Origin of the sequence: Benzoatithermus flavus (genome assembly GCF_037908215.1) — a bacterium.
GTDB classification, from domain to species: domain Bacteria; phylum Pseudomonadota; class Alphaproteobacteria; order Geminicoccales; family Geminicoccaceae; genus Benzoatithermus; species Benzoatithermus flavus.
This window is the reverse complement of sequence record NZ_JBBLZC010000031.1, coordinates 1-49,945: the sequence shown is the minus strand read 5'-3', so window position 1 is coordinate 49,945 and position 49,945 is coordinate 1. Positions and strand designations below refer to the sequence as shown.

At 69.8% G+C, this 49,945-nt stretch carries 38 protein-coding genes and 3 pseudogenes; 22 read left to right on the top strand and 19 right to left on the bottom strand.

Annotation, left to right across the window (positions count from 1 at the left end):
* Positions 1-185: 185 nt before the first annotated feature.
* The gene (locus tag U1T56_RS21185) at positions 186-926 is read right to left on the bottom strand and encodes an ATP-binding cassette domain-containing protein (RefSeq protein ID WP_418161497.1); all 741 of its coding nucleotides are present in this window, start codon (positions 924-926) and stop codon (positions 186-188) included.
* Between the two features lie 609 nt (positions 927-1,535).
* On the opposite strand from U1T56_RS21185, the gene U1T56_RS21180 reads away from it, so the two are divergent.
* Complete coding sequence (locus U1T56_RS21180; protein ID WP_418161496.1) at positions 1,536-1,778, top strand: hypothetical protein; 243 nt, start codon at positions 1,536-1,538, stop codon at positions 1,776-1,778.
* A gap of 21 nt (positions 1,779-1,799) precedes the next feature.
* Here the strand turns inward: U1T56_RS21180 and U1T56_RS21175 are convergent, their stop codons facing one another.
* On the bottom strand, positions 1,800-3,032 hold the full coding sequence (locus U1T56_RS21175) for a pyridoxal phosphate-dependent aminotransferase (protein ID WP_418161495.1): 1,233 nt from the start codon (positions 3,030-3,032) through the stop codon (positions 1,800-1,802).
* 613 nt (positions 3,033-3,645) lie between these two features.
* Between U1T56_RS21175 and U1T56_RS21170 the strand changes: the two genes are divergently transcribed.
* The 3 genes from U1T56_RS21170 to U1T56_RS21160 all read left to right on the top strand — a co-directional run bounded on the left by U1T56_RS21170 (position 3,646) and on the right by U1T56_RS21160 (position 10,316).
* The gene (locus U1T56_RS21170) at positions 3,646-5,823 is read left to right on the top strand and encodes a hypothetical protein (protein WP_418161494.1); all 2,178 of its coding nucleotides are present in this window, start codon (positions 3,646-3,648) and stop codon (positions 5,821-5,823) included.
* Positions 5,824-5,855: 32 nt separating this feature from the next.
* Positions 5,856-8,087: a glycosyltransferase gene (locus U1T56_RS21165; protein WP_418161493.1), complete on the top strand. Its 2,232-nt coding sequence runs from the start codon at positions 5,856-5,858 to the stop codon at positions 8,085-8,087.
* Between the two features lie 87 nt (positions 8,088-8,174).
* The gene (locus U1T56_RS21160) at positions 8,175-10,316 is read left to right on the top strand and encodes a glycosyltransferase (protein ID WP_418161492.1); all 2,142 of its coding nucleotides are present in this window, start codon (positions 8,175-8,177) and stop codon (positions 10,314-10,316) included.
* Between the two features lie 42 nt (positions 10,317-10,358).
* Here the strand turns inward: U1T56_RS21160 and U1T56_RS21155 are convergent, their stop codons facing one another.
* Positions 10,359-12,146: an ABC transporter ATP-binding protein gene (locus U1T56_RS21155; RefSeq protein ID WP_418161491.1), complete on the bottom strand. Its 1,788-nt coding sequence runs from the start codon at positions 12,144-12,146 to the stop codon at positions 10,359-10,361.
* Between the two features lie 53 nt (positions 12,147-12,199).
* Positions 12,200-13,159 (bottom strand): glycosyltransferase family 2 protein, encoded by a 960-nt coding sequence (locus U1T56_RS21150; protein WP_418161490.1) that lies wholly within the window; start codon positions 13,157-13,159, stop codon positions 12,200-12,202.
* A gap of 315 nt (positions 13,160-13,474) precedes the next feature.
* On the opposite strand from U1T56_RS21150, the gene U1T56_RS21145 reads away from it, so the two are divergent.
* From U1T56_RS21145 to U1T56_RS21095, 11 genes are all read left to right on the top strand, one after another.
* Positions 13,475-15,742 (top strand): ATP-dependent helicase, encoded by a 2,268-nt coding sequence (locus U1T56_RS21145; protein WP_418161489.1) that lies wholly within the window; start codon positions 13,475-13,477, stop codon positions 15,740-15,742.
* A 42-nt stretch (positions 15,743-15,784) separates the two neighbouring features.
* A complete protein-coding gene (locus U1T56_RS21140) occupies positions 15,785-16,708 on the top strand; it encodes a 50S ribosomal protein L11 methyltransferase (protein ID WP_418161488.1) in 924 nt (307 codons plus the stop codon).
* 123 nt (positions 16,709-16,831) lie between these two features.
* Entirely contained in the window at positions 16,832-17,029 is a 198-nt protein-coding gene (gene rpmI, locus U1T56_RS21135) for a 50S ribosomal protein L35 (protein WP_418161487.1), read from the top strand.
* 35 nt (positions 17,030-17,064) lie between these two features.
* The gene (gene rplT / locus U1T56_RS21130) at positions 17,065-17,424 is read left to right on the top strand and encodes a 50S ribosomal protein L20 (RefSeq protein ID WP_418161486.1); all 360 of its coding nucleotides are present in this window, start codon (positions 17,065-17,067) and stop codon (positions 17,422-17,424) included.
* Positions 17,425-17,570: 146 nt separating this feature from the next.
* Entirely contained in the window at positions 17,571-18,650 is a 1,080-nt protein-coding gene (pheS, locus tag U1T56_RS21125) for a phenylalanine--tRNA ligase subunit alpha (protein WP_418161485.1), read from the top strand.
* A complete protein-coding gene (gene pheT / locus U1T56_RS21120) occupies positions 18,647-21,049 on the top strand; it encodes a phenylalanine--tRNA ligase subunit beta (protein WP_418161484.1) in 2,403 nt (800 codons plus the stop codon). Before pheS ends, pheT begins: the two co-directional genes overlap by 4 nt.
* Positions 21,050-21,320: 271 nt before the next feature.
* Entirely contained in the window at positions 21,321-21,599 is a 279-nt protein-coding gene (locus U1T56_RS21115; protein ID WP_418161483.1) for a type II toxin-antitoxin system Phd/YefM family antitoxin, read from the top strand.
* Entirely contained in the window at positions 21,599-21,910 is a 312-nt protein-coding gene (locus U1T56_RS21110) for a type II toxin-antitoxin system RelE/ParE family toxin (protein ID WP_418161482.1), read from the top strand. The genes U1T56_RS21115 and U1T56_RS21110 overlap by 1 nt, the downstream gene beginning before the upstream one ends.
* Before the next feature lie 22 nt (positions 21,911-21,932).
* On the top strand, positions 21,933-23,729 hold the full coding sequence (lepA, locus tag U1T56_RS21105) for a translation elongation factor 4 (RefSeq protein ID WP_418161481.1): 1,797 nt from the start codon (positions 21,933-21,935) through the stop codon (positions 23,727-23,729).
* A gap of 96 nt (positions 23,730-23,825) precedes the next feature.
* Positions 23,826-24,308 carry a hypothetical protein gene (locus U1T56_RS21100; protein WP_418161480.1) on the top strand — a complete coding sequence of 161 codons (483 nt, stop codon included), beginning with the start codon at positions 23,826-23,828 and terminating at the stop codon, positions 24,306-24,308.
* Positions 24,298-24,711, top strand: a complete 414-nt coding sequence (locus tag U1T56_RS21095) for a hypothetical protein (RefSeq protein WP_418161479.1) — start codon at positions 24,298-24,300, stop codon at positions 24,709-24,711. Before U1T56_RS21100 ends, U1T56_RS21095 begins: the two co-directional genes overlap by 11 nt.
* A 39-nt stretch (positions 24,712-24,750) precedes the next feature.
* Here the strand turns inward: U1T56_RS21095 and U1T56_RS21090 are convergent, their stop codons facing one another.
* Both U1T56_RS21090 and U1T56_RS21085 read right to left on the bottom strand, forming a co-directional pair.
* Positions 24,751-25,818, bottom strand: a complete 1,068-nt coding sequence (locus tag U1T56_RS21090; protein ID WP_418161478.1) for an aldose epimerase family protein — start codon at positions 25,816-25,818, stop codon at positions 24,751-24,753.
* Positions 25,819-25,824: 6 nt separating this feature from the next.
* A complete protein-coding gene (locus U1T56_RS21085; RefSeq protein ID WP_418161477.1) occupies positions 25,825-26,349 on the bottom strand; it encodes a hypothetical protein in 525 nt (174 codons plus the stop codon).
* Positions 26,350-26,471: 122 nt separating this feature from the next.
* Here U1T56_RS21085 and U1T56_RS21080 point away from each other — a divergent pair, with 122 nt between their 5' ends.
* Positions 26,472-27,416 (top strand): DnaJ domain-containing protein, encoded by a 945-nt coding sequence (locus U1T56_RS21080; RefSeq protein WP_418161476.1) that lies wholly within the window; start codon positions 26,472-26,474, stop codon positions 27,414-27,416.
* Positions 27,417-27,440: 24 nt separating this feature from the next.
* Here U1T56_RS21080 and U1T56_RS21075 read toward each other — a convergent pair whose 3' ends face one another.
* Entirely contained in the window at positions 27,441-28,841 is a 1,401-nt protein-coding gene (locus U1T56_RS21075) for an aminotransferase-like domain-containing protein (RefSeq protein WP_418161475.1), read from the bottom strand.
* Positions 28,842-28,919: 78 nt separating this feature from the next.
* On the opposite strand from U1T56_RS21075, the gene U1T56_RS21070 reads away from it, so the two are divergent.
* Genes U1T56_RS21070 through U1T56_RS21055 form a run of 4 tightly spaced genes read left to right on the top strand, consistent with a single transcriptional unit; the run spans position 28,920 to position 31,075 of the window.
* Complete coding sequence (locus U1T56_RS21070) at positions 28,920-29,144, top strand: DUF1127 domain-containing protein (protein ID WP_418161498.1); 225 nt, start codon at positions 28,920-28,922, stop codon at positions 29,142-29,144.
* A 19-nt stretch (positions 29,145-29,163) separates the two neighbouring features.
* On the top strand, positions 29,164-30,057 hold the full coding sequence (locus tag U1T56_RS21065) for a PhzF family phenazine biosynthesis protein (protein WP_418161474.1): 894 nt from the start codon (positions 29,164-29,166) through the stop codon (positions 30,055-30,057).
* Positions 30,054-30,770 carry an AzlC family ABC transporter permease gene (locus tag U1T56_RS21060; protein WP_418161473.1) on the top strand — a complete coding sequence of 239 codons (717 nt, stop codon included), beginning with the start codon at positions 30,054-30,056 and terminating at the stop codon, positions 30,768-30,770. Before U1T56_RS21065 ends, U1T56_RS21060 begins: the two co-directional genes overlap by 4 nt.
* Positions 30,767-31,075, top strand: a complete 309-nt coding sequence (locus tag U1T56_RS21055; protein ID WP_418161472.1) for an AzlD family protein — start codon at positions 30,767-30,769, stop codon at positions 31,073-31,075. The genes U1T56_RS21060 and U1T56_RS21055 overlap by 4 nt, the downstream gene beginning before the upstream one ends.
* On the opposite strand, the gene U1T56_RS21050 is transcribed toward U1T56_RS21055, so the two are convergent.
* The 10 genes and pseudogenes from U1T56_RS21050 to U1T56_RS21005 all read right to left on the bottom strand — a co-directional run bounded on the left by U1T56_RS21050 (position 31,072) and on the right by U1T56_RS21005 (position 46,579).
* Positions 31,072-31,851, bottom strand: coding sequence for an ABC transporter ATP-binding protein (locus U1T56_RS21050; RefSeq protein ID WP_418161471.1), 780 nt, complete (start codon positions 31,849-31,851; stop codon positions 31,072-31,074). The two genes, U1T56_RS21055 and U1T56_RS21050, sit on opposite strands and share 4 nt — an antisense overlap.
* Positions 31,848-32,681 carry an ABC transporter ATP-binding protein gene (locus U1T56_RS21045; protein WP_418161470.1) on the bottom strand — a complete coding sequence of 278 codons (834 nt, stop codon included), beginning with the start codon at positions 32,679-32,681 and terminating at the stop codon, positions 31,848-31,850. Before U1T56_RS21045 ends, U1T56_RS21050 begins: the two co-directional genes overlap by 4 nt.
* A gap of 60 nt (positions 32,682-32,741) precedes the next feature.
* The gene (locus tag U1T56_RS21040; protein ID WP_418161469.1) at positions 32,742-33,314 is read right to left on the bottom strand and encodes a DUF421 domain-containing protein; all 573 of its coding nucleotides are present in this window, start codon (positions 33,312-33,314) and stop codon (positions 32,742-32,744) included.
* A gap of 135 nt (positions 33,315-33,449) precedes the next feature.
* The gene (locus U1T56_RS21035; RefSeq protein ID WP_418161468.1) at positions 33,450-35,435 is read right to left on the bottom strand and encodes a PHA/PHB synthase family protein; all 1,986 of its coding nucleotides are present in this window, start codon (positions 35,433-35,435) and stop codon (positions 33,450-33,452) included.
* Positions 35,436-35,670: 235 nt separating this feature from the next.
* A pseudogene (locus U1T56_RS21030) lies at positions 35,671-37,180 on the bottom strand (ISNCY family transposase).
* A gap of 190 nt (positions 37,181-37,370) precedes the next feature.
* Positions 37,371-38,906 carry a glycosyltransferase family 2 protein gene (locus U1T56_RS21025; protein ID WP_418161467.1) on the bottom strand — a complete coding sequence of 512 codons (1,536 nt, stop codon included), beginning with the start codon at positions 38,904-38,906 and terminating at the stop codon, positions 37,371-37,373.
* The gene (locus tag U1T56_RS21020) at positions 38,903-41,278 is read right to left on the bottom strand and encodes a tetratricopeptide repeat protein (protein WP_418161466.1); all 2,376 of its coding nucleotides are present in this window, start codon (positions 41,276-41,278) and stop codon (positions 38,903-38,905) included. The genes U1T56_RS21025 and U1T56_RS21020 overlap by 4 nt, the downstream gene beginning before the upstream one ends.
* Entirely contained in the window at positions 41,253-43,757 is a 2,505-nt protein-coding gene (locus tag U1T56_RS21015) for a tetratricopeptide repeat protein (RefSeq protein WP_418161465.1), read from the bottom strand. The genes U1T56_RS21020 and U1T56_RS21015 overlap by 26 nt, the downstream gene beginning before the upstream one ends.
* Positions 43,757-44,386 (bottom strand): hypothetical protein, encoded by a 630-nt coding sequence (locus U1T56_RS21010; protein WP_418161464.1) that lies wholly within the window; start codon positions 44,384-44,386, stop codon positions 43,757-43,759. Before U1T56_RS21010 ends, U1T56_RS21015 begins: the two co-directional genes overlap by 1 nt.
* A gap of 9 nt (positions 44,387-44,395) precedes the next feature.
* Positions 44,396-46,579, bottom strand: a complete 2,184-nt coding sequence (locus U1T56_RS21005; RefSeq protein WP_418161463.1) for a glycosyltransferase — start codon at positions 46,577-46,579, stop codon at positions 44,396-44,398.
* A 253-nt stretch (positions 46,580-46,832) separates the two neighbouring features.
* Here U1T56_RS21005 and U1T56_RS21000 point away from each other — a divergent pair, with 253 nt between their 5' ends.
* Positions 46,833-47,177, top strand: a complete 345-nt coding sequence (locus U1T56_RS21000) for a hypothetical protein (RefSeq protein ID WP_418161462.1) — start codon at positions 46,833-46,835, stop codon at positions 47,175-47,177.
* Here U1T56_RS21000 and U1T56_RS20995 read toward each other — a convergent pair.
* Both U1T56_RS20995 and U1T56_RS20990 read right to left on the bottom strand, forming a co-directional pair.
* Positions 47,171-47,806: a transglutaminase-like cysteine peptidase gene (locus U1T56_RS20995; RefSeq protein ID WP_418161461.1), complete on the bottom strand. Its 636-nt coding sequence runs from the start codon at positions 47,804-47,806 to the stop codon at positions 47,171-47,173. The genes U1T56_RS21000 and U1T56_RS20995 overlap by 7 nt on opposite strands.
* Before the next feature lie 416 nt (positions 47,807-48,222).
* Positions 48,223-48,384, bottom strand: a pseudogene (locus tag U1T56_RS20990) (transposase); the annotation flags it as partial.
* 80 nt (positions 48,385-48,464) lie between these two features.
* On the opposite strand from U1T56_RS20990, the pseudogene U1T56_RS20985 reads away from it, so the two are divergent.
* A pseudogene (locus U1T56_RS20985) lies at positions 48,465-49,643 on the top strand (IS3 family transposase).
* Positions 49,644-49,945: the final 302 nt, after the last annotated feature.

The window sequence follows — 49,945 nt, the reverse complement described above, 5'->3', positions numbered from 1 at the left end:
GGTGGTGGCGAAGGCGTCGGGCTGCAGCCAGCTCATCACCAGGCAGATCGCGACGAGCGCCACCGTGACCCAGAAGGGCTGGCTGGCGAGGAAGCGCTGGAGCGGGGTGCGCTCTTTGAGGCCGGCGATCTCGTCGAGATCGACGCTGGTCTGCAGCGGTCGGCTGTTCTGCATGGCGGCGGGCCTCATGCGGCTCGGATGGCGCCGGTGATGAGGCCGGTGACCTCCTCCGGCGAGCTGTGGGCGATCGGCTTGTCGGCCACCTTGGTGCCGCGCCGCATGACCACCACCCGGTCGCACACGGCGAACACGTCGGGCATGCGGTGGCTGATCAGCACGACCGCGATGCCCTGGTGCTTGAGGCGGCGGATCAGCTCCAGGACCTCGGCCACCTGCCGCACGCTGATCGCGGCGGTGGGCTCGTCCATGAGCACGACCTTGGCCTCGGCGAGCCGGGTGCGGGCGATCGCCACCGCCTGCCGCTGACCGCCCGACATCTGCTTGACGAGATCGCGCGGCCGGGTCTCGGACTTGAGTTCCTTGAACAGCTCGGCGGCGCGCCCGTACATCGCGCGGTAGTCGACATACTTGAACGGGCCGAGCTTGCGCGTGATCGCGCGCCCCAGGAACACGTTCTCGGCCGCCGTGAGATTGTCGCACAAGGCCAGGTCCTGATAGACGATCTCGATCCCGCGGGCACGCGCATCGGCCGGCTTGTGGAAGTGTTGCACCTCGCCGTTCAGCCGGATCTCGCCCTCCGAGGGCGGGAAGTTGCCGGCGATGATCTTGACCAGCGTCGACTTGCCGGCACCGTTATCGCCCATGAGGCCGACGGCCTCGCCGGGCTCGATGGTGAGATCGACACCCTTGAGCGCCTCGATGGCGCCGAAATGCTTGGCGACGCCCCTGAGCTCCAGCAGCGCCAATGCCTGCCTCCCTGTTGCGGTTGAGCTGCTCCCCCCGCGTTGCTGGCGAGCATACACGCCGCCGGCGCAGCGTAAAGGCTGCTCGTGTCGGCGGCGGACGGGCGCGGCCGAGGCGCGCCGCATGGCCGTACGACCCGCACGAGGTGCCCTCGACACCGAGACTGCCGATGCGGGCCAGGGGTTGAACTACATAAATCCTATTGACATGATAGGGAATAACTGGAATTCTGTCCGGCATCGTGGTCCCGATGCCCGTGCCGGAAGGCCGGACAGGATGAAGCAAGTTATTAAAAATCCAAAAAGATGCCGCCGCGTGTTGACCCGGGGCGCGAGCCTTACCATGATCATGTCGCAGCCCGCCGGGGCTGCCGCGGTGATTTGAACCGAGCAGCTTGCGCCGCGTCATCAAACGCTAAAGCGCCACGGCTTCGGTCGTGGTTCTCGTCCTTCGGGAGAGCCCGCCATGTCGATCATGTTCGCGGTCCGCACCAGCAGAGATCTCGGACGCCATTGTCGTAGCTGATCCGGGCGCGCATGCGCCCTCGAGGCGGCCTTTTCTCGGGCTTCCTCTTCCTTCGTCATTCTCGGAACAGCAAGGATCACCCTTCGATGCAGGAGCGCAACGCGAACGCGGTGCCCGTCACCGTGGCCGATCTCCTTGCCGGCGTTCTCGTCGGCGAGCCCACCGATCTCCGCTTCGTGGCTCTCGACCGACGCTTCCGGGTCCTCGACGGCAGCCGCTTCCGCCGTCCCGATGCCGCGAGACGGGCCGCGCGGCGGCTGGCGGCCGTCGTGCTCGGCGACGGCAGCGGCGAGCGGCAGGACAAGGCGGCTCCGTTCGGGAAGGCATGAGGCCGCCGGCCCGGCGCCGGACTAAAGCGCCGGCTCCTCGGCCGCCGGCGCTGCGGAGGCCGGTGCCCGCGCGCCGTTGCGGGCGGACAGGCGGAAGGCGAACCGGCCGATCCGGTTGCAGGCCTCGGCCAGCCTCTCGTCCGCGGCGGTGAGACTCAAGCGGACATGGCCGGCGGCGGCCCCGCCGAAGGCGTCGCCGGCCAACACCGAGACCCCCTCGCTCGCGAGGAGCTCGCGGGCGAACGTGTCGGCGTCGAGGCCGGTGCGGCGGACGTCGAGCATGACGAACATCCCTCCCTTGGGCCGGGTGCAGGCGAGGCCGGGCAGGCCCGCGAGCCGGCGGCAGACCGCGTCGCGGCGGCGGCGGTAGCGCTCGCGCATGGCCACGACCTCGGCGAGCTCCGAGGACAACGCCGCGGTCGCCGCCTCCTGGATGAAGCCCGGCGAGCCGTAGAGCATGCAGAGCGCCAGATGCCCGGCGTGGACGGCGAGCTCGCGCGGCCCGATCAGCCAGCCCACGCGCCAGCCGGTCATGGCGTGTGACTTGGACAGGCTCGACACGGTGACGGTCCGTTCGGCCATGCCGGGCAGGCTCGCCGGGCTCACGTGCTCGCCCTCGTAGAGAAGGGTGGCATAGACCTCGTCCGAGATCAGCCAGAGATCGTGCCGCCGGCACAGTTCGGCCAGCCGCTCGAGCTCGGCTCGGGTCATCGCCGCACCCGTGGGGTTGTGTGGCGAGTTGATCAGGATCGCGCGCACGTCGGGGCCGACGAACTCCTCGAGCCGGTCGAGGTCGAGGTGAAAGCCCCGCTCCGGATCGAGCGGCACCCGCACGAGCCTCGCACCCGCGGCCGCCACGGTGGCCGGATAGGTGACGTACATGGGCTCGGGCACGAGGATCGCATCGCCCGGCTCGAGCAGGCACTGGCAGGCGGCGAACAGCGCGCACTGGGCGCCGGCCAGCACCACGACCTGATCGGGCGACACGACCTGGCCCGAGAGCCGGGCGTGGTGGGCCGCGATCGCCGCCCGCAAGGCCGGTTCGCCGGTCACGTCGGCATAATGGGTATGCCCGCGGTCGAGGCTCGCCTTGGCCACCGCGACGATCGGGGCCGGGGTGGCGAAGTCCGGATCGCCCACCGACAGGAGGATGATGTCCTCGCCGCGCGCCTTGCGGGCCACGGCCTCGTTGTGAATGTCCCATGCGGCGGCCTCGGCGCCGCCCAGAGCATGGACCCGGCTCGCGTAACGCATCGATTATCCTGCTGCAGCGTGCGGCGCGGCAGAGCCTGCCGCGCCTCGTTCCAGGCAAGGTCCCGGCCGGTCCGGCCGGCCCGTGACGGGCAGGGCCGTCCCGCCGACCTCTCCTTACGGGCAAGCAAGCGGGATGCCAGCCAGGTGCGGGGCGGCTGCCGGCTCATCACGGGTCGCATCATGGATGCCGGTCCGGTGTCGGCCGGAACGGTAGGCCGATGCTGCTCATCCGCTGCGCTCGGCGTGCCGCAACGCTCGCCACGTCGAGCGCTCGACCGACCGGATCGTTCCCGAGGAGAAGGATGTCCATCGACCCTGGCGTGACCTCGCGAGAACCAACCCCGGCCTTCCGCCCCGCCGGAAGGCCGATGCCGCGGACGGTAACAAGGGGCAAGGCGACGTGCCACTGCCGCATCGCTTCTCGGGGCGGCGCGGCACCTTGCCGCAGGAGGCGGCACGGCGCTGTTCCACCTTCCGCGGGCAAGCTGACCATTCCGCAAGCTGCTCATTGACTCGTTGCAGCGTTCCCAACTAGAGCCCGCGATGATCATCGTTCCGCTGCTCGTCCGAGCTGCACCCCGTCCATACCGCCCGATATTTTAAGGAGCGTTGGTTGATCCGGGTATCTTCCAATGCGGTCGGCCAAGCGGCGAGCCGTCGCATCGCCCGGCCGGCAGCCCTGTCCGGCACCTTTCCGTCGGCCGCCTCCGCCGTGGCGCATCGGCGCATCCTCGCTATCGACCTGCTGCTGGTCGTGGCCGTCTATGCGGCGGCCCTGGCGTTCGCCTACCTCTACGTGCGCAGCGAGCGCTTCTTCTACTACTGGGACTTCGTGGGCTATCAGGTCCGATCCGAGTGGCTCGCACACCTGCTCGCGCACGACCTGGGCCAGGCCTGGGCGGCGTTCCTCGTGGCACTGCCGTCCGACTACAACATGATCCCGTCGGTCCCGCTGGCGCCGCTGCTGATGGTCACGGGACCGGGCCGCATGCCCTACATCCTCGCGATCGTCGCCGTTTACGTGGTGCCGTTCGCGCTGGTGACGGGCGCCGTCGCCACGCGCCTGGTCAGGCGCGCGCCGCGTCGGGTCTTCTGGACCACGACCTGGCTCGTTCTCGCTCTGCCGGCCACCTGGGTGGCGGCGCTGCGCGGCTATCCGGATATCGGCGGCGCGGCGCTGCTGGTGCTGGTGCTCTACATCTATCTCGGCGACCGCACGCTGGCCCGGTGGCGCAGCGTGCTGTGGATCGGCTCTCTCGCCGGCTTCGCCATCGTCTTCCGCCGTCATCTCGCCTATGCCGCCACGGTCGAGCTCGCGACGGTGAGCGTCGGCGCCCTGGCCGCACGCTGGCAGTCGGCAGCCGACAACGCACGCAGGGCCGTGCTCGCGGTCACCGCGTCGCGCGCCATGGTGCTGGCCGTCGTGGCCGTGGGCACCCTGTTCGCGATCGCTCCGGCGTTCGCCTGGCGCGCCCTGACCACCGACTACACGGTCTACTATGCCTCGTACGAGATCCCGACCGGCGTCCTCGCGGTCTACTACGGCGGGCACTATGGCTGGCTGATCCTGGTCGCCGGTCTGGCCGGACTCGGCTGGGGACTGTGGCGCCACGACGTGGACCGCGGTGCCGTCGTCTTGGTCCTGGGCGCGGCGGGCCTGTTCGCGGCCGTCTGGTTCGGCGCGGCGCGGCAGACCGGGCAGCACTACGCCTATCTCTTCACCGCGGTGTTGGCGGTCGGGCTCGGGCTGCTGATGCGGCTCTCGACCTTCCGGCCGGCCCGCGTCGCGCTCGTTCTGGCCTTGCTCGTGAACGGCATCATGTGCCTGTCGCCCTGGGCGATGCCCCGGCTCACCGCTGCCTTGGGCTCGAACGACACCCGGGTGGGCCTGCTCTCCCAGGCGATCCCGCCGCTCAGGCGCGGCGACTATGCCAGCATGCGCGGCTTGGTGAAGCAGTTGCGGCGTGTCGCCGGAGCCGACCGCAGGATCCTGGTGGCCGCGTCCTCGATCGTGCTCAATCCCGACATCCTGATGGCGGCGGACAAGGAGGTGCGCCGTCCGGAGGAGCCGCCGCTGCGCATCCTGTGGAGCCCGCAGGTCGACTCACGCGACGGCTACCCCCTGCAGGCACTGATCGACGCCGATCTCGTCGTCGTCGCGACGCCGGCCCAGTATCACCTGCGGCCGCAGGAGCAGGATGTCGTCGGCGCGTTGGTGAGCGCCTTCGTCGCCGGCCGCGACTTCGCCCGCAACTACCGCCCGCTGCCCGGCGCCTTCACGCTCGACATGGATGCCGAGGCCCGGATCTTCGAGCGCATCGCCGCACCCTCGCTCGAGGACGTCCTCGCGACCCTGGCAACCCTCGAGCGCGATATCGATCCACCGCCGGGCGGCGAGGACTACTGGGTCCATCTGGACGACCGGACCGAGATCGTCGTGCCGATCGACGAGCGGCCGATCCTGCCGACGTTCAAGACCTCGGTGGGCGCCGGCCCGAGCGCGCTGCTCTATTTCGGCAGGCTCGGGGCGGTGAGCCGCCTGCGGGCGCAGGTGAGGCTCGACTCCTGCAGCCCTGCCAGGACGGCGCACCTGCGCTTCGTTCCGCTCGAGCGCGACGGCTCGCCCCGGCGCGATCATGCCGCCTCCCTGGTCTTGACGAACGGGGCGCGCCTCGACATGGCCCTGCCGGACCCCGATGCCGCCTACGGGCTGCTGCAGCTCGAAGGCGAGAGCGCCGATGGATCCGACGCGGCCTGCCGGGTTTGGCTGGAGAAGGTCTCGGTCGAGTAGTAGCCGGGCATGATAGGACGGAGAGCGACGTCGTGAAGATCTGCATCGCGACCCTGGACATCGTCGGCCCGATCAGGAACGGCGGCATCGGCACGGCCTACACCCAGCTGGCGCTGCTGCTGGCCCAGGCCGGCCACGAGGTCACGATCGCCTACCTCCTCGGCGAGCAGGGCGAGCAGGGCAGTCTGCGCGAATGGCAGCGCTGGTACGCCGAGCGCGGGATCGTCTTCCGGCCCGTCCGACTCGACGCGCGGCTGCGTCTGCAGGGGCCGCCGCAGCGCGGCGACGCCTACCGCACCTACATCTGGCTGCGGGAACTCCCCGAGCGCTTCGACGTGGTCCACTTTCCGGAATGGCGTGGCTACGGCTACTACGCCATGCTGGCCAAGCGGCTGGGCCTCGACTTCCAGGACACCACCTTCTGCGTCGGTACCCACAGCCCGACCTTGTGGCACACGCTAGGCAATGGCGTCGTCGTCTCCGAGCTGCATCAGATCGACCTCCACTGGCTCGAGGCCCAGTCGATCGCGCTGGCCGACCTCGTCGTCAGCCCGAGCCGCTACATGCTGGACTGGATCCGGGAGCAGGGCTGGACGCTGCCCGAGCGCGCCATGGTGCTGCCGAACGTGATGCTGGACGCGCCGATTCCGGCAGAGAGGCCCGGGAACGCCATGGTCACCGAGCTCGTGTTCTTCGGGCGGCTCGAGGAGCGCAAGGGGCTCGGTCTGTTCTGCGACGCCATGGACCGCTTGGCACCCACTCTCGACCGGCAGGTCGAGGTGACGTTCCTCGGCAAGCCCGGCCAGATCCACGGCCAGCCCGGGCCGGCGTTCGCCGCCGAGCGTGCCGAGGCATGGGGCCTGCCCTGGCGGGTGATCACCGATCTCGACCGCGATGCCGCGCTCGCCTATCTCGCCCGGCCGGGCCGCCTCGCGGTGATCCCCTCGCTGATCGAGAACTCGCCCTACACGGTGCTGGAGTGCCTCGCCGCCGGCATCCCGTTCCTGGCGGCCGGGATCGGCGGCGTGCCCGAACTCGTGGCCGAGCCCGATCGCGCGCGGACCTGCTTCGTGCCGACGCCTCCGGCCCTCGCGCGCGCGCTCGGCGCCGCCCTGCACGACGGAGTGGCAGCGGCGGGCTGCGCCTTCGACGTCGCCGCCAACAACCGCCGCTGGCTCGAGCTGCACGAGGAACTCGCCCGGCGCCCTGCCGCCTCCATGGCGTCGCCGGTGGTGGTGGAGCAGCCGCTCGTGAGCGTCTGCCTCGTGCATCGCAACCGGCCGCGCTTCCTCGAGCAGGCGGTGCGCTCGCTCGAGGCGCAGGACTACCCGCATTTCGAGGTGGTGCTGGTGGACGACGGCAGCGACCGGCCCGAGGCGCTGGCCTGTCTCGACCGGCTCGAGCCCGCGTTCGAGCGGCGCGGCTGGCGCATCGTCCGCCAGGCGAACCGATATCTGGGTGCCGCCCGCAACGCTGCTGCCGCCGCGGCACGGGGCGACTATCTCCTGTTCATGGACGACGACAACATCGCCGACCCGGACGAGCTCTCCACGTTCGTCAAGGCGGCGCTGGCTTCGGGCGCGGACATCCTGACCTGCGTCCTGCGCCCGTTCCGGGGTGACCATCCCGGGAGCGGAGAGCATGAGCCGCTCTGGCTGCCGGTAGGCGCCAATCTATCGCTCGGGCTGTTCGAGAACTGTTTCGGCGATGCCAACGCCCTGATCCGCCGAGCATGCTTCGAGGCGCTCGGCGGCTTCAGCGAGGATTTCGGGGTCGGGCACGAGGACTGGGAACTCTTCGCGCGTGCGGTGCTGCGAGGCTTCACGCTGCACGTCGTGCCGGAGCCGCTGTTCTGGTACCGCGTGAGCGACACGGGCATGCTGCGCAGCGGCCACATGGTGGCCGACTTCCAGCGCAGCCTGCGCCCTTACCTCGAGGCTGTCCCGGCGGCCCTGCGCGACACGCTGCGGCTCGCGCACGGATCCGAGCTGCAGAAGCTGATCGCCTTCCTCAGGCGCAGAGAGGAGGAAGAGAGCGAGGCCGCTGCGGCGCGGCTCTACCTGGAGGAGCTGGAGCAGGGCATAGAGTGGCTTGAGGAACAGTGCCGCCACAAGGACAAGGAGCTGCAATGGTTCCGGGAGCAGTTCCGCCGCAAGGACGAGGAGCTCGACCGCATCAAGAGCTCGCTCTTCTGGCGCATGTCCCGGCCCATCCGCTACACCAAGAAGAAGCTCCGCCGGAATGGCGCGGCAATGCGCGACTGACCCCTTCCTGCCCTGCCGGTTCCGATTGACGCGGCGACACGGCTCATGCACCTCACGGGCGTGCCGGCCTCATTGGATAGCTTCAGCATGAAGATCTGCATCGCCACGATCGATATTCACGGGCCGATCAGGAACGGCGGCATCGGCACGGCCTACACCAAGCTGGCCCTCCTCCTGGCCCAGGCCGGCCACGAGGTCACGATCGCGTTTCTTCTGGGTGAACGGTGCGAGCAGGGTTCCATCTCGCGCTGGCAGCAATGGTACGCCGAGCGCGGAGTCACGTTCGAGCCGGCGCTCTTGGACCACAAGCTGCGGTTCTACGCGCCGCCGCAGCGCGCCGAGTCCTACCTGACCTACCTGTGGCTGAGGAGTCGGCCGGTCACCTACGACGTGGTCCACTTTCCGGAATGGCGTGGCTACGGCTACTACGCCATGCTGGCCAAGCGGCTGGGCCTCGACTTCCAGGACACCACCTTCTGCGTCGGCACCCACAGCCCGACCTTGTGGCACACGCTGGGCAACCACGAGCCGGTCAATCATTTCCATCAGCTCGATGTGAATTTTCTCGAGGCCCAGTCGATCGCGCTGGCCGACCTTGTCGTCAGCCCGAGCCGCTACATGCTGGACTGGATCCGGGAGCAGGGCTGGACGCTGCCCGAGCGCACGCTGGTCCTTCCCAACGTGATGCTCGACCGCCCCCTGGCCCGGCCGGCGGGCGGCGGCGCCCCCGTGAGCGAGCTCGTGTTCTTCGGGCGGCTCGAGGAGCGCAAGGGGCTGGCCCTGTTCTGCGATGCGGTGGACCGCCTCGTGCCCGTGCTGCAGCGACCCCTGACCATCACCTTCCTCGGCAAGCCCGGCGACATTCGTGGCGAGCGCGGCGACGCCTATGCGGCCAAACGGGCGGCGGCATGGCCGTTTCCCTGCCGCACGATCCCGGACAAGGATCGCGACGGCGCGCTCGCTTATCTCGCCGCGCCCGGCCGCCTCGCCGTGATGCCGTCCCTGGTCGAGAACTCGCCCTACACGGTGCTGGAGTGCCTGACGGCGAGGATACCCTTCCTTGCCGCCGGGGTGGGCGGCATTCCGGAGCTCATAGCACCCGAGGACCGCGACCGGGCCTGCTTCGTCCCACAGCCGCAGCTCCTCGCCGATAAGCTGGCGCAGGCCCTGGCCGCCCCCAACCTCCCGGTGCGGTGCGCGTTCGACATCGAGGCGAACCACCGCGCCTGGCTGGAACTGCACGGGCGCCTGGGCCGGGAGCGGCGTACCCGTCCAGCGGCGACCGCCGCCCGGCCGCTGCCGCTGGTCTCGGTGTGCATGACGACCCGCAACCGGCCGGAGCTCCTGGCGAGAGCGCTCGATTCCGTCCGAGCCCAGGACTACCCGCATTTCGAGGTGGTGCTGGTGGACGACGGCAGCGACCGGCCCGAGGCGCTGGCCTATCTCGACCGGCTCGAGCCCGAGTTCGAGCGGCGCGGCTGGCGCATCGTCCGCCAAGCCAACCGCTACCCCGGCGCCGCGCGGAACGCAGCGGTGGCGCAGGCCCGCGGCACGTACGTGAAGTTCATGGACGACGACAACGTCACCGACCCGGACGAACTCTCCACGTTCGTCAAGGCGGCGCTCGCCTCCGATGCCGACATCCTCACCTGCGTCCTGCGCCCGTTCGAAGGCGACGATCCGACGGCGCGGACCGACCCCGTCGAGGTGCTCTGGCTGCCGGCCGGCGCCAATGTCGCGCTCGGCGCGTTCGAGAACTGCTTCGGCGACGTCAACGCGCTGATCCGCAAGGAGGCGTTCGAGGCGCTCGGCGGCTTCAGCGAGGATTACGGGGTCGGCCACGAGGACTGGGAACTGTTCGCGCGTGCCGCCCTGAAGGGCTTTCGGCTCTACGTCGTCCCGCGGCCGCTGGTCCGCTACCGGGTGAGCAAGTCGGGCGTGCAGAGCTCGACGAGCGTCCACGCCAACTACGCCCGCAGTCTGCGCCCTTATCTCGGGGCGGTGCCGCCCGGTCTTCGTGACGCGCTGCGGCTGGCCCAGGCCACGTTCATCCAGATGCACCCCGCATCCGCGGGTCTGCTCGTCCGACGCAAGAAGGATCCGGCGAAAGAGCTGGACCGGATCAAGCGGTCGGTGACCTGGCGCGTCACCAAGCCTTTGTGGACCGTCGAGAAGAGCATCCATCGCCAGCTCGAGAAACGTCGCCTCAAGCATCGGGATCCGGCCTGAGGCCGTCCTCGGGCCACGGCTTCGGGTGGCGCCGGATCGGCATCAGCCCGCCGCAGCGGCTTCGCCGACGCGGCCGTGTGGCAGACGATACGCCACCTGCGCGACCTCGCCATCCGCGATTCGATAGACCAGGTCCGCCGCTTCCTGCCAAGCCGGCTGGTGCGAGACCGCGAGCACGGTGAGGCCGTACTCGGCGCAGAGCTTGCGGACCTGCGCGCAGACAGCGCGCTCGGTTTCCGGATCGAGGCCGGTCGTGGCCTCGTCGAGGATCAGGAGGCGGGGCCGATGGAGGAGCGCTCGCGCGATCGAGATCCGCTGCCGCTGGCCACCCGAGAGACGGTTGCCGCGCTCTCCGACCACGGTGTCGAGCCCTTCCGGCAGCTCCGCGACGAAGCTCCAGGCGCCGGCGGCCACGAGCGCCTCGATCACCGCTTCGTCCGGTATGCCCTCCTCGTAGAGGGTCACGTTGTGTCGGACCGTGTCGTGGAACAGGAGCACCTCCTGCGGCACGTAGCCGATCCCGTGCCGCCAGGCCGTGAGATCGATGTCGCGCAGATCGACCCCGTCGATTCGCACCGCACCTCCGTCCGGCCTGTAGAGGCCGAGCAGGAGGTCCACGATCGTCGACTTGCCCACGCCCGAGGGACCCATGATCGCCGTGATGCTCCCGGTCGGGATCTCGAGCTCCAGCGCTTGCAGCACGGGCCTCTCGCCATAGGCAAAGGTGACCCGGTCGAAGCGGATGGCCTGCTGCAGACGAGGCGCCAGGCCGCCGTAGGATTCCTCCTTCGCCCGCTCGGTGGTGCGCAGGAGCTCGCGCAAGGAGCGGTACTGGTCGTGCGACTGGATGAAGCGTTGCGCCTGCCGCTGCATCGGCAGGAGGGCGGTGACGGTCTTGACCATGAGGAGCGACATGATCAGCACGTCGTGTACTTGCAGGGTGAGGCTGCTCACCGCGACATAGAGGCCGATCGCGAGGAGCGCGCCGATCACCGGCTCTTGCAGGTCGGCCGCGAACTCCCCGCTCAGCACGCCGGCGCGGGCGCTGTCGGCAGCGTCACGGGCCTCGCTCTCGAACACTTGCGCGAAGCGCTCGGTCCGGCCCATGGCACGGATCGGCTTGATGCCGAGGAGAGCGTCCGTGAACTTGGCCGAGCGCTGCCGCATCCGGCGCCGCTGCTCCTTGGCGCTGTTCCGGCCCTGCTGGACGAGGCGGCCGAACCAGGCCAGGCTGACGACGGCCGCGATGATGGCGATCAGGAGAAGCTGCCAGGAGAGCAGCGCCGCCACCGTCACGAACAGGAGCACCTGGAGGGTGAGAGCCAGAAGACCGCTCAGGTTCTCGAAGCACTGGCCCGCCGCATCGGCCTCCGGGCCGATCGCGAAGGCGAGCCGGCCGATCGGCTGGCGGACGAAGTAGCTCCAGCGTGCGTTCAGGAGGCTTCGAATCAGGCGGATCCGCATGTCGCGCGTGATGGTCGCGACGACGCTGCCCACGTAGCGCGTGACCGCGATCGAGACCACGGCCTTGAGCGCCAGGCCGGCCACGATCAGCACCAGGATCGGGATCGGCGAGAACGGAAGCCCCACTGCTTCCAGGGCCGTGCGGATGGCAACCACCGATCCTTTGGCCGAATCCTTTAGGTTGGTCGCCGCCATGATCAGCGGCACCATCATGGTGATGCCGATGAGATCGAGCACGCCGGCGACGAACGTGCCCAGGATCACGAGCGTGCGCCGCCCCAGTGGGGCCAGGCGCGCGACCTCGACGACCGCGTTCCACCATTTGCGCAGACGCTTGCGCCATCGAGGAACCCGCTTGGGCATCATGTCACCTTGTTCGCGCAAGGGGGAGCGGCTCGCTGGCGGGCGGGACGGAACGCTCATCCGATTCTCCGGCCGTCGTCCGGCCGGCGCAGATAGAAGCTGTAGCGCATTCCCGTCCAGGCATAGATCTCGCCCAGGGAATGGGCGAGGGCCAGAAGCGAGCCCACGAGCCGGCTCCTTCGCCATCCCGTCAGAGTAAGGCGCAGCAGCGCCTTGCCCAGCTTGCGCCAGCTCGCCCAGACCAGCCCGCGCACCTGCTCCGCCGGCAGATGCGCCCTTGCGATGTGGACCCGCGAGCCGCCGCGCTGGAAACCGCGGCGCAGGATGCCGCGCAGGGTGAGCCGATGCGTCTCCCAGATGCGCAGTACGATCGAGTCGTAGGCGCAGGCATGGCTGAGGCCGGCGTGCTTGGCGCGGATGAACAGATCGCTGTCCTCGCCGCCGCAATGGGCGAACTCGGCACGGAACGGACCTTCCGGCCCATCCAGCATCTCGAGCGCATGCCGGGAGATCAGGACGTTGTAGGTGCCGGCCCAGCCGGGCAGGCCGAAGCGGTTGCGGTCTTCGCGCCGTGGCGGCCGGAAATAGCGGGTGTTGCGCAGCCAGCACGGCAGCGGCAGGTCGTTGGGCAGGCTCCACAGGCCGAACACGAGATCGGCGCCGGTCTCGTGCTGGGTGCGCAGCAGGTGGAGCAGCCAGTCCGGGCGGGGCAGGTCGTCGTCGTCGATGAAAGCGACGAAGCCGGCGCCCAGCGCCAGGGCCTCCCGCACGCCCCGGTTGCGGGCGAACGAGATGCCGCGCTGCTGCTCCTCGACGACATGGAGCGTCATCGGCAGCCGCGAGCGCATGCTCTCGCACAGCGAGCGGACCCGCCCGTCCGGGCGATTGTCGACGACGATCAGAACGACGTTCTCGCACCCGAACTCGCCGAGCTCGATCGATTCGAGCGCATGCAGCACACGCGCCAGAAGATGCGTGCGGTCACAGGTGCAGATGCAGATGGCGACCGGGGACATCGGCTCACTCGCCGCTCGACGGCTCGCTGGCTACCAAAACCGGCTCCAAACTACAAGAAGAGGTTATGAGGCATGGGTTCATCCGTGCGACATGCATGATGTCGGACAAGGCACCGAATGATCGCGCATCATCGGTCGAGAACCATGGAGAACCCCCGCTCGGATGGTCATGCGCCTTGTCGCCGCCGCTCGGGCCTCTTAGGTGAGGGCGATGACGATCACCGCCGAGCATCCTCTCGGCCTTTCCGATAAAGGACGCCGGGATCGCCCGGAGCCGTAGGCTCGGTATCTCTCACACAGGACGACGATCGGTCAATGAGCGGACAGCTAGCGTTGGGGATGTCGGGGCCGGGCGCCCGGATCGCGGGCGAGGCCGCCTCCTATCTCCAGGGCCTTAACCCCGAGCAGCGCGCGGCGGTGACGGCCGAGGACGGTCCGCTCCTGGTGCTCGCCGGCGCCGGTACCGGCAAGACGCGCGTGCTCACCACCCGACTCGCCCACATTCTGCTCACCGGCCGCGCTCGGCCGCACGAGGTGCTGGCGGTCACCTTCACCAACAAGGCCGCGCGCGAGATGGTCGAGCGGGTGGAGGGGCTGATCGGGCGCAGCGTCGCGGGTCTGTGGCTCGGCACCTTCCACGCCATGGGTGTGCGCATGCTGCGCGCCCATGCCGAACTCGTCGGCCTCAAGCCCGGCTTCACCATCCTCGATGCCGACGATCAGGAGCGGCTCGCCAAGCAGATCATCCAGGCGGCCGCCCTCGACGAGCGGCGCTGGCCCGCACGTGCCCTCGTCGCGATCATCCAGCGCTGGAAGGACCGGGGCTACCGGCCGGACCAGGTGCCGGCGGTCGAGGTCGGCGACTTCGCGCTGGGCAAGGGGATCGAACTCTACCGCGCTTACCAGGAGCGCCTGCTCACGCTCAATGCCTGCGACTTCGGCGACCTGCTCCTGCACGGGCTGACCTTGCTCACGGGCAATCCGGATCTCCTCGCCCAGTATCAGCGGCGTTTCAAGGCGATCCTGGTCGACGAGTATCAGGACACGAACGTGGCGCAGTATCTCTGGTTGCGCCTTCTGGCCGGCGGGCACAAGAACATCACCTGTGTGGGCGACGACGACCAGTCGATCTATAGCTGGCGCGGAGCGGAGGTCGGCAACATCCTGCGCTTCGAGCAGGATTTTCCTGGCGCTGCGGTCATTCGGCTCGAGCGCAACTACCGCTCGACCGGCCACATCCTGGCGGCGGCTTCCGGCGTGATCGCCCGCAACCGCCACCGCCACGGCAAGACCTTGTGGACCGAGGGCGAGGCGGGCGAGCTCGTGCGGGTCGCAGGTCTCTGGGACGACGAGGAGGAGGCCCGCTTCGTCGCCGACGAGATCGAGGCCTGGCAGCGCCGGGGTGGGAAGCTCACCGAGACCGCGGTCCTGGTCCGCGCGGGCTTTCAGACGCGTGCCTTCGAGGAGCGTTTCATCCAGGTGGGCCTGCCCTATCGCGTCGTCGGCGGCCCGCGCTTCTACGAGCGGGCGGAGATCCGGGACGCCATCGCCTATTTCCGCGTCGTCTGTCAGCCCGACGACGATCTGGCGCTCGAGCGGATCATCAACCTGCCGCGGCGCGGCATCGGCGAGAGCACGCTCAAGGCCCTGCGCACCGCGGCGCGCGCGGCCGAGGTCAGTCTGCTCCAGGCGGCGCGCGCCATGTCCCAGACCGACGAGCTGCCGACACGCGCGAGGAACGCGCTCGTCGAGCTGATCGCCACCTTCGATCGCTGGCGCGCCGAGCTCGGCGAGAAGAGCCCGCGCGAGCTCGCCGAGACCATCCTCGACGAATCCGGCTACACCGCGATGTGGAAGGCCGAGCATTCGCCGGATGCGCCGGGCCGGCTCGAGAACCTGAAGGAGCTCGTGAAGGCGGTCCAGGAGTTCGACACGCTGCCGGGCTTCCTCGAGCATGTGAGTCTCGTCGTGGAGAACGCGACCGAGCCCGACGCCGACCTCGTCACCATCATGACGCTGCACGGTGCGAAGGGGCTCGAGTTCGACAACGTGTTCCTCGCCGGCTGGGAGGAGGGATTGTTCCCGAGCCAGCGCGCGATCGACGAGGGCGGGACCAAGGCGCTCGAGGAGGAGCGCCGGCTCGCCTATGTCGGCATGACCCGCGCGAGGCGGCGGCTCACCATCAGCTTCGCCGCCAACCGGCGCATCTACAATCAGTGGTCCTCGAGCGTGCCGTCGCGCTTCATCGACGAGCTGCCGCCCGAGCACATCGAGCACCTGCACCGGAATCCGGCGACGCGTCCCGACCTCGGCAGCTTCCTCGACGACGAGCCGTTCCGTGCCAGGTCCACGAGCCGCTTCCGCACGCAGCGGGTCGAGGGTGCGAAGCTGATCGAGGGCCGGGCCGAGATCCTCCAGACCCGGCCCGTGGGCAGGAGCGGCGCCTTCAAGACGGGCGAGCGGATCTTCCACCCGAAGTTCGGCTACGGCCGGATCGAGGCGATCGACGGCAACAAGCTCGACATCGCCTTCGAGAAGTCGGGAAGGAAGAAGGTGATCGACAGCTTCGTCGAGCCCGCCTAACCGATCCCGCGGGTTGCTTCACGTTCATGAACGAGGTTTGCCGTGACGGCCGAAGCCGAGCTCTGGCGTGCTACCGTCCGGACGCGCGGGCCCGGGATGCCCGACGTGCTGGAGCGGTTCGAGGAGGATGCGCTCAGCGTCTCCGTGTTCGAGATCGAGGACGAGGCGACGGCCGAGGCCTCGGGCTGGCAGATCGATCTGTTCTACCGCGAGCCGCCGGAGGCCGAGAAGCTCGCGGACGAACTGCGCCTGGCCTGCGAGGCCGCCGGCGTGACGCTCGACGGCGTCACGGTCGAGCGCGTGCCGGCGACCGACTGGGTGGGCGCCACGAAGCTGAAGCTGCCGCCGATCGAGGCCGGCCGGTTCGTCGTTCACGGCTCGCACGCGCGCGACGCGCTACCGGCGGGGCTGGTCGGAATCGAGATCGATGCGGGCCTCGCCTTCGGTTCGGGCGAGCACGCGACCACCCATTCCTGCCTCGTCGCGATTGACCGGCTGGCTCGGAAGCGTCGGTTCCACCGCGTGCTCGACGTGGGCTGCGGGTCGGGCGTGCTCGCGATCGCCGCCGCCAAATGCTGGCCGGCCGAGGTGATAGCGCTCGACAACGACCCGATCGCCGTGCGCGTCGCGGCCGAGAACGTGCGGATCAACGGCGTCGCCGATCGGATGCGGGTGATCGTGGCCGAGGGCTATCGCCATCCCCTGGTCCGCCGACGTGCCCCCTTCGATCTTATCCTCGCCAACATCCTGGCCGATCCCTTGATCGAGCTTGCCCCTGCCCTGCGCCGGCATCTGGCGCCGGGTGGGCATGCCGTACTCTCGGGTCTGCTCGACCGGCAGGCCGGGGCCGTGATCGCCGCCCACTGCCGACAGGGGCTGCACCTCCTCGAGCGGATCGACCGGGGGCCCTGGACGGCGCTCGTGCTGGCGGCACCGCGCGCGCACCGCAAGCATGCCCGGCGGTAGATGCCGGGGTGCGGGCAGGGAACGCTTTTCTCGCTGTTGCGCCCGCGCGTTCGCTCCGTTATAAGGCGCGGGCCGTCGTCGCGCCGCGGCGCGCGCTGCGTTTGATCTGGAGTTTTCCCTGACATGCCGAAGATGAAGTCCAAGCGGAGCGCCGCGAAGCGTTTCTCGTTCACCGGCACGGGCAAGGTGAAGCGGGCTGCCGCCTTCCACCGCCACAACATGACGCACAAGGCCCAGACCGTGAAGGTCGGCCAGCGTCGGGCCAAGATTCTCGAAGCCGGGGACGCGGCGCTCGTCAAGCTGATGCTGCCCTACCGTTGAAGCACCGGCGGCAGGTAGATTAAGGATCGACCGATATGGCTCGTGTGAAGCGCGGCGTTACCTCCCACGCCCGGCACAAGAAGGTGCTGGAGCAGGTCAAGGGCCATCGCGGCCGCCGCAGCACCTGCATCAAGACCGCCCGCCAGTCGATGGAGAAGGCGCTCCAGTACGCCTACCGCGACCGGCGGACGAAGAAGCGCGAGTTCCGCGCGCTCTGGATTCAGCGTATCAACGCGGTGGTGCGCGAGCACGGCTTCACCTACAGCCGGTTCATGCACGGCCTGAAGCTCGCCGGTGTCGAGCTCGACCGCAAGGTCCTGGCCGACATCGCCGTCCACGACGCGGCGGCGTTTGCGGGCTTCGTCAAGCAGGCCGAGGCCGCTCTCCAGGCGTGAAGCCGGCGCACCCTCGAGGGGGTGCTTCCGTGGACATCACCGGAGCGATCGCTCCGGGCCGGGCGAAGAGGGGCCTCGCAGGGCCCCTTTTTGTTGTCCCGATTCTCTGGCCCGCTTTGAGGGCCGCATCGCGAGAGGTTAGGCGGATGGACGTCGACATCGGCCGTCTTCGCAGCGAGATCCTGGGCCAGCTCGCCGCTGCCGGCGATCTGCGCACGCTCGAGGATCTCCGCGTCCACACGCTCGGCAAGAAGGGCCGGGTCACCGAGCTCGTGAAGCAGCTGGGCTCGCTTCCGCCCGAGCGGCGCCGCGAGGTCGGTCAGGCCTTCAACACGCTGAAACGCGAGATCGAGGAGGCGCTGGCCGCCCGCCGTGCCGTGCTCGAGGAGGCAGCGCTCGATGCGCGGCTCGAGGCCGAGCGGATCGACGTCACCCTGCCGCCGCGCGAGCGCCCCGAAGGCCGCATCCATCCCGTGACCCAGGCCATGGAGGAAATCGTCGCGATCTTCGCCGACATGGGCTTCTCGGTCGCGGAAGGTCCCGACATCGAGGACGACTGGCACAATTTCGAGGCGCTCAACATCCCGCCGGAGCACCCCGCGCGGCAGATGTTCGATACCTTCTACCTCGAGGCCGAGCTCGACAACCGGCCGCTCCTGCTCCGCACCCACACGAGCCCGGTGCAGATCCGGACGATGCGCGCCGGCAAGCCGCCGTTCCGTATCATCGCCCCCGGCCGTACCTACCGGCGCGACAGCGACGCCACCCACACGCCCATGTTCCACCAGGTCGAGGGGCTCCTCATCGACCGGCGTACGCACATGGGCCACCTCAAGGGCTGCCTGATCGACTTCGTGCGCGCCTACTTCGAGCGCGACGACGTGCCCGTGCGCTTTCGCCCGAGCTTCTTCCCGTTCACCGAGCCCTCGGCCGAGGTCGACATCGGCTGCAGGCGCTCGAAGGACGAGCTCGTCGTCGGCGAGGGCAGCGACTGGCTCGAGATCCTGGGTTGCGGCATGGTGCATCCCAAGGTGCTGGAGGCGGTAGGCCTCGATCCCGAGGAGTGGCAGGGCTTCGCCTTCGGCATGGGCATCGACCGTGTGGCGATGCTGAAATACGGCATCCCCGATCTCAGGACCTTCTTCGAGGCCGACCTGCGCTGGCTGCGCCATTACGGCTTCGTGCCGCTCGATGTCCCCACCACCTACGCGGGGCTGTCGCGATGAAGTTCACGCTCCCCTGGCTCGAGGAGCATCTCGAGACCGAGGCCTCCCTCGAGGTTCTCGCCGACCGGCTCACCATGCTCGGCATCGAGGTCGAGGGCATCAGCGATCCCGGCGCCGACCTCGCAGCCTTCAGCGTCGGCTATGTCCGGGAAGCGCGCCAGCATCCGAACGCCGACCGGCTGCGTCTGTGCACGGTCGAGACGAAGCACGGCACGTTCGATGTGGTCTGCGGCGCCCCCAACGCCCGCGCCGGCATCAAGGTCGTGTTCGCGCCCGAAGGTGCGGTGATCCCGGTCTCGGGCGAGGTGCTGAAGAAGGTCGTGATCCGCGGCGTGCCCAGTGTCGGCATGCTGTGCTCGGCGCGCGAGCTCAAGCTCGGCGACGATCACACCGGCATCATCGAGCTGCCCGAGACCGCCGAGGTCGGCGAGCCGGCGGCGAAGGCGCTCGGGCTCGAAGGGCCGGTGATCGAGGTCAAGCTCACCCCCGACCGCAGCGACTGTTTCGGCGTCGTCGGCATCGCCCGCGACCTCGCCGCTGCCGGCCTCGGCCGCCTGAAGACCCGGAACTTCGCGCCGGTCCCGAGCAGAGGCCCGGCCGGCATCCGGATCGATCTCGCCTTCCCGAAGGGCGAGGAGAATGCCTGCCCGCTCTTCGTCGGCCGAATGATTCGTGGCGTGCGCAACGGCCCGAGCCCGGCCTGGCTGCAGAACCGGCTGAAGGCGATCGGCCTCAGGCCGATCTCGGCGCTCGTCGACATCACGAACTATCTCACCTTCGACCTCTGCCGGCCGCTCCACGTCTTCGATGCCGCAAAGGTCCAGGGCGACATCACGCTGCGCTTCGCGCGCCTCGGCGAAGAGCTCCTGGCGTTGGACGGCCGCACCTACCGGCTCGACGACGGGATGACCGTGATCGCCGACGAGAGCGGCCCGATCAGCCTCGGTGGCATCATGGGCGGCGAAAGCACCGCCGTCGACGAGGACACCACCGACGTCCTGCTGGAGGTGGCGCTGTTCGATCCCCTGCGCACCGCCGCCACCGGCCGCCGGCTCGGCATCGAGAGCGACGCCCGCACCCGCTTCGAGCGCGGTCTCGACCCCGGGCTGGTCCTGCCCGCGACCGAGTACGCCACGCGCCTGATCCTCGAGCTGTGCGGCGGTGAGGCGGACGAGCCGTTCGTCGCCGGCTCCGTGCCGGGGCGGGCGGCACCGGTGCGCTTCCGCCGCAGCCGTCTCGCGCGCCTCGCCGGGATCGACCTCGAGCCCGCCGAGATCGAGCGCATTCTCCGGAGCCTCGGCTTCACGCTCGAAGGTGGCCCGGCGGAGTGGCAGGTGACACCGCCTTCCTGGCGCCACGACATCTCGACCGAGGCCTGCATCGTCGAGGAGCTGGCGCGGCTGCACGGCTATGATCGCATCCCCCCGGTGCCGGTCACCCGGACCGAGGCGGTGGGCCAAGCCGTGCTGACGGCCGAGCAGCGCCGGCGCATGGTGGTGCGCCGCGCCGTGGCGGCCATGGGCTATGCCGAGGCCGTGACCTGGTCGTTCGTCCCGCCCGAGCAGGCGATGCTGTTCGGCCACGAGCAGCCCATCCTGAAGCGCAACCCGCTCAACGCCGAGCTCTCGGCGATGCGGCCCTCGCTCCTGCCGAACCTCGTGGCGGCGGTGGCGCGCAACGTGGCGAGGAAGCACGAGGCCGGGGCTCTGTTCGAGCTGGGACCCCGCTTTCTGGGGCCCATGCCGGGCGAGCAGGTCATGGCGCTCGCGGCCGTGCGCTTCGGCGCCGCCGAGCCGCGCCATTGGGCGCAGCGCACCCGCCCGGTTGACGCGATCGATGCCAAGGGCGACGCGCTGGCGGCGCTCGCCGTGCTCGGCATCAAGCCCGACAGCGTGCAGGTCACGACCGATGCGCCCGCCTGGTATCATCCCGGCCGTTCGGGCTGCCTGCGCCAGGGACGCGCGCTGCTCGCCACCTTCGGCGAGCTGCATCCGCGTGTGCTGAAGATGTTCGACCTCGCAGCCGTGCCGGTGGTGGCGTTCGAGCTCGACCTCGACACGCTGCCCAAACCCAAGACGCGCGCTACCCGTGCCAAGCCGGCGCTCGAGCCCTTGCCCTATCCGCCGGTGGACCGCGACTTCGCCTTCGTCGTCGACGCGTCGGTGCCGGCCGGAAAGCTGCTCGATGCGGTGCGCGGCGTCGACCGTCGCCTGATCCGCGACGTGCGCCTGTTCGACGTCTATGCCGGGCCGAACGTGGGCGAGGGGCGAAAGTCGCTCGCGATCGCGGTGCGGCTCCAGGCCAATGACCGGACGCTCACCGAGGAGGAGATCGAGGCGGTGGCCGGCAGGATCGTGGCCGCGGCCGAGAAGGCCACGGGAGCGAGCCTGCGGCAGTGACCGCCGTGTCCGGGGCGGGAGCGCCCGTGGCAGCACGGGCGGGCCTGTCTTGTGCACGAGGATGGTTTAGGATATTATTCCGGATCGGCCTCGGGAAGGGCATGCGGCGGGAAGCGACGAGCTTGCAAATTGAAATTTCACGAACGAATTCGAGAAACTCAATAATTTCAGTGACTAACACAATTTATGTTCACCGACCGGGCGACGATGCAGCCCTTTTGACGGCGAGAGCTGGAATGGCTATTTTAGCTCCCGCCAGGTGGAGACTGCCATGCGCACCATGTCGGCCAAGGACGCCAAGAACCGTTTCGGCGAACTCCTGATGGAGGCGCAGAAGGCGCCCGTGACCATCGAGAAGAACGGCAAGCCTGTGGCGGTGGTGTACTCCTTCGAGGACCACCACCATATAGAGCAGGCCAAGCTGGAATGGCTGAAGGCGGCGATCGCGGAAGCGGACGCCGACATTGCGGCCGGTCGTGTGTACGAGATGACCGATGAGATCCTGGCTGCGATCAAGTCGGACGGCCCGTCCCATCTCGACGAGTCCTGATGGCGGCTCGCGCGACGTTCACCGCTCAGGCATTACGGGAGCTGCGCACCGTGCGCCACTGGATCGCGGCCGAGAGTGGCGCCGAACGGGCAGACAGGATGGTGGATCATATCGTGGCCGTAGCCGATCTTCTGGCCGAGAACCCGAAGCTTGGCCGTGAGCGCCCGGAAATATCGCCCGGCCTCCGTTCTTTTGTCGTCTGGCCCTATGTCGTCTGCTATCGGCCCCTTGCTCGGGGTGCTCGCATCATGCGCGTGATTCACGGCCGTCAGGACCTGGATCGAGCTTTCCGCGAGCCGGAGCAGGGCTAACTGCGAGCATGCCCGAGCACCCATGACCGACCTCTCCCACATCCGCAACTTCGCCATCGTGGCGCACATCGACCACGGCAAGTCGACGCTCGCCGACCGCCTGATCGAGAGGTGCGGCGGGCTCGATCCACGCGAGATGACGAGCCAGGTGCTCGATTCGATGGATATCGAGCGCGAGCGCGGCATTACCATCAAGGCCCAGACCGTCCGGCTGAAATACACCGCCAGGAACGGCGAGGACTACGTCTTCAACCTGATCGACACGCCGGGCCACGTCGATTTCTCTTACGAGGTCAGCCGCTCCATGCGCGCCTGCGAAGGGGCGCTGCTGCTGGTCGACGCGACGCAGGGCGTGGAGGCCCAGACCCTCGCCAACGCCTATCAGGCGATCGACGCCGATCTCGAGATCGTCCCGGTCCTCAACAAGATCGACCTGCCAGCGGCCGAGCCCGACCGCATCAAGGCGCAGATCGAGGACATCATCGGTCTCGACGCCTCGGACGCGCTCATGATCTCGGCCAAGACCGGCCTCGGCGTGGACGACGTGCTCGAAGCCATCGTCCATCGCCTGCCGCCGCCGAAAGGCGACGAGAGCGCTCCGCTCCAGGCACTGGTCGTCGATAGCTGGTACGACTCCTATCTCGGCGTGGTGACGCTCGTGCGCGTCAAGAACGGCGTGCTCGAGAAGGGGCAGAAGATCCGCTTCATGGGCACGGGTGCCACGCACGTGATCGACCGCGTGGGCGTGTTGACGCCGAAGCCGCTTCTGGTCGACCGGCTCGGGCCCGGCGAGGTCGGTTTCATCACCGCCGCGATCAAGGAGATCAGCGACGCCCGGGTCGGCGACACGATCACCGACGACCGCAAGCCCGCCGAGACGCCACTGCCGGGCTTTCGCCCGAGCCAGCCGGTCGTGTTCTGCGGCATGTATCCGACCGACGCCGACGACTACGGCAATCTCAGGGACAGCCTCGCCAAGCTTCGCCTCAACGACGCGAGCTTCGAGTACGAGCCCGAGAGCAGCACGGCGCTCGGCCTGGGCTTCCGCTGCGGCTTTCTGGGTCTGCTGCACCTCGAGATCATCCAGGAGCGGCTCGAGCGCGAGTTCGATCTCGACATCGTCATCACGGCACCCTCGGTGGTCTACCGGGTGCACATGACCGACGGCAGCTCGGTCGAGCTGCACAATCCCGCCGACTATCCCGATCCCACCAAGATCGATCACGTCGAGGAGCCCTGGATCAAGGCTACGATTCTGGTCCCGGACGAGTTCCTGGGCGGCATCCTCCAGCTCTGCACCGAGAAGCGCGGCATCCAGCAGGAGCTGACTTATGTCGGCAACCGCGCCATGGTGGTCTACCGTCTGCCGCTCAACGAGGTCGTCTACGACTTCTACGACCGGCTGAAGTCGATCAGCCGCGGCTATGCCAGCTTCGACTACCATCTCGACGGTTACGGCGAGAGCGATCTCGTCAAGCTCGACGTGCTGATCAACGGTGATCGGGTCGATTCGCTCTCGATGATCGTCCATCGCAGCAACGCCGAGAGCAAGGGCCGCGCCATCTGCGAGAAGCTCAAGGAGCTGATCCCGCGCCAGATGTACCAGGTCGCGATCCAGGCCGCGATCGGCGGCAGGATCGTTGCCCGCGAGACGGTGAAGGCGTTCAGGAAGGACGTGCTCGCCAAGTGCTACGGCGGCGACATCACCCGTAAGCGCAAGCTCCTCGAGAAGCAGAAGGAGGGCAAGAAGCGCATGCGGCAGGTGGGCCAGGTCGAGATCCCGCAGGAGGCCTTCCTGGCGGCGCTCAAGATGGGGTGATAAACTCCGAGTAGAGCGAGGGCTGCGGGGCGCCGATGAATGGCATGGTACGAAGCCTTGACGGCTTGGCTGGCGGACAGCCGTGTCGACGATGTCGTGGGCTTTCTCGCTTCCGTGCTGTCGATCATCGGGGTTCCAGGAGCCGTGTGGCAGGCGTGGCGGGCGCGATCTGCAGCGCAAGCGGCGGAGGCAGCATCCCGTGATGCGCTGAGCAAGCTGACCACGCTACGGACGATGACGCAGCTATCCGCCGTGCTGCAGCAGCTCGAGGAGCTCAAGGCGTTCAACCGGCTGAGGGCAGCGAGCCAGGCGATCGAGCGCTATTCCCGGCTGCGCAGCTCATTGGTCGAGATTCGCGCTCGCGATCATGCGCTCAACGACGAGGAGCGCGGCGTGCTGCAGCAAACCATCGCCATTTTGGCACAGCTCGAGCGGGAGCTGGATCGTGCGCGCGAGCGGGGCGGTGGCGAGATCGGCTTTGCGGACGCGAACGCGCGACTATCTGATGAGCTGGACAGGCTCAGCGAGCTGCTCGCGAGCCTGGAGCGGCGCAGCCTGAGGACCGATCATGGACGCTGAGAAGCTCGGGCTTCTGGTCGACCGTCTAGCGGCAGCGGATGCCGCAGGAAAGCTGCGATGGGCGCGCGGCATCAACGCGAGGGCCTATCAGGCCTCGTTCCCGAGCTCGACGGTGATTCTCGAATATGTTCCCTCAGGGAGTGTCCTCTCCGATCCTGGGAAGGGATCGACTGTCAATGAATATTTCCAATCAGAGATCAAGCGTGCCGAAGGGATAGTTCTTCGAGTGCTCGATGAGTTCGGTCGAGATGTGGCCGAAATCTCCGCCCGAGAATTGGAGGAGGCGGGCGATCTCCAGCGTGCCGCGCTCATCAAGCAGCTCTACGAGCGAGCGCATTACGAAGCGGGCGGTGAGCGCGTCATCGACGAGCTTCTTGCCAGCCTGACCAGCGACTCGCGGTAGTCTTGCCCCGAGAAGCTCGGCTCGGCCCGACGAGCGGATTTATCCGGTCGAGAACCGGTACACCGTCGTGCTCGCGAACACCTCTCCCGGTCGCAGGACGGTGCTCGGGAACTGCGGCTGGTTCGGGCTGTCCGGGAAATGCTGGGTCTCGAGGCAGAAGCCGTCGGACTGCCGGTAGATCCGCCCGCCCGCGCCGATCAGGGTCCCGTCCAGATAATTGCCGGTGTAGAACTGGATGCCGGGCTGGGTGGTGAGGACCTCCAGCACCCGCCCCGAGCCCGGTGCGCGCACGCGGGCCGCGAGCGACAGCTCGCCGGAGGCCGCCTTGTCCAGGACGAAGCAGTGATCGTAGCCGCGGCCGCGGGCGAGCTGCTCGTGGCCGGCGCGGATCTCGGCTCCGATCGGCTTCGGCGCGCGGAAGTCGAACGGCGTTCCCGTGACCGATGCCACCTCGCCGGTCGGGATCTGCTCGGCGTCGGTGGGGAGATAGGCGCTCGCGGCCAGCATCAGCTCGTGGCCGAGCACGTCGCCCGAGCCTTCGCCTTCGAGGTTGAAGTAGGTATGGTTCGTGAGGTTGACGATCGTCGGCCGGTCGGTCTCGGCCCGGTAGTCGATACGGAGCTCGTCGCCGTCGGTCAGGGTGCAAATCACGCGGACGTCGAGATTGCCGGGATAGCCTTCCTCCCCGTCCGGGCTGCGGTAGACGAGGGCGACGGCGGGGCCATCCGGCGCGGCGACTTCCTCCGCCTGCCAGAGCCGCTTGTCGAAACCGGTTGCGCCACCGTGCAGCGTGTTCCGGCCGCGATTCGCGGCGAGCCGGTATACCTGGCCGTCGAGCGTGAAGCGCGCACCGGCGATCCGGTTGGCGTAGCGGCCGATCAGGGCGCCGAAGTACGGGCTGCGCGCGACATAGTCCTCGAGCCGCGCGAAGCCCAGCGCCACGTTGCCGAGGCGGCCCGCACGGTCGGGAACCCGGATCGCGGTGATGATCCCGCCGAGCGTGAGGAGCTCGACCTCCGTGCCACGAGCGTTGGTCATCCGGTAGCGTTCGACGACGCCGCCATCGGCGAGACGTCCGAACGTGTCCTTCTCCAGTCCTTGCGCCATGGCGGTTCAGTCCGGGTTCGGGGTGGGCAGGAGTTCCGCGGCCACCCGCACGCGCGCGGTGGCGAGGGTCGCGAGCAGATAGGCACGGTCGAGGCCCATGAAGCGCTCGAGCAGCGCCGCGTAGACGGCGACGAACCGGGGCCCGTGCTGGTCGTCGGCCATGCCGTGTGCGCACTCGTGCAGCACGACCGCCCGCGTGCGCGCCCAGCGCGGCAGCTTGATCACCTCGCGCGAGCCGCACGCGTGGCGCCGCCCCCGGCCGTCCGTCACGCGCGGTGGCGCCCAGGGCGTGGTACCATCCGGCGCCTCGCGCCAGCGATAGGCGCGCTCGACCAGAGCCGCGCAGGCCTCAAGATCGAGCGCCTCGCCCGCGTGCGGGAAGACGTGCCGAGCCTCCCATCGATAGACCCGCGAGCGCTGGAAATCGCGCGGCTTGCGTGCCCGCCGCTTCTTCGCCCGTGGCGGACGCGGTATCGGCTCGCCGAGGAGCGTCCGGCGCAAGCGCCCCAAACGCAACAATGCGCGACTCATTCTGGTTTTCCTACCTCCCCTTGGTCCGAAACCTCAAGCTGTGGCGTGCATGGTTTTGGCATCTGCTGCAGCCCTCTGTATAGTCCGGCCGGCACAGCGGGCGAGCAGCGGAGAGCACCAGCATGGCCGCGGTGGGCGATCCACGCGGATATTACAAGCTCCTCGGGGTTCATCGGACGGCCTCGGCCGAGGAGATCAAGGCTGCGTTCCGGGAGCGGGCCAAGCTCTATCATCCCGACAGCGGCACGACGGCCGACCAGGAGCGCTTCCGTCTGCTGCGGGAGGCGTACGAGCATCTGCGCGATCCGCAGCAGCGGATGCACTACGATGCCGAGGGGCTCGCGGCCGAACGGCGCGAGGAGCAGGCAAGGCGGGCCCGCGAGCAGGGGCCGAGAGGCGCGTCCGGCATCGGGGGAGGGAGGCGCGCCGGCGCCCCTGCGCGCCCGGGCATGGCAGCCGGGCTCGCGCTGGGCGGCACGCGCGGGCTCGTCCTCGCCACGGGCCTGCTGGCGCTCGCCCTTCTCGTGGCGCTCGGGCTCTTGAGCCTCGCCTGGACCCGTCTCGACAGCCGCGACCAGATCATCGCGAACCTGACCTATCGGCTCGAGGGTGCTCTGGCGCAAGCATCGGATGGCTCCGGCGCGGCCGGTCGCCTCCAGCCCGACACGGCGCTGGCCCGCACCATCGATGCAGCGCCCGAGAGCACGCTCTACCGCAGCGAGATCGCGTTTCCGCAAAGCTCGGCCGAGCTCGACGCGGCGATGAAGGCGCGTCTCGACGACGTGGTCCGCGACGTGCGTCGCGAGATCGCGAGCCTGCCCGCCGAGCGGAGCTGGCTCGTGCTGATCGAGGGCTACACGGGCCGGGCGGCGGACGCCTCGGGCGTGTTGATCGATGCGTGGGAGCTGGCGCTGCTCCGGGTCGGCTCGACCGCCGAGTATCTGGTCCGGCGCGGCATACCCTCGGAGCGGGTGGCAGTGCGCTTCCATGCCGGCCTGTCCCCGGCCGACAAAGTGCAGGCCAAGCCGCAGACGATCGAGCTGAAGCTCCTCTGCTGCGTGAGCTGACGAGCGGCCAGCAGACGCCGGCCTTCAGACGAGGCTGCCTTCCCGCAGGCCCGCAGCGTGGGCGAGCGTGGCGACGATGCGCTGCAGAGCGCTCTTCAGGTGGGTGCGGGTCGGTGCGGCCGAGAGCGAGATCCGAACCGCTCTGGGGGCGGCGCCGCGGCCGATGAAGAAGCGCTCGGCCGGCGTCAGCAGGATGCCGGCGCGGGCGAGCGCCAGCGCCGCCTCGGCGCTGGTCCAGGGCTCGGGCAGGCCGAGCCAGACGTGGAGCGCCGTCGGCTGTCCCGTGAGCGCGAAGCCGGTCAGGATCTCCCGCGCCAGACGCTGCCGCTCGCCGAGCTCCAGCCGCTGCTGGCGCAGCGCTTCCGCCACGACGCCCGCCCGATGCGCGCGGACGAACAGCTCGGCCGCGAGCGGCGCGTAGCCCAGCGAGATCTCGCGCTGGGCCGCCGTCACCTCGCGCACCAGGCGCTCCGGCCCGTGCAGGAAGCCGAGCCTGAGGCCGGGGGCCAGGAACTTGGAGAGGCTCGTGAGATGCAGCGTGCGCTCCGGCGCCAGGGTCGCGAAGCCGGGTGGCCGGTCCGGGACGAGGGGACCGTAGACGTCGTCCTCGACGAGGAGGAGATCGGCCGCGCGCGCGACCGCGACCAGCGCCTCCCGGCGCTCGGGCGGGACGACGAGGCCGGTCGGGTTGTGCAGGTTCAGGCTCGTCACCAACACTCTTGCCCCGGTGTGTCGTGCCGCGGCGGCCAGCGCCTCCGGCACGATGCCCTGCTCGTCCATGGCGACCGGCTCGAGATGCTGGCCGAGGCGGGCGGCGAGGTTGCGCAAGCCGCCGTAGCACAAAGCTTCCGCCAGGATGCAGTCGCCGGGCCGGGCCAGCGCCAGGAGTGCCGCGGCGAGACCGCTCTCGGTGCCGTTGGTGAGGATCAGCCGCTCGGGATCGGCGGAAAGGCCCAGATGAGCGAGCCAGGCGGCCGCTTCGGCGCGATGCCGGGCCGCGCCCACGACCTCCGGGTAGCGCAGAAGGTCGGCCAGCACGTCGACGGCGCTCTCGCCGGTCGGCAGGAGCTCGCCGAGCCGCGCTTGAGCTGGGATCGGGGCCGGGAAGTTCGCGGTGAGGTCGATCAGGCCCTCGGAACCGGGTGCCGTCGGGCCGCTCGGCGGCAGCTCGATGGATCGGATCTGCCCGAGCACGTAGGTGCCGCGCCCGACCTCGCCGCGGACGAGCCCGCGCTGGGCGAGCAGCTCGTAGGCCCGACCGACCGTCCCGACGGTCACGTCGAGCCGGAAGGCGAGGTCGCGCTGCGGCGGCAGCCTGGCGCCGGGGGCCAGGCGCCCCTCGGCGATGGCGTCGCTCAAGGCGTCGGCGAGAGCGCGGTAGACCGGACCTGGGCGGCCCGACAGGTCGGCTGGCTCGATTGTCATGGTGACAATATCTTGATTGACTCGAAATTGTCTGTCAAGATTGTATTGGCTCGACCTGCTTCTGGTGGTGGGGCCATCATGCTATCGAGCAATCGTCTGCTTAGAGCCTGGATTGTACCAAGACAATATCGACCGAGATACCCCGGCCGACTCGCATGGGCGGCGATCCTTGCCGAGACCTGGATCGAGCGCTATCGGCAGCGGCGCGCCTTGCTGGAGCTGAGCGACCACGTGCTCAAGGACATCGGCATCAGCCGGGTCGAGGCGGAGCGGGAAGGCAGGAAGCCGTTCTGGCGCGCCTGAAGCGGGAGGAGTCTTGGCCATGCGCTATCGCTTCGTGACCTGCGACGTGTTCACCGACCGCCCGTTCGGCGGCAACCAGCTCGCCGTGCTGCCCGACGCAGAAGGGCTCGACACGGCACGGATGCAGGCGATCGCGGCCGAGTTCAACTATTCGGAAACGACTTTCGTGCTGCCGCCCGAGGATCCGGCGCATCTGGCGCGGGTACGGATCTTCACGCCCAGAGCCGAGCTGCCGTTCGCGGGCCATCCCACGGTCGGCACCGCTCTTGTCCTCGCCTGGGCGGGACGCACACCATCGAACGGCTCCTTCGTGCTCGAGGAAGGGGCGGGTCCGGTTCCGGTGACGATCGGGCTCCTGGATGAGGCACCGGCCTCGGCCGAGTTCGCGGCTCCCGCACCGCCCGAGCACGGGGAACCGCTCGCCGCCACGCCGCTGGCGACGGCGCTCGGGCTCGGCGAGAGCGAGATCGTCGCGGCGCACGGGCTGCCCTGCATCGCATCCTGCGGCACGCCTTTCCTCCTGGCCGAGCTCGCGAGCCTCGATGCCCTCGCGCGCGCACGCCTCGGGGCCGGCTCTGATCTGCCCGAGATCGCAGCGACGGGGCTCTTCCTGTTCACCCGCGTGACGGGCGACGCCACGGTCGATCTGCGCGCCAGGATGTTCGCGCCGGCACACGGCATCCCCGAGGACCCGGCGACGGGCAGCGCCGCCGCGGCGCTTGCGGGCTTCCTCGCCGGCCGCCCGGATCTGCCGGAGGGCTGGCACGCCTGGCGGATCGCGCAAGGGGTGGAGATGGGCCGGCCCAGCCTGATCGAGGCGCGCGTCCGGCGCCAGGGCGGACGGGTCGCGGAGGTGCGGATCGGCGGCCGGGCGGTGCCGGTGATGGAAGGAACGATCGAGGTGGGCAGATGAACGATCTTGCCGTGCGGTTGCGCGGCACGACCGTGAGCTTCACTTGGGCCGGCGCTCTGCGCGGAGCACGGGCCATGCTGCCGATCGTGCCGGGAGCGGTCGCCTTCGGCCTGGTCTACGGCTTCGTCGCCGGCGAGAAGGGGCTGAGCGTCCTCGAGATCGCGCTCACGAGCCTTCTCGTCTTCGCCGGCGCCTCGCAGTTCCTGGCGCTCGAGCTCTGGCACCATCCTTTGCCGGTGGCGGGTCTGGTCATGGGCGTGCTCGTCGTCAACCTGCGCCATCTCCTGATGGGTCCGGCCCTTCTCCCCTGGCTCGCCGACCTGCGGCCGGCCCAGGCCTATGCCAGCCTCTATGTGATGACCGACGAGAGCTGGGGAGCGAGTGTCGCCGAGCTGCGCCGTGGCGGGCGCGATGCCGCCTTTCTTCTGGGGGCCGGACTCACGCTCTACGGCTTCTGGGTCGCCTCCACGGTCCTCGGTCGTGCCGCGGGTGATCTTTCCGGCATGATCGAGCGTTGGGGTCTCGATTATCTGACCACGGCCTTCTTCGTAGCACTCCTCGCCGGCTTCTGGCGTAGCCGGAACGACGCCCTGCCCTGGGCCGTCGCGGGCGGTGTCGCGGTCGCGGCCAAGGCTTTCCTGCCCGGCACCTGGTACATCGTGTTGGGTGCCGTGGCTGGCAGTCTCCTGGGTGCCTGGCGGGACGTGCGATGAGCTGGACGAGCTTTCTCGCGATCCTCGCTATGGGTGCCGTGACCTATGCCACCCGTGCCGGCGGCTTCTGGCTCGCCCGCCGGCTCGAGCCGGGGCCCTTCCTGCGCGCCTGGCTCGAGCATCTGCCCGGCGCCGTGTTCGCAGCCCTCGTGGCTCCCATGGTGGCGGGGGCGGGCCCGGTGGGCTGGCTCGCGGCCGGGGCCGGCTTTCTCGCCATGCGGCGGACCGGCCAGTTCCTGCTCGCGATCGTCACGGGCCTCGCCGTCTACCTCCTCGGGCAGGAACTCGGCCTGCCGAAGGGCTAGGCGGATGTGGCCGCGGCGCGCGCCGCCTCGCGGCTGTAACCCTTGCTGCTCGCGAGGAGCTGGCGGCTGTAGGGATGCTCGAGCGTGCCGGCCGCAAGCTCGGCAGCGCTCGCGGCCTCGACGATCCGGCCCTGCCGCATCACCGCGAGCCGGTCGCAGACATGGCCGACCACGGCAAGGTTGTGCGAGACGAAGAGATAGGTGAGGCCGCGTCGCCGGCGCAGATCGACGAGGAGGTTCAAGATCTCGGCCTGGACCGAGACGTCGAGCGCCGAGGTCGGCTCGTCGAGCAGCACGATCCCGGGCTCGAGGATGAGTGCCCGCGCGATGGCGACGCGCTGGCGCTGCCCGCCCGAGAGCTGGTGCGGGTAGCGGTAGCGGAAGGCCGGACCCAGGCCCACCTCGCGTAAGCTCGCCTCGACTCGCTCGCCGATCCGGTCCAGCCGATGGATCCGGCAGGGTTCGCTCAGGATCCGGTCGATCGTGTGGCGCGGATGCAGCGAGCCGTAAGGGTCCTGGAACACCATCTGCAGCGCCCGGCGCAAGGCGCGCGGCCGACCGTGCCGCGTGAGCGGCGTGCCGTCGACCCGGATCTCGCCCGACCAGTCCTCGATCAGGCCCGCAATCGCGCGCAAGACCGTGCTCTTGCCCGAGCCGCTCTCGCCGACGAGGCCGAAGGCGGCACCGGTCGGCACGGTGAAGCTCACCCCGTCGACCGCGCGCACCGTGCTCGCCCCCTGGCCGAAGGTGACGGTGAGGCCCCGGACCTCGATCACGCCTCGGCCTCCAGCCAAGCAGGGTCCCGCACCAGCACCGGCAGGCGTGGAACCGGGCGGTCGAGCCGGGGCAGGCAGCCCAGGAGCCCGCGCGTGTAGGGGTGTTGCGCCGCGTGCAGCTCCTGCGCTCGACACAGCTCGACGATCCGGCCCGCGTACATGATCGCGACCCGGTTGCAGAAGGTGGCGACGAGCTCGAGATCGTGGCTGATGAAGACGAGGCCCATGCCGCGCCGGCTCACGAGATCGTCGAGGATGGCGAGAACCTGGAGCTGGACGGTGACGTCGAGCGCCGAGGTCGGCTCGTCGGCGATCAGAAGGTCGGGCTCGCCCGCCAGCATCATGGCGATCATCACCCGTTGGCCCATGCCGCCCGAGAGCTCGTGCGGATAGGCGCGCGCCACGCGCTCGGGATCGCGGATGCGCACGTCGCGCAGGAGCTCGAGCACGCGCGCTTTCGCCTTGCGGCCGTGGTAGCCCTGGTGGTCGCGCAAGCTCTCCGCGATCTGGGCCCCCACCCGCATCACCGGGTTGAGCGAGTATTTCGGGTCCTGCAACACCATCCCGATCCGGCCGCCGCGCAGCTCCCGCCACTGTGCCTTGCTCGCGTGCAGGAGGTCGATACCCTCGAACGCGAGCCGGTCGGCCGTGACCCGGGCCGAGGGTGGCAGGAGGTCGAGAACGGCCCGACCCACGGTCGATTTGCCGGAACCGCTCTCGCCGACGATGCCGAGCTTCTCCCGGCCCACCTCGAGCGAAACGCCCCGTACGGCCTCGACGAGGCCGGTGCGGGTGGGAAAGGCGACGCGCAGGTTCTTGATCTCGAGCATGGCGCCCCTGTTGTGCCGCGCAAAAGGAGGTGCTGCAAGCCGCGGGAGACGGCGACCCGCTCAGCCGAGCTCGAGCCGCACGGTCTTGACCCCGTCCTCGATCGCGATCTCGACGATCCGGGGCGGCGGCTTCGCCTTCAGCACGCTGAGCTGCCCGCTGCGCTCGAGCCGGGCCTCGGCGACGCACGCGAGTCGGTCGATGCCCTTGCCGCGCAGGTCCTCCCAGAGATCGTGCTCGCTCATGTGGGCTCTGCGCAGCTCGTCTCGGTCGATCATGCCGTCCCGGACTAGGATGCGGGAACGTCCCTTCAGGAACGTGCCGAAGCCGTGCCAGCGCCAGGTGGCGGCCGAGAGCAGATAATGCAGGCCGACCAGGGCGGCGGTGGCGGCGAGGGTCGGGACGAACGGCGCGTTGCCGGTGATGGCACGGCTCGCGATCGAGCCCAGCATGATGCCGAGAATGACGTCGAAGGCCGTAGTGCGCCCCATGAAGCGCTTCTTGCCGAGGCGCGCCACGAGGATCGTGACGAGATAGACCACGACCGCGCGCAGCATCATCGGTGCTGCGCCGATCTCCTTGGCGTCGAGGCCGATACCGAGCGCCGCCCGCCCCCAAGAAACGATGTCCTCCACCGTGCATCCGCCTCCTGTTCGAGGGGCGCGTCCCGCCCGGCCACTGGACGCGCCGACCGGAACGGTCCTAGGGCTCCTCCCACCGCGATGCCGGGCGTGATCCGATCCATCGGCGTGGCGCGCCGCTGACGAGGGCTACTTCTCCAGAACGTAGGTGCCGGGCGCATCGGTGAGCGGCGGGTACGCCTTGCTGCCCACGGACGGCGGCTTCACCATTTCGCCCGAGCGCTCGCCGAGCCAGCGGACCCAGTCCGTCCACCAGCTCCCGTCAAACCGCGTGGCGTTGGCGAGCCACGCCCGCGGGTCGGGTGCGGGCGCCTCGTTGACCCAGTAGGCGCCCTTGTGCGAGGAGGGTGGATTGATGATGCCGGCGATGTGGCCGCTCGAAGCCATCACGAACCGCACCTTGCCGCCCACGAGCCGGGTGATCCGCCAGGCGGCGTCCCATGGTACGATGTGGTCCTTTTCGGCTCCGACCGCGTAGATGTCCTGCCTGATGCGGCCGAGATCGATCGGCTCGCCCAGGAGCTTCACCTTGCCGGGCTTGATCAGGTTGTTCTCGACATAGGTGTTGCGCAGATACCAGCTATGGGCCGCGCGCGCCATCCGCGTGCCATCGCTGTTCCAGTAGAGCAGATCGAAGGCGGGTGGCTTGTTGCCCATGAGATAGTTGTTGACGACGTTGGCCCAGATCAGGTCGTTCGAGCGCAGGAGATTGAACATGTTGGCCATCTCGCGGCTGTCGAGATAGCCGCGCTGCATCATCTGCTGCTCGATGAATTCGATCGAAGGCTCGTCCATGAACACCGCCGTCTCGCCGACATGCTCGAAGTCCTGCAGCGAGACCATGAAGGTGGCAGTGCCGAAGCGCCCGTCCTTCTTGGCGGCCAGCGCGGAGAGGATCGTGATCAGGAGCGTGCCGCCGATGCAGTAACCTACCGGATTGACGGTGGCGGAGCCCGTGATCTCGCGCGCGACGTCGCTCGCCGCGAGCGGCCCTTCGCGCATGTAGTCCTCGAAAGTCATGCTCTCCATGGCGGCGTCCGGGTTCTTCCAGGAGAGCATGAACACCGTGAAGCCCTGCTCGACCAGGTACTTCACGAAGCTGTTCTTGGGCTGCAGGTCGAGGATGTAGAACTTGTTGATCCAGGGCGGCACGAACAGCAGCGGCACCGCCCGGACCTTCTCGGTCGTGGGCGTGTACTGGATCAGCTCGATCAGCCGGTTCCTGAACACCACCTTGCCCGGCGTGATGGCGAGGTTCCTGCCCGGCTCGAACGCCGTGGCGTCGACCATGCTGAGCCGGCCTTCCTTGAGATCGGCCATGAGGTTGCGCAGCCCGTCGGCGAGGCTCGCCCCGCCGGTCTCCATCATCCGCCGCAGCGCCGCCGGGTTCGAGAAGAGGAGCAAGGTGGGGCTCATCGCGTTCACGAACTGCGTCAGGTGGAACCGCAGCCGCTGCTGCTCCTTCGGGTCGAGGTCGTCGGCCTCGCTCTCCTTGAGGAGGAAGTCGGACGCCAGCAGATAGGCATCCTTCAACATCCGGTAGACCGGGTTGTTCTGCCACTCCGGCGCCTCAAATCGCTTGTCGCCGGCGCCGAGACCGGGCGAGGCCGCCTCGGCCACGCCCCACCAGCGCTTGGCCGCATCGTTCCAGGCCTCGATGGCGGAATGCCACAGCTTCACCTGGAGATCGGCCGCCGCCGGCAGCGCCCGTGCCGGGTCGGCCAGGCGCCTGAGCCAGACCGTGCGCAGCGCCTGCGCGACCTCGGCCCAGTCGATCGGGATCACGTCGTGCAGCGGATTGAGGTTCCACATCCGATCGATGGCGCTCAGCATCGGATCGCTCGTGAGGAGCTTTTCGAGCCTGTCGGTCCCGCCCGACAGGAGATCGGCGCTCGTTCCGTCCTGAGAGACGGACCACCACGGCATAGTGCCGGCCCCGAGCCCCGGTGTGCCCGCGCCTTCGAGATGGTCCTTCATCCACGACGTCCAGACGCCCAGGCCGAGATCGGGTGGAAAGCTGCCGCCGGCCCCCGCCTGCGCTTCCGGCTGCGCCGTCCCGGCTCCCTCGTGGGCCGACCGGTGATCCTGGTTCGTTCGAGCCGCCTTGCGGACCATGGCCTCTACCCCTTGCTAGCCAGCTTGATGGGCACTGAACCTTATAGCCCGATCGCCGTTCCGCTGGCGCGCCCGATATTCTCTCGGCCGGGGCAGAGCCCGATTCCGCCACGAAACGAACGCGTTGTGCGATTCCACACAGCGCACGGGGTCGCGGCGAGGCATGTTCCGCGTCGCTGAGGGCTGAGCATCTCGACCTGTGACGGCAGAAGCGGTTCGTCACAGGTCTTTTTTTCTAGGATGACAAAGCCGGCTGGCATAGGAGCCGTTCGAGACGGCTGAGATAGGCCTCGGGGAGCGCGGCGAAACTGGGCGCGCAGCACGCGGGCATGGCGACGGCGCTCCAGGCCGGCGCGCACCTCCCGCCAGCGCTGCCGGTCGGCGCCGGCCGGATCGTTGGCCGCCTGCCGATAAGCCGGCTGGCAAGAGCGGCGATGATCCGCACCGGGCCGTGCAGCACGGTGGCCGAGCTGTTGCTCTTGCGGCCGGTCACGTGCCGCTCGTGGCGGCGGTACGCGTCAAAGAGCTGCTCGAGATCGTTGTTGGTGCGCGGCGGGTCGGCGACCGTGTAGCAGGGGAACAGTCCGAGGCGGTAGCTGCGGCTCACCTTGCAAAAATGGTCGATCGCTTCGGCGAGCGGGCCGGCCGGCCCACGATGGCGCGCCATGGCCGCGAGCGGCCCGTTGCGGCGACGCATCATCTCGGCCGGTTCGCCGGCAGCATTTTCCAGGAGCCGGGCTGTCCGATGGACCCGAGCGTAGGCGCGACGGATCGGTGGCAGCAGCCCCCGCGTGTGCTCGAGCCCGCGGGCGAGCAGCTGACGCCACCGCCGCAGCGGGCGGCTCAGCCCCCCTTGGCGGCGGCCCGGTCGAGGCTGGTGGCCACCGCTTCGAGCCGCTCTTGCCGCTCGAGGCCCGAGGCGGCCAGGAGCGGCCGGCCGTCGTCGGTGATCGCGCCGCGCACCGCGGCACAGCAGCCGCGCACCGCCTCGGCCTCGGGGTCGTCGCGGCCCTCCACCGAACGCTCGATCGGGCGGACGCCGCGAACCTGCTTTTTCAGCTCCTTCTCGGCGTGGCGGTCAGCCTCGAAGATCGGCAAGGCGGCCTCGCGCAGGTAGCGGAACCGACACAGCTGGAGCGGCACCCCGGGCAGCGCCTGCCTGACCGCCAGGCGCACCGAATGCTGCCCGTCGCTCGCCACGCCTTTGATCGGCACGCCGATGCCGGCGCCGACCTCGCGCAGGAGCACCACTAGGTCGGCGCCGCCGGCCGAGAGCAGGTTTCTGGCCGGCGGCATCTCGCCCGAGAGGCAGTCGCGCAGCACCCACGAGACCTCGTGCCCGACATCCGGCTGCAGCCCGTCCAAGGCCAGAGGATCGCGCGACCCTGCCGGGCCAGAACGGCGCACAGCCGGTCGTTCCCGGTGAGTGTGGTCGCAACGAGCTCGTCGCAGCGGTCGAGCAGATGGGTGACGGTGCCTCGCGCGATCGCCACCCCGCGCTCGCGCAAGGCCCGATGGATCTCGAGCACGCTGCGGTGCTCGCGGTAGCGCCAGGCGCCGGTCGGCGCGATCACGTCGAGGCCGAACTCGTGCCGCGGCAGCACGATCGACCCCTCCGCTTCCGGCCGATAGGGCGTATGGTAGCGCGCACGGCCCGGGTTTTCGCAGCGGCGGATCTGCAGGCGCAGGCGGACCAGGCCGATGAGCGTGGTCACCGTGTGCCGGTTGTCGTAGCGGTAGCGCAGCCGGCCACCGCAGGCCGGGCAGCATTGGTGGAGCGTCTCGAGCACCTGCTCGCGATCCGGCTCCAGGCGCGGCGCGGTCCTGGCCATCACCGATCTCCCCCGAGCACCCGCTCGGAAGATCAACAGCCAGCCGGCTTTGCCGTTCTGGGTTTTTTGTCTGCCGCCCCATCTCTTCGTCCCTTGCGGCCGATTACGCCGCCCTGGTCGCTTCCGCCACGGTCACGCCCAGCGTCGTCAGCACGCCCGGCCAGGTGGCGGCGAAATCGCGGACCTTGCCGTCGTCCGGCTCCAGATGCACGATGCGTCCGCACATGGCGGCGAAGAGCGCCGTGTCGAGATCGCCCGTGCGCAAAGGCTCGGACGCGCTCCGGGCCGCGGCCCAGCCCAAGAGCGTCATCGCCCAGGCCTGCTGCAGGAGCGTGCTCCTGAGCACGGGCGACAGGCCCAGCACCCGTGCCAGCGCGGGCCCGAGCCGTCGGGCGGCGTCGACGTTCAAGCCCTCGGGCCAGAGCGCCAAGTCCGCTAGCCGGGCGGCGAGATCCGGCCCCGGCGCATCGCCGCCCAGCATTTCCGGCAGCAGGAGCTGCCGCTCGGTCATGTGTCGCAGGCTGTTCGCGAGGGCCATGAGCGGCGGCGGCGTCAGCCGGACGTGCGAGCGGCCGAGGAGCGAGACGGCATAGCGGTAGCCGACCGCATCGTTGACCCAGAGCTCGAGGTCGGGGTGGCCCGTGACGGTCTCGATCAGCCGCGAGAGCAGGGTAGGCGAGGAGGGCAGCAGCGAGCGCACGGCGAGCCGGACCGGCCGCTTGCCGGACCGGCGCACCAGCTCCTCCATGCAGAGCTGGTCGCCGGCATGGCGCAGGTCGAGCGGGGCCGGCGTGGTCACGACGATCGGCGCTCCTTCCGGTACGGCCCGAAGCGCCGTCCAGGTGAGATCGGCCAGCGTCGTGGCCTGCAACCGCCGCCCGCCGGCACCTGCCGTCAGTGCCATGCCGAGAAGATCGAGCAGGCCGGACGGCCGGCTCGCCGCCTCCAGGCCGACCACGACGGCCCCGCTCGCGGACGGCAGACCGGCCGTGCGCTCGTCGAGGAGGTCCGTCCAGGCCATGAGGTCGGTCACGCCGCCGCCGGGCTCGGGCTCCCCGGCCGACACGAGGACGGCTCCGGCCGTCACCGCCTTTCCGATCCTGACGGCCCTGCGGAGCCTGGCCCGGATCTCCCCGACGAGGCTCGTCGAGGCCTTGTCCGGCGCGGGTGTCCGTAGCCGCCCGACGGCCGCGCTCAGCGCCCCGAGCGGCATCGTATCGTGGCCGATGCCTTCGGCCGGGAGATGCTGCCGCGCCTCGAGCCGTCCGTCCACCGTCCGCTCCAGGCCCGTCGCCGGTACCATCATCACCTCGGCGTCGCTCTCGGCCCAGGCGGCGGCCAGCGTCGCGAGATGGCTGCCCGGCCAGCGATCGCCGGGCTCCATGAGCGCCACGACCGGTGCGGTGATGCCGGCGAGGGCCGTGGCGAGCGCCCGGCACGGCTCGCCGCCGGCCGGCCACAGCTCCACCCCCGGCCAGCGCAGCCGCAGCCAGTCCGCGAGGCCGTCGGTCGAGCCCTCGTCGAGGACGAGCACCTGCGCCGGCGGCAGGGACTGGGCCGCGAGGCTCGCGAGGCTGCGCCAGAGCCGATGGCGGGCGTTGCGCACGGGGATGAGGACGGCGATCCCGATCGCGGTCATCGCATGCTCTCCGATGACGGCCAGCCCGGCAGGCGGCGATCGCGCGGGAGTGTGGCCGCGAGCGCGTCGAGGACAGGGCTCGAGCGGATCAGCCCCAGCGCCATGAGCTGCCGGGTCGAGGTGAAGCGCTCGGTCAGCTCGCAGCGGAAGTCGATCACGTCCGTGTCCTCGAAGCGCCGGGTGAACTCGGTGTAGCGCCTCGCGCCCCGCCAGTACTGCTTGCGCTGCGATTCGATCCTCGCCCGGTCGGCGAAGTCGGCCATGTACTTGAGGTGGAGCAGAACCCCGGTCTCGGCGGCAACGGGCACCGGGAACAGGGTGTGCGTGCTGCCGGTGTAGTGCAGACCCCGACGCCAGCGCACGAGCGGCACCTTGTGCAGGAAGACGCCGTCCTGCTTCCTTTCGAAGAGGAAGCGGGAGATCAGGCCGCCCACGACCATGCGGAACGGGAAATCGGGGTGGGCGCGGTGGATGTAGCCGGCGCGATCGAAGCAGGGGCAGACCCGGAGCGGGTTATCGCCCGGATGGTAGGCGACCTCGCCGAGGTTGCCGTCGGCGTACATGTCGAGCATGAAGGTGAACAGCGCCTCCGCCCCCTGCCGGTCGAGATGACCGGTCAGGGCCTTGAGGTCGAGCCGCTCGGCGTGCGGATAGGCCAGCACTTCGTCCACGTCGACCGTGAGGCACCAGGTGCCGCTGCCGTAGCGGTTCAGGAGATGATTCAGCCACCGCTGCCCGCCGCCGTAGACGGCATAGGAATCGGTCGTGAGGAACAGGTGCGTGTCCGGGCGCGACAGCAGGTAGTCGCGCGAGCCGTCGTCGGAGCCGTTGTCGACGACGAAGAAGCGGTCCACGCCCTGGCTGCGGTAGAAATCGAACAGCCAGGGCAGGCGGAGACGCTCGTTGCGGATGCGGGTGAACAGCCGGATCTCTCCCGAAGGCTCCGGTATCGGATGGCCGTCGAGGCGCTCGAGGTGGAGCGGCGGTCCGCTCACCCGGCGGTCGTGCCGCGTTACCTCCGCCCATAAGCGCCGTGCCGGACCGTAGCGTCCGTGCACGACCTCGATCCGGGCGATGCGCTTCTTGACCTCGCGATGTTCGGGGTAGTCCTCGTAGAGCGCCTCGGCCGAGCGCGCCGCGGCCGCGTCGTCTCCGGATGCGAAGCAGGCATCGACCAGAGCGAGGCGAAGCGAGAACGTGTCCGGGTTCGCGGCCCGCGCCGCCTCGAGCGCCTCGCGCGCCGCGGCCGGCCGCTCGTCCCGGATCAGGAGCTCGGCCAGCTTGAGCGCCGGCAGGAAGGCCTGGGGAAAGGCGTCTTGGGTGCGCCGCAGCCGCCGCTCGGCCGCGCGGATCCGGCCGGCGCGCTCCTCGACCCAGGCGACCAGGAGATGGGCGTCGAGATGGTCGGGCATCCGCTCCGCGAGGGTGCGCGCCATGGCGCCGGCCTGCGCGAACCGGTGCTGCTCGGCCGTGGCGCGGGCGAGCGCAGCGCCGGCCGCCCAGTCGAGCGGCTGGATCGCGAGGGCGCGTTCGAGCCAGCGCACCGCACCTTCGAGGTCGGACTGCAGAAGAGCCATCCGCCCCAGCTGGTAGTAGGGTTCGATCGCGTGCGGATGGGTCTCGGTGAGATCGCGGAAGATCGCTTCCGCCTCCCCGAGCCGGCCGAACTCCTCCACCAGCCGGCCGATGGCGATGCCGGCCCGGAGGTGACCGTGATCGAGCTCCAGGACCTCGTTCCAACGCCGGATGGCGAGCTCGAGATCGCCTCGCTCCTCGGCCACGCGCGCGAGCGTCGCCCGCCAGGCGGGCTTCTTCGGCTCGGCCTCGATCAGGCGCATCAGGATCGCTTCCGCAGCGGCGAAGCGGTGCTGCGCCATCTCCACGGTCGCGAGCTCGTCCAGCACCTCGGCCGTCGGACCCGGCAGGGCCAGCGCCTGCCGGTAGCGTCGTCCGGCCTCGGAATAGACCTCGCGCTGAGCGGCGAGCCGCGCCGCTTCCAGCACGAGAAGGCGCGATCCGGGCGTCCTTGCGAGAGCTTCCCCGATCGTGCGCGCCGCATCCACCAGGCGATGGTGCAGGCGCATCGTCCGCACCAGGCCCTGCAGCGCTCCCACGTCGTGAGGCGCCGTCTCGACGATGGTACGCCAGCGGACCTCGGCCTCGCCGTAGCGGCGCTGTGCCTGGAGCAGGCGCGCCAGCTCCTTGGCGGGTTCCGCCGGATCGCCGCTCGCGGCCCGCGCCCGTTCCAGGACCGACTCGGCCTCCTCGATCCTTCCCTCCCGGGCGAGCTGGCGGGCGAGACGCAAGGATACCGGCAGATCGGCTTCGCCGGCCTGCCGGAACGGCTCAGCGCGTGCCGTGGTCGCGGACATGGGCTTCGAACCTGCTCGAGGTCTGGATCAGGCCGAGCTCGACGAGCTGACCGCTGTCGCGGTAGCGGCAGGAAGGCGGACCCATGAGCGAGAGGCTCTCGCCGGCCTCCAGCCGGCGCAGGTAGACGCGGTATTCCTTGCCGCCCAAATAATGCTGGCCGCGCGCCACCTCGGTCCGCACGCTCGCGGCGAAGTCCGGCAGATACTTGAAATGGAGAAGCGCCCCCGAGACGTCGGCGAGCCGGCACGGGAACGCGGTATGCTTGCTCGAGGTGTACTTGATGTCGGGCGCCCAGCGGATCAGCGGCACCTTCTGCAGGACCGGCCCCGCGTTCGGTGTCTCGTGGAACACCCGCGCCCGGCAGCCGCCGTGCCGCCGGAAATAGGGGAAGTCGTTGCTGTCGCACCGGACGTAGCCGGTGGCATCGAACCAGGGGAACGCCTCGATCAGGCTCTGCCCGGGCTCGTAGACGACGGCGTCGAGCGGCGTGTCGGCGTACATGTCGAGCATGGGTGCCACCATCGCCTCCGCCCCGATCGCGTCGAGATAGGCGGTGAGCCGCTCGAGGCTCAGCCGCTCGACGTGCGGGTAGACCAGGACCTCGTCGGCATCGATCGTGAGGCACCAGGCACCGCTCCCGTGCTCGTCGAGGAGCCGGTTGATCCAGCGCATGCCGGCACCCGAGGTCGCGAACGAGGCTGGGGTGTGAAAGAGATGCACGTCCGGCCCTTGTGCCAAAAGCCACTCCCGCGTGCCGTCGTCGGAATCGTTATCGAGGAAGAGGAAGCGATCGACCCCGAGCTTGCGGTAGTACTCGAGGAGCCACGGCAGCCGTGCCACCTCGTTGCGCACCAGCAGGAACGCCCGCACCTCGCCCGCAGGCATGGGCAGGGGATGGGTGTCGAGGCGGACGATCGGGTCGGGAGGGCCGTGCAGCCGCGCATCGAAGCGTGTGATCCGCGCCCAGCGCCGTCGTGCCCGCGGAATGGCACCGTCGAGCCAGTCCAGCCGGGCGAGGCGCTTTTGCACCTCCCGATGCTCCGGCAACTCGCTCGCGAGCTCGGATAGCACCGCGCGCGCCCTCTCGCCCACGGCTTGCGCGAGTGCCACGTCGCAGGCCGTGAGCCGTGCGGCGAGGCTGCGGGGGTGGGCGGCCAGCAGCGCTTCGGCGTGCGTCGCGGCCGCGGCGATGTCGCCGTGGCGCAGCGTCAGTCGGACGAGCTGGAGGAGCGGCTCCTCGCGGTGCGGCATGGCCGAACGCGCCTCGAGCAGGGCTAGGCGCGCCGCCTCGAGCCGGCCCAGGGTCTCGAGCGCCTGCGCGCGGCGCAGATGCGCCCTGGGCTGGTTCGGCGCCAGCGCCAGCGCGCGTGCGGCCGCGGCTTCCACCTCCGCGGCGAGGCCCTGCTCCGCGAGCGTGGCGAGAAGCCCGAGTTCGGCCGCGATCTCGCCCGGCACCAGCGCCAGCACCGTGCGAAAACCCGCCTCCGCCGTCCGGAGGTCGCCCTGGCGCAAGGCCAGCTCCGCCGCTGCGAGCGCCGGCTCCGGCATTTGCGGGTGCTCGGCCGCGATGCGCGCATAGAGCTCGGCCGCGCGGGCGTGCTCCGAGCGCTGCTCGAGGATCCGGCCTTCGAGCAGGCGGTGCGGCAGCCGCTCGGGCTCGAGCGCCAGCAGCTCGCGGCAGCGCCGCTCGGCGGCATCGAGATCGCCCTCGGCGAGACGGGTGCGGACCAGAGCCGCCAGCGGTTCGCCCCGTTCCGGCTGCGCGCGGGCGAGCTCCTCGAGCAGGATGCAGGCGTCGGCGAAACGGTGCTGGGCGGCGAGCGCCTGCGCGAGGCCGGTGACGAGGTCGGGACTGCCTGGGTGGGCGAGGAGCGCTGCATGCCAGCGGCTCTCGGCTTCCACCGGGTCGCCCGCGTCGAGCGCGATCCGTGCCAGCTCGGCATGGGCGCGCTGGTCCTTCGGTGCCGCCTCGAGCAGACGCCGGGCGTGCACCTCGGCATCGACGTAGCGGCCCTCGCCGCGCAGAGCCCGCACCATGCCGAGCCGCGCCTCGCGATGGTCCGGAGCCAGCGCCAGCACCCGGCGCCAGTGGCGCAGCGCCAGATCGGTCCGACCGCGGCGCTCGACCAGCCGGGCGCGGGTGAGGCGCAGCTCGAGGTCGGGGTCTCCGGCATCGATCGCAGCAGCGAGCGCCGCATCGGCCTCCTCGTGGCGATGGGCCCGCGTCAGCGTCTCGGCCAAGGCGACGAGTGTGCGCGCCGGCAGAGAGCCTCGCACCGCGAGCGCTCGTCTCGCCTGCCGTGCCGCCTCGTCGAGCCGGCCCAAGGAAGCCTGCAGGGCCGCCACGGCCGCGATCGCCTCCGCATCCTCGGCGTGACGCTCGGCGAGCCGGACGAGGACTCGCTCGGCCTCGTCCGTTCGCCGCTCGGCCAGGAGGCTCTCGATCAGCCGGAGCTGCGGTGCCGCGGACCCCATCATCACAGGCTCACGATCCGGCACACGCCCCAGCGGCGCAGCGTGAGGGCGAGGGTGTCGAGAAAGTAGGCGGCCCAGCGCGGCTCGGGCGGGCCAGCCCGGTCGTCGCAGACGAAGGGGAAATACTCGAAGGCGAGCTTCTGGTCGCGAAACACGGTGAAATCGTTGTCGTTGATGAGAAAGATCGGGATGAACGGCTCGCCTGTCCGCTGCTCGGTCACGACGCGATCCACGGCCGCCTCGGCCTCACCGCGGTCCTTGCCGAACAGCGCGAAGACGATGTTGGGCACGCCCGCCACGCTGCGGAGCGCGTAAGCCCCGAGGCCCGGCGAGGGACGCAGCACCGGGATGTCGGGCCGTCGCTCGGGCCAGGCGGCGCGGATCGCAGCACCGAGCGCGCTCTCGTCGAGCTCGCGCCGCCGTTGCGCCTCCTCGAGCAGCCGGGCCAACGCCGCCCGCCCGAGATGGGGCTTCGCGCATCGGGCCGGGAAGGTCTCCACGATCGCATCGACCGGCACCTCCTCGACCAGTTGGCTGCGGACGAGACGAAGTCGCCGATGCTGATCCTCGACCAGCCGGACGAGCTCGCCCGGACTCGCATCCTTGATAGAGGGAACGAGCTTCGTGGCCATGACGTGCTCTCACCCGCGGGCGATGACGTTGGCGATGGCGCCGGCCGCGGCCTCGGCGCCGTTCGTCGGGCACAAGGCCCGCGCGCGCCGGCTCATCGAGCGGCGTAGCGACGGATCGAGAAAGGCCGCGAGGTAGCTCGCGATCGCGCTTTCGGCACCACGTGGCACGCACACGCCGGCACCCTCGCTTTCGGCCCAGGCGGCTCGGGCGCGCTGATCGTCGACCTTCTGGTTGTCGTTGGGGAGAAAGATGCAGGGCAGGCCGTGGTGCAGGAGCTCGTGGAACGAATTGTAGCCGGCAGCGCTCACGGCGAGGTCGAACGCCTTGAAGTAGCGGGCGTTCGGAAAGGCGGAGAGATAGCGCACGCCCTTGCGGCGGACCGGGTTGTGCTGGATCAGCCATTCCGCGACCACGAGCTGCAGGTCGAGCCGGCTCGCCGCCTCGACGATGTGATCGAGCCGGCTCTCGATGTCGTTGTTGTTGCCGCTGCCGAGCTGGACCAGAGCCGCCGGCCGGCCAGCGTCGAGCCCGAGCGCCTCGCGTGCTGCCGCCGGCGGGAGCAGATCGCTGCGGTCGAGCAGCATCACGGGAGGGACCACGACCGGCGCATCTTCGGCACCCGCGGTAACGCCGGTATCGGCAGCGGCGGCCGCTTCCGCGGGCTCGATCACGGCATCGAAGAACCGGCTGAGATGGAGATGCCGCCCCAGCGCCGGATCGGCCCGCCACATGCCGCGTCGCACCCAGATCGTCGGCGCATCGAACTCGGCGCAGGCCTGCAGCAGCGCCTCGCGCGGCACGTTGCCGTCGAACACGATGCCGGCCGGATCGTAGTAGCGCAGCGCCGTCAGGAGGCGCGGTGCCGTGGCGCGGACGTGGTCCTGGTGCGCGGTCTCGTCGTAGATCGGCTCGGGCACGTACTCGGTGCGAAAGCCGGCATGCTCGATCACGGCGAGGGCATGACACGGGGTGAAGAACACGGGCTCGCAGTCCGGCGGCAGGCGCCGCGCGATCGCGAGCAGACGCGTCACGTGCCCGAGGCCGACCCCGTTGGTCGGGTAGAACGCCACGGTGCGGCGGGCGCTTGCCCGAGGCGACGGGCGCGGGTGCGCCTGCAGCCGGGGCAGCTTCACGAACGCTCCCAGCCGGTCGAGGAAGCGGTCCGGCGCGAAGCGCTCGGCCAGCGTCGCGTCCTGCTCCGCGAGATAGCGGGCATAGAAGCGGGGCTCGGCGTGGAGATAGCGGACGGTTTCCGCCACCTGCTCGGGCGGACGGTAGGCCGGGCCGTCGCCCAGCACGGCCCGGAACGACGGCGGCGCGACCACCACGCGTCCTGCCGCCATCGCCTGCAGGGCGGCGCGTGGGAACAGCCATGCCGGGTCGTCGTGATACTGGACGTAGAAGTCGAGCCGCGCCAGGAACCGGCGTGCCGAGGTCGCGTCCGGCTCGAGGAGGCGCCAGTTGGCCGGCAGCGGCTCGACCAGCTCGCTCAGCGCCTTGGCGCCGCCCAGAAATCGCACCTCGAGATCCGGCTCGTTCGGATGCGCGCCGAGCAGGGTCGTCGCCTTCGCGGGCAGCCGGTCGTCGTCGTAGCGGATGATCCGGCCCAGGACGGGCGCTCGGCCGGCCCGTTCCGGCCGTACCGTGCGCCAGGCCGCGATGGGCTCGCAAGGCGTCAGGTCCTCCGGGTACAGCACGAGACCCGCCGCATGCCCGGCATATTGCTTGCGGATCAGCGGTGTGGTCGGGCACCAGACCTGCTGCCGGCCGAGCCGTTCGGCGATGTGCTCGACGGCCGCGGCCGTGTCGAACGACGGGCCGCCGCGGCGCAGGAACGGGCGGGCCAGCACGACCAGAACCGTATCCGCGCGTACCCGAGGCGTGGCGTCGAGCCCGTTCGCCACGAGCCGGGGCTCGTAGAGCAGGAGCAGACGGCAGCTCACGGCATCGCTATCGGCCTCGATCGGCACGGCGGCGTGACGACGGACCAGAGCCGCGATTCTACTATACACGGGTGCCGTTGCAGGCAGGGCCGGATCGCGCAGCCAGAGCAGGCCGAGCTCGAGATCGAGACCGGAGAGCACCGCGAGATGCGAGGCCAGGGTTTCGGCCACCTCGCCACGCGCACGGAAATCGCCGGCCAGCACCAGATCGAAATCGTGACCTCGCGATGCGCTTCGTCTGCCAGCCATCGTTCCGCCATCCCTCTGCAGCAGCGAGAGAGATCGGACGCGGACTGCGTCCGGCCGCTCCGCGGTGCAGGCCGGCAGATTTCAACCAAAAATGGTTAAAAGTCAATTTCCTTCTCGCCTGGTAAATCGTCTCACAGTCTCGCGGCTCACGCCGGTCCGCTGCCGACGGTGCCGGTCGGAATGGGGCTGCCTGTTAACGGAATGTTGGGATTCGGGAGGTATGGTTCGGACCGTCCGAACCTGCCCAGCTACGGTGCACGCCATGAAGAAGCTCAATCTGCTGATCGCCGCCCTCCATGCCAGCGCGCTGGCGCTCGGCACCGCTCCTGCCGCCGTCCACGCACAGGACGCCAACGAGATTCGCGCTTACATGAACGCGCTCGCTGCCGGCACGCCGGAGGCCATTCAGCAGTTCCTCCTGGCCTATCCCCACTCGATGCTGCCCGGCAGCGAGCTTGGCGCTTCGATCGCCGCCAGCCTCGGCAAGCCGACCGGAGCTGTGGCCGGTTCGGACGAGCGCGGCTCCGGCACCGATCGCGGCGAGATCTCCGATTCGCGCAACCACGGCTCCGGCGCCGACCGCGACGGCATCTATTGATCAGGGGCTCGCGCCGCCGACGGCAGTATTCGTCGGTGCATCCCGCCTTCGTAGCCGAGGATAGCTGCGGGGCTGCTTCGCCCGCCCCGCAGCTCCTTCCAGCGCAAGCCCAGGCTCGGCTCTTCGATCGCGTACCAGCGATAGCCGAGCCGGTTGAAGTGCATCACCTCCGCATGCAGATTGTCGAGCACGAGCGTGCCACGTGTGGTCTCGACCGTGAGGACCACGTGCTCCTCGCCGTTCGGCAGCTCGACGGTGGCCAGCCGAACGGCACGGCGCGGCAGCCCCGCCAGGCGCAGCAGCCTTTGCTTGGTGAGGGCGTAATCCTCGCAATCCCCGCTCCGCGGTGCCACCGACCAGAGATCCTGACCGGGCGGCTCCCGCCGTGGCTCGATCGACCGGTTGACCGCGTGCTGGATTCCGGTGAGCAGCGCCATATGTGCCTGGTCGGCCGGCACGGTCGCCGCGTCATCGACCGGCTGGCAGGCAGCCAGATCCGTCATGCAGTGATTGAGCCATCCCGCCGGCGCCGGTCGGGTAGCACCGGTTGCCAGCGCATCGACCCGACCCCAGGGCTGTCCGGTGGCAGAGGCCGCGGCCGGCGGTCCGGCGAGCCAGGCTGCCAGCATCGAGATCAGCACACTGCTGTGCAGCGCGAGCCTGCTGGTGCCGCTCCTACGTACCCGAGCGCTCCTGTTGTTTGCAGCGGCATGGAGACGGCTCTGTCCTCCTGCAGGCGCTGCCGAGATCTTCCGGACGAGAGATGCGCGGCAGGGCCGTGCCGTTGTCGTGTCACGGATCATCGTCATCGCCATCGACCGTCCCGTCGCGTCGGCCTTTTGCAGCCGCCATGGCTTCGCCATGGGCTGCGCCATCGACGGCAACGTTACGGCCCAGCCTTCGAGAGCGCTTGGTAAACGGAGTGTTAGCAATAGCCGGATGCGGTAGCGTCCACGGCGTGGTGGAGATTCGGAGCCCGTGAGGGTGTAGGGCGAGGTGGTCATCGGGCTAGAGCGAATCGCAGGCTAGGGCGTGTCTGCAAAGCTTATAGCCAAAGCAGGATCATGCCGATGGTGAGCATGGCCAAGTCGTTGACCGCCCGCTTCTCGTAGCGGGTCGCAACACGCCGGAACTACTTCGAGCGATCGATCGGCCGTTCGACCCGGTTGCGCTCACGATAGGCTTCGCGGTCGAATCCAGGCGGCCGCCTCCGATGGCGTTTGCTCGGAATCCGGGTCTGCCCCGCCTTGGTGGCCTCGCCGACGTTTTTGCGAGCGGTGTCCACCCATGCCCGAGACACGTCCACCCCATGCACCGGAGTTCCGGCGGCAGATGGTCGGGCGGGTTCCGCGCTGGGCGCGACCCGGCGGACCTGGCGCGCGCGTTCGCGCCAGCCGCACAGGCGATCCGCAAGTGGGTTCTGCCGGCCGACCTGGCCGAAGGCCGCCGGGAGGCGAAGCCCTCAGCTGCCGACGGCACGCTGACCGCGGCCGAGCGCGAGGAGCTCGGCCGGCTGCGGCGCGAGAACAGGCAGCGGCGCCAGGAGCGCGACATTCTCTCTCGTGGGTTCGCCCGCGAGACCGGGGTGATCCCGCCCGGGTCTTCCGGTTCATGAGCGCGAACCGGGCCGAATGCCCGATCGCCCGCATGGCGCGCGTGCTCGGCGTGGGCTACCACGCCCGGGTCAAGCGCCCGCCCTCCGCTCATGCCCGAGCCGACGCCGCGCTGCTGCAGCGGATCCGGACCGTCCACGCCGGCGCGCGGCAGACCTATGGTGCGCCGCACGTCCACGCTGCCCTGCAAGCAACGGGTGAGCGGCACGGGCGCCAGCGGATCGCACGGCTGATGCGTGAAGCGGGGCTGGTCGGCGCCAGCCACCGCCGCGACGGCCCGGTGACGACCCGCAGGGATCAGGCGACCCGCCCGGCGCCGGACCTGGTGGACCGGAACTTCACCGCCGCGTGGCCGAACCAGCTCTGGGTTGCTGACATCACGTTCATTCCCTCGGCAGCGGGGTTCCTCTACCCGGCCGTGGTCCTGGACGCCTGGAGCCGCAAGAGCGTGGGCTGGGCCATGGCCAACCATCTCGGGGCCGAGCTGGTCCTGGCGGCCTTGGACATGGCCGTGGGCCAGCGGTGGCCAAAGGACGTGATCCCTCATGCGGATCAGGGCAGCCAATGTCCCGCGCGGGCGTTCGGCGGCCGCTGCCGCGAGGCCGGGGTGCGCCCCTCGATGGGCCCGGTGGGCGACGCCTACGGCAACGCCATGGGCGAGAGCTTCTTCGCCACGCTGGAATGCGAGCTGCTGGCGCGCCGACGGTTCGCGTCCCAGGTCGAGGCACGGATGGCGGTCTTCAGCTACATCGAGAGCTGGTACAACCCGCGGCGCCTCCATTCGGCATTAGGCTATCGATCCCCGACCACCTACGAACGGGAGCACGTCCAGAGAGCCGCCTTGGCGGCGTAGCCGCGCAAGCCTGCCACCGGTCCAGCAGAGCGGGGTAAACCCAATCACCGGGTGTACCGGGGCACGGTCGTGAGACGCTCGGTTGAAGCCTAGGCGGCCAGGAGCGCGGGTTGAAGCTGCTCGGCGCGCACCCGCGCGGGGTCTTGTAGCCGTGCCGCTCGACGATCCGGGCCCGGTCGCAGCGCTCCTTGAAGGCCGGCACCGCCTGCCGTAGCGCCTCGATCCCGATCGTGCCCCTGGGCGTGGTGTAGGAATGCCGGTCCTCGATGCGGGTCGAAGACCAATCAGCCGACCACGGCGGG

What these genes read in the sequence shown, in the direction of transcription:
- rplT (WP_418161486.1), top strand. Translation starts at nt 17,065, where the DNA reads ATGGCTCGTGTGAAGCGCGGCGTTACCTCCCACGCCCGGCACAAGAAG.
- U1T56_RS21080 (WP_418161476.1), top strand. Translation starts at nt 26,472, where the DNA reads ATGGCCGCGGTGGGCGATCCACGCGGATATTACAAGCTCCTCGGGGTT.
- U1T56_RS21020 (WP_418161466.1), bottom strand. Translation starts at nt 41,278, where the DNA reads ATGTCCGCGACCACGGCACGCGCTGAGCCGTTCCGGCAGGCCGGCGAA.
- pheT (WP_418161484.1), top strand. Translation starts at nt 18,647, where the DNA reads ATGAAGTTCACGCTCCCCTGGCTCGAGGAGCATCTCGAGACCGAGGCC.
- rpmI (WP_418161487.1), top strand. Translation starts at nt 16,832, where the DNA reads ATGCCGAAGATGAAGTCCAAGCGGAGCGCCGCGAAGCGTTTCTCGTTC.
- U1T56_RS21110 (WP_418161482.1), top strand. Translation starts at nt 21,599, where the DNA reads ATGGCGGCTCGCGCGACGTTCACCGCTCAGGCATTACGGGAGCTGCGC.
- U1T56_RS21115 (WP_418161483.1), top strand. Translation starts at nt 21,321, where the DNA reads ATGCGCACCATGTCGGCCAAGGACGCCAAGAACCGTTTCGGCGAACTC.
- U1T56_RS21055 (WP_418161472.1), top strand. Translation starts at nt 30,767, where the DNA reads ATGAGCTGGACGAGCTTTCTCGCGATCCTCGCTATGGGTGCCGTGACC.
- U1T56_RS21150 (WP_418161490.1), bottom strand. Translation starts at nt 13,159, where the DNA reads ATGTCCCCGGTCGCCATCTGCATCTGCACCTGTGACCGCACGCATCTT.
- U1T56_RS21065 (WP_418161474.1), top strand. Translation starts at nt 29,164, where the DNA reads ATGCGCTATCGCTTCGTGACCTGCGACGTGTTCACCGACCGCCCGTTC.
- U1T56_RS21145 (WP_418161489.1), top strand. Translation starts at nt 13,475, where the DNA reads ATGAGCGGACAGCTAGCGTTGGGGATGTCGGGGCCGGGCGCCCGGATC.
- U1T56_RS21005 (WP_418161463.1), bottom strand. Translation starts at nt 46,579, where the DNA reads ATGGCTGGCAGACGAAGCGCATCGCGAGGTCACGATTTCGATCTGGTG.
- U1T56_RS21060 (WP_418161473.1), top strand. Translation starts at nt 30,054, where the DNA reads ATGAACGATCTTGCCGTGCGGTTGCGCGGCACGACCGTGAGCTTCACT.
- U1T56_RS21085 (WP_418161477.1), bottom strand. Translation starts at nt 26,349, where the DNA reads ATGAGTCGCGCATTGTTGCGTTTGGGGCGCTTGCGCCGGACGCTCCTC.
- U1T56_RS21180 (WP_418161496.1), top strand. Translation starts at nt 1,536, where the DNA reads ATGCAGGAGCGCAACGCGAACGCGGTGCCCGTCACCGTGGCCGATCTC.
- U1T56_RS21025 (WP_418161467.1), bottom strand. Translation starts at nt 38,906, where the DNA reads ATGACCGCGATCGGGATCGCCGTCCTCATCCCCGTGCGCAACGCCCGC.
- lepA (WP_418161481.1), top strand. Translation starts at nt 21,933, where the DNA reads ATGACCGACCTCTCCCACATCCGCAACTTCGCCATCGTGGCGCACATC.
- U1T56_RS20995 (WP_418161461.1), bottom strand. Translation starts at nt 47,806, where the DNA reads ATGCTGGCAGCCTGGCTCGCCGGACCGCCGGCCGCGGCCTCTGCCACC.
- U1T56_RS21155 (WP_418161491.1), bottom strand. Translation starts at nt 12,146, where the DNA reads ATGATGCCCAAGCGGGTTCCTCGATGGCGCAAGCGTCTGCGCAAATGG.
- U1T56_RS21010 (WP_418161464.1), bottom strand. Translation starts at nt 44,386, where the DNA reads ATGGCCACGAAGCTCGTTCCCTCTATCAAGGATGCGAGTCCGGGCGAG.
- U1T56_RS21035 (WP_418161468.1), bottom strand. Translation starts at nt 35,435, where the DNA reads ATGGTCCGCAAGGCGGCTCGAACGAACCAGGATCACCGGTCGGCCCAC.
- U1T56_RS21070 (WP_418161498.1), top strand. Translation starts at nt 28,920, where the DNA reads ATGCTATCGAGCAATCGTCTGCTTAGAGCCTGGATTGTACCAAGACAA.
- U1T56_RS21015 (WP_418161465.1), bottom strand. Translation starts at nt 43,757, where the DNA reads ATGATGGGGTCCGCGGCACCGCAGCTCCGGCTGATCGAGAGCCTCCTG.
- pheS (WP_418161485.1), top strand. Translation starts at nt 17,571, where the DNA reads ATGGACGTCGACATCGGCCGTCTTCGCAGCGAGATCCTGGGCCAGCTC.
- U1T56_RS21045 (WP_418161470.1), bottom strand. Translation starts at nt 32,681, where the DNA reads ATGCTCGAGATCAAGAACCTGCGCGTCGCCTTTCCCACCCGCACCGGC.
- U1T56_RS21175 (WP_418161495.1), bottom strand. Translation starts at nt 3,032, where the DNA reads ATGCGTTACGCGAGCCGGGTCCATGCTCTGGGCGGCGCCGAGGCCGCC.
- U1T56_RS21160 (WP_418161492.1), top strand. Translation starts at nt 8,175, where the DNA reads ATGAAGATCTGCATCGCCACGATCGATATTCACGGGCCGATCAGGAAC.
- U1T56_RS21090 (WP_418161478.1), bottom strand. Translation starts at nt 25,818, where the DNA reads ATGGCGCAAGGACTGGAGAAGGACACGTTCGGACGTCTCGCCGATGGC.
- U1T56_RS21075 (WP_418161475.1), bottom strand. Translation starts at nt 28,841, where the DNA reads ATGACAATCGAGCCAGCCGACCTGTCGGGCCGCCCAGGTCCGGTCTAC.
- U1T56_RS21095 (WP_418161479.1), top strand. Translation starts at nt 24,298, where the DNA reads ATGGACGCTGAGAAGCTCGGGCTTCTGGTCGACCGTCTAGCGGCAGCG.